Source organism: Bacillus inaquosorum (genome assembly GCF_023238325.1).
GTDB classification, from domain to species: Bacteria; Bacillota; Bacilli; order Bacillales; family Bacillaceae; genus Bacillus; species Bacillus inaquosorum.
On record NZ_CP096592.1, the window covers coordinates 3,041,748 to 3,099,418 of the forward strand.

At 45.7% G+C, this 57,671-nt stretch carries 54 protein-coding genes (1 of these 54 only partly in view); 14 read left to right on the forward strand and 40 right to left on the reverse strand.

Features of this window, described 5'->3' with window-relative positions; translation table 11 throughout:
* The 7 genes from M1M80_RS15410 to M1M80_RS15440 form a co-directional block, all read right to left on the reverse strand.
* Positions 1-24 carry the 5' portion of a DUF948 domain-containing protein gene (locus tag M1M80_RS15410; RefSeq protein ID WP_003237910.1) on the reverse strand. 399 nt of this gene lie to the left of the window's left edge, so only the first 24 of its 423 coding nucleotides appear in the window; it begins with the start codon at positions 22-24; the stop codon falls past the left edge of the window.
* Between the two features lie 162 nt (positions 25-186).
* Positions 187-1,485 (reverse strand): UDP-N-acetylmuramate--L-alanine ligase, encoded by a 1,299-nt coding sequence (gene murC / locus M1M80_RS15415; RefSeq protein ID WP_003237911.1) that lies wholly within the window; start codon positions 1,483-1,485, stop codon positions 187-189.
* Between the two features lie 250 nt (positions 1,486-1,735).
* On the reverse strand, positions 1,736-4,588 hold the full coding sequence (locus M1M80_RS15420) for a DNA translocase FtsK (RefSeq protein WP_060399290.1): 2,853 nt from the start codon (positions 4,586-4,588) through the stop codon (positions 1,736-1,738).
* A gap of 159 nt (positions 4,589-4,747) precedes the next feature.
* Positions 4,748-5,353, reverse strand: coding sequence for a YtpR family tRNA-binding protein (gene ytpR / locus M1M80_RS15425; protein WP_019259199.1), 606 nt, complete (start codon positions 5,351-5,353; stop codon positions 4,748-4,750).
* A gap of 15 nt (positions 5,354-5,368) precedes the next feature.
* On the reverse strand, positions 5,369-6,178 hold the full coding sequence (locus M1M80_RS15430) for a DUF1444 domain-containing protein (RefSeq protein WP_080429049.1): 810 nt from the start codon (positions 6,176-6,178) through the stop codon (positions 5,369-5,371).
* Between the two features lie 15 nt (positions 6,179-6,193).
* Positions 6,194-6,517, reverse strand: a complete 324-nt coding sequence (locus M1M80_RS15435) for a thioredoxin family protein (protein ID WP_003237915.1) — start codon at positions 6,515-6,517, stop codon at positions 6,194-6,196.
* A 40-nt stretch (positions 6,518-6,557) separates the two neighbouring features.
* Entirely contained in the window at positions 6,558-6,674 is a 117-nt protein-coding gene (locus tag M1M80_RS15440; protein WP_003237916.1) for a hypothetical protein, read from the reverse strand.
* 77 nt (positions 6,675-6,751) lie between these two features.
* Between M1M80_RS15440 and M1M80_RS15445 the strand changes: the two genes are divergently transcribed.
* Positions 6,752-7,198 (forward strand): YtoQ family protein, encoded by a 447-nt coding sequence (locus M1M80_RS15445; RefSeq protein ID WP_003237917.1) that lies wholly within the window; start codon positions 6,752-6,754, stop codon positions 7,196-7,198.
* A 56-nt stretch (positions 7,199-7,254) separates the two neighbouring features.
* Here the strand turns inward: M1M80_RS15445 and M1M80_RS15450 are convergent, their stop codons facing one another.
* Positions 7,255-8,328: a M42 family metallopeptidase gene (locus tag M1M80_RS15450; RefSeq protein WP_003237919.1), complete on the reverse strand. Its 1,074-nt coding sequence runs from the start codon at positions 8,326-8,328 to the stop codon at positions 7,255-7,257.
* A 158-nt stretch (positions 8,329-8,486) separates the two neighbouring features.
* Between M1M80_RS15450 and M1M80_RS15455 the strand changes: the two genes are divergently transcribed.
* Entirely contained in the window at positions 8,487-8,804 is a 318-nt protein-coding gene (locus M1M80_RS15455; protein ID WP_060399291.1) for a PepSY domain-containing protein, read from the forward strand.
* A 50-nt stretch (positions 8,805-8,854) separates the two neighbouring features.
* Here the strand turns inward: M1M80_RS15455 and M1M80_RS15460 are convergent, their stop codons facing one another.
* The 3 genes from M1M80_RS15460 to trmB form a co-directional block, all read right to left on the reverse strand.
* Positions 8,855-10,555, reverse strand: coding sequence for an NAD-dependent malic enzyme (locus tag M1M80_RS15460; RefSeq protein WP_060399292.1), 1,701 nt, complete (start codon positions 10,553-10,555; stop codon positions 8,855-8,857).
* An 82-nt stretch (positions 10,556-10,637) separates the two neighbouring features.
* Positions 10,638-11,483: a YtnP family quorum-quenching lactonase gene (locus tag M1M80_RS15465; protein ID WP_060399293.1), complete on the reverse strand. Its 846-nt coding sequence runs from the start codon at positions 11,481-11,483 to the stop codon at positions 10,638-10,640.
* 68 nt (positions 11,484-11,551) lie between these two features.
* Complete coding sequence (trmB, locus tag M1M80_RS15470; protein ID WP_003237925.1) at positions 11,552-12,193, reverse strand: tRNA (guanosine(46)-N7)-methyltransferase TrmB; 642 nt, start codon at positions 12,191-12,193, stop codon at positions 11,552-11,554.
* A gap of 204 nt (positions 12,194-12,397) precedes the next feature.
* On the opposite strand from trmB, the gene M1M80_RS15475 reads away from it, so the two are divergent.
* Positions 12,398-12,676, forward strand: coding sequence for a YtzH-like family protein (locus tag M1M80_RS15475; protein WP_003237926.1), 279 nt, complete (start codon positions 12,398-12,400; stop codon positions 12,674-12,676).
* Here the strand turns inward: M1M80_RS15475 and M1M80_RS15480 are convergent, their stop codons facing one another.
* The 5 genes from M1M80_RS15480 to thpR form a co-directional block, all read right to left on the reverse strand.
* Entirely contained in the window at positions 12,677-13,474 is a 798-nt protein-coding gene (locus tag M1M80_RS15480) for a phosphotransferase family protein (RefSeq protein ID WP_029316881.1), read from the reverse strand. It abuts the gene before it with no gap.
* A 179-nt stretch (positions 13,475-13,653) separates the two neighbouring features.
* Positions 13,654-15,810: a type I pullulanase gene (gene pulA, locus M1M80_RS15485; protein ID WP_060399294.1), complete on the reverse strand. Its 2,157-nt coding sequence runs from the start codon at positions 15,808-15,810 to the stop codon at positions 13,654-13,656.
* Positions 15,811-15,835: 25 nt separating this feature from the next.
* Positions 15,836-16,765, reverse strand: coding sequence for a YegS/Rv2252/BmrU family lipid kinase (locus M1M80_RS15490; RefSeq protein ID WP_003237929.1), 930 nt, complete (start codon positions 16,763-16,765; stop codon positions 15,836-15,838).
* Positions 16,766-16,813: 48 nt separating this feature from the next.
* Positions 16,814-17,728, reverse strand: a complete 915-nt coding sequence (locus M1M80_RS15495; protein WP_060399295.1) for a hypothetical protein — start codon at positions 17,726-17,728, stop codon at positions 16,814-16,816.
* A gap of 25 nt (positions 17,729-17,753) precedes the next feature.
* Complete coding sequence (gene thpR, locus M1M80_RS15500) at positions 17,754-18,305, reverse strand: RNA 2',3'-cyclic phosphodiesterase (RefSeq protein ID WP_019259208.1); 552 nt, start codon at positions 18,303-18,305, stop codon at positions 17,754-17,756.
* 148 nt (positions 18,306-18,453) lie between these two features.
* Here thpR and cysK point away from each other — a divergent pair, with 148 nt between their 5' ends.
* A complete protein-coding gene (cysK, locus tag M1M80_RS15505; protein ID WP_060399296.1) occupies positions 18,454-19,389 on the forward strand; it encodes a cysteine synthase A in 936 nt (311 codons plus the stop codon).
* A 33-nt stretch (positions 19,390-19,422) separates the two neighbouring features.
* Here cysK and pepV read toward each other — a convergent pair whose 3' ends face one another.
* On the reverse strand, positions 19,423-20,814 hold the full coding sequence (gene pepV, locus M1M80_RS15510) for a dipeptidase PepV (RefSeq protein WP_060399297.1): 1,392 nt from the start codon (positions 20,812-20,814) through the stop codon (positions 19,423-19,425).
* A 96-nt stretch (positions 20,815-20,910) separates the two neighbouring features.
* On the opposite strand from pepV, the gene pbuO reads away from it, so the two are divergent.
* Positions 20,911-22,209, forward strand: coding sequence for a hypoxanthine/guanine permease PbuO (pbuO, locus tag M1M80_RS15515; RefSeq protein ID WP_003237938.1), 1,299 nt, complete (start codon positions 20,911-20,913; stop codon positions 22,207-22,209).
* A gap of 39 nt (positions 22,210-22,248) precedes the next feature.
* On the opposite strand, the gene M1M80_RS15520 is transcribed toward pbuO, so the two are convergent.
* Both M1M80_RS15520 and M1M80_RS15525 read right to left on the reverse strand, forming a co-directional pair.
* Positions 22,249-23,406 carry an ABC transporter permease gene (locus M1M80_RS15520; RefSeq protein WP_060399298.1) on the reverse strand — a complete coding sequence of 386 codons (1,158 nt, stop codon included), beginning with the start codon at positions 23,404-23,406 and terminating at the stop codon, positions 22,249-22,251.
* The gene (locus M1M80_RS15525; protein WP_060399299.1) at positions 23,403-24,113 is read right to left on the reverse strand and encodes an ABC transporter ATP-binding protein; all 711 of its coding nucleotides are present in this window, start codon (positions 24,111-24,113) and stop codon (positions 23,403-23,405) included. Before M1M80_RS15525 ends, M1M80_RS15520 begins: the two co-directional genes overlap by 4 nt.
* 287 nt (positions 24,114-24,400) lie before the next feature.
* On the opposite strand from M1M80_RS15525, the gene M1M80_RS15530 reads away from it, so the two are divergent.
* Positions 24,401-24,622: a DeoR family transcriptional regulator gene (locus M1M80_RS15530; protein ID WP_003152337.1), complete on the forward strand. Its 222-nt coding sequence runs from the start codon at positions 24,401-24,403 to the stop codon at positions 24,620-24,622.
* Between the two features lie 120 nt (positions 24,623-24,742).
* Here M1M80_RS15530 and M1M80_RS15535 read toward each other — a convergent pair whose 3' ends face one another.
* Together M1M80_RS15535 and murJ are read right to left on the reverse strand one after the other, a co-directional pair.
* Positions 24,743-25,462, reverse strand: coding sequence for a pseudouridine synthase (locus M1M80_RS15535; RefSeq protein ID WP_019259212.1), 720 nt, complete (start codon positions 25,460-25,462; stop codon positions 24,743-24,745).
* A gap of 68 nt (positions 25,463-25,530) precedes the next feature.
* A complete protein-coding gene (murJ, locus tag M1M80_RS15540; RefSeq protein ID WP_003237946.1) occupies positions 25,531-27,165 on the reverse strand; it encodes a lipid II flippase MurJ in 1,635 nt (544 codons plus the stop codon).
* A gap of 205 nt (positions 27,166-27,370) precedes the next feature.
* Here murJ and M1M80_RS15545 point away from each other — a divergent pair, with 205 nt between their 5' ends.
* Both M1M80_RS15545 and opuD read left to right on the forward strand, forming a co-directional pair.
* The gene (locus M1M80_RS15545; protein ID WP_032731979.1) at positions 27,371-28,633 is read left to right on the forward strand and encodes a BaiN/RdsA family NAD(P)/FAD-dependent oxidoreductase; all 1,263 of its coding nucleotides are present in this window, start codon (positions 27,371-27,373) and stop codon (positions 28,631-28,633) included.
* A gap of 187 nt (positions 28,634-28,820) precedes the next feature.
* Entirely contained in the window at positions 28,821-30,359 is a 1,539-nt protein-coding gene (gene opuD, locus M1M80_RS15550; protein WP_080429050.1) for a glycine betaine transporter OpuD, read from the forward strand.
* A gap of 36 nt (positions 30,360-30,395) precedes the next feature.
* Here opuD and M1M80_RS15555 read toward each other — a convergent pair whose 3' ends face one another.
* The 6 genes from M1M80_RS15555 to rmgP all read right to left on the reverse strand — a co-directional run bounded on the left by M1M80_RS15555 (position 30,396) and on the right by rmgP (position 35,229).
* A complete protein-coding gene (locus M1M80_RS15555; protein WP_003223398.1) occupies positions 30,396-30,578 on the reverse strand; it encodes a sporulation protein Cse60 in 183 nt (60 codons plus the stop codon).
* A 67-nt stretch (positions 30,579-30,645) separates the two neighbouring features.
* The gene (locus tag M1M80_RS15560; protein ID WP_060399301.1) at positions 30,646-31,314 is read right to left on the reverse strand and encodes a YesL family protein; all 669 of its coding nucleotides are present in this window, start codon (positions 31,312-31,314) and stop codon (positions 30,646-30,648) included.
* 21 nt (positions 31,315-31,335) lie between these two features.
* Positions 31,336-32,622, reverse strand: coding sequence for a Gfo/Idh/MocA family oxidoreductase (locus M1M80_RS15565; protein WP_003237958.1), 1,287 nt, complete (start codon positions 32,620-32,622; stop codon positions 31,336-31,338).
* Positions 32,623-32,634: 12 nt separating this feature from the next.
* Positions 32,635-33,138, reverse strand: a complete 504-nt coding sequence (locus M1M80_RS15570; RefSeq protein ID WP_080429051.1) for a lipoprotein YteS — start codon at positions 33,136-33,138, stop codon at positions 32,635-32,637.
* On the reverse strand, positions 33,135-34,256 hold the full coding sequence (rmgQ, locus tag M1M80_RS15575; RefSeq protein WP_134980970.1) for an unsaturated rhamnogalacturonyl hydrolase: 1,122 nt from the start codon (positions 34,254-34,256) through the stop codon (positions 33,135-33,137). The genes M1M80_RS15570 and rmgQ overlap by 4 nt, the downstream gene beginning before the upstream one ends.
* Positions 34,257-34,263: 7 nt before the next feature.
* Positions 34,264-35,229, reverse strand: a complete 966-nt coding sequence (gene rmgP, locus M1M80_RS15580) for a polygalacturonan/rhamnogalacturonan ABC transporter permease (RefSeq protein WP_019259219.1) — start codon at positions 35,227-35,229, stop codon at positions 34,264-34,266.
* A gap of 215 nt (positions 35,230-35,444) precedes the next feature.
* On the opposite strand from rmgP, the gene M1M80_RS15585 reads away from it, so the two are divergent.
* Positions 35,445-37,760 carry a helix-turn-helix domain-containing protein gene (locus tag M1M80_RS15585; RefSeq protein ID WP_060399304.1) on the forward strand — a complete coding sequence of 772 codons (2,316 nt, stop codon included), beginning with the start codon at positions 35,445-35,447 and terminating at the stop codon, positions 37,758-37,760.
* Positions 37,761-37,800: 40 nt separating this feature from the next.
* Here M1M80_RS15585 and M1M80_RS15590 read toward each other — a convergent pair whose 3' ends face one another.
* The 11 genes from M1M80_RS15590 to M1M80_RS15640 all read right to left on the reverse strand — a co-directional run bounded on the left by M1M80_RS15590 (position 37,801) and on the right by M1M80_RS15640 (position 49,112).
* Positions 37,801-39,297, reverse strand: coding sequence for an extracellular solute-binding protein (locus tag M1M80_RS15590; protein WP_060399305.1), 1,497 nt, complete (start codon positions 39,295-39,297; stop codon positions 37,801-37,803).
* A gap of 23 nt (positions 39,298-39,320) precedes the next feature.
* Positions 39,321-40,181: a carbohydrate ABC transporter permease gene (locus M1M80_RS15595; RefSeq protein WP_080429052.1), complete on the reverse strand. Its 861-nt coding sequence runs from the start codon at positions 40,179-40,181 to the stop codon at positions 39,321-39,323.
* A 207-nt stretch (positions 40,182-40,388) separates the two neighbouring features.
* A complete protein-coding gene (locus M1M80_RS15600; RefSeq protein ID WP_060399307.1) occupies positions 40,389-41,150 on the reverse strand; it encodes an NAD-dependent epimerase/dehydratase family protein in 762 nt (253 codons plus the stop codon).
* A 76-nt stretch (positions 41,151-41,226) separates the two neighbouring features.
* A complete protein-coding gene (gene bioI / locus M1M80_RS15605) occupies positions 41,227-42,414 on the reverse strand; it encodes a biotin biosynthesis cytochrome P450 (RefSeq protein ID WP_060399308.1) in 1,188 nt (395 codons plus the stop codon).
* Positions 42,415-42,482: 68 nt separating this feature from the next.
* Positions 42,483-43,490, reverse strand: coding sequence for a biotin synthase BioB (bioB, locus tag M1M80_RS15610; RefSeq protein ID WP_060399309.1), 1,008 nt, complete (start codon positions 43,488-43,490; stop codon positions 42,483-42,485).
* A 2-nt stretch (positions 43,491-43,492) separates the two neighbouring features.
* A complete protein-coding gene (gene bioD, locus M1M80_RS15615) occupies positions 43,493-44,188 on the reverse strand; it encodes a dethiobiotin synthase (RefSeq protein WP_060399310.1) in 696 nt (231 codons plus the stop codon).
* Positions 44,185-45,354: an 8-amino-7-oxononanoate synthase gene (gene bioF / locus M1M80_RS15620; protein ID WP_060399311.1), complete on the reverse strand. Its 1,170-nt coding sequence runs from the start codon at positions 45,352-45,354 to the stop codon at positions 44,185-44,187. Before bioF ends, bioD begins: the two co-directional genes overlap by 4 nt.
* Positions 45,344-46,690, reverse strand: coding sequence for an adenosylmethionine--8-amino-7-oxononanoate transaminase (gene bioA / locus M1M80_RS15625; RefSeq protein ID WP_060399312.1), 1,347 nt, complete (start codon positions 46,688-46,690; stop codon positions 45,344-45,346). Before bioA ends, bioF begins: the two co-directional genes overlap by 11 nt.
* Positions 46,680-47,456 (reverse strand): 6-carboxyhexanoate--CoA ligase, encoded by a 777-nt coding sequence (gene bioW, locus M1M80_RS15630; RefSeq protein ID WP_060399313.1) that lies wholly within the window; start codon positions 47,454-47,456, stop codon positions 46,680-46,682. Before bioW ends, bioA begins: the two co-directional genes overlap by 11 nt.
* A gap of 200 nt (positions 47,457-47,656) precedes the next feature.
* Positions 47,657-48,157 carry a hypothetical protein gene (locus M1M80_RS15635; RefSeq protein ID WP_060399314.1) on the reverse strand — a complete coding sequence of 167 codons (501 nt, stop codon included), beginning with the start codon at positions 48,155-48,157 and terminating at the stop codon, positions 47,657-47,659.
* Between the two features lie 55 nt (positions 48,158-48,212).
* Positions 48,213-49,112, reverse strand: coding sequence for a dienelactone hydrolase family protein (locus M1M80_RS15640; protein WP_060399315.1), 900 nt, complete (start codon positions 49,110-49,112; stop codon positions 48,213-48,215).
* 217 nt (positions 49,113-49,329) lie between these two features.
* On the opposite strand from M1M80_RS15640, the gene M1M80_RS15645 reads away from it, so the two are divergent.
* From M1M80_RS15645 to melA, 5 genes are read left to right on the forward strand one after another with little or no spacing between them, the layout of a single operon-like run.
* On the forward strand, positions 49,330-50,364 hold the full coding sequence (locus M1M80_RS15645) for a LacI family DNA-binding transcriptional regulator (protein ID WP_060399316.1): 1,035 nt from the start codon (positions 49,330-49,332) through the stop codon (positions 50,362-50,364).
* Between the two features lie 33 nt (positions 50,365-50,397).
* A complete protein-coding gene (locus M1M80_RS15650) occupies positions 50,398-51,678 on the forward strand; it encodes an ABC transporter substrate-binding protein (protein ID WP_060399317.1) in 1,281 nt (426 codons plus the stop codon).
* Positions 51,671-52,582 (forward strand): carbohydrate ABC transporter permease, encoded by a 912-nt coding sequence (locus tag M1M80_RS15655; protein ID WP_060399318.1) that lies wholly within the window; start codon positions 51,671-51,673, stop codon positions 52,580-52,582. Before M1M80_RS15650 ends, M1M80_RS15655 begins: the two co-directional genes overlap by 8 nt.
* A complete protein-coding gene (locus M1M80_RS15660) occupies positions 52,579-53,409 on the forward strand; it encodes a carbohydrate ABC transporter permease (RefSeq protein WP_060399319.1) in 831 nt (276 codons plus the stop codon). The genes M1M80_RS15655 and M1M80_RS15660 overlap by 4 nt, the downstream gene beginning before the upstream one ends.
* Before the next feature lie 19 nt (positions 53,410-53,428).
* On the forward strand, positions 53,429-54,727 hold the full coding sequence (gene melA, locus M1M80_RS15665; RefSeq protein WP_003237996.1) for an alpha-galactosidase MelA: 1,299 nt from the start codon (positions 53,429-53,431) through the stop codon (positions 54,725-54,727).
* Between the two features lie 22 nt (positions 54,728-54,749).
* Here the strand turns inward: melA and M1M80_RS15670 are convergent, their stop codons facing one another.
* The gene (locus M1M80_RS15670; protein ID WP_003237998.1) at positions 54,750-55,061 is read right to left on the reverse strand and encodes a rhodanese-like domain-containing protein; all 312 of its coding nucleotides are present in this window, start codon (positions 55,059-55,061) and stop codon (positions 54,750-54,752) included.
* Between the two features lie 114 nt (positions 55,062-55,175).
* Positions 55,176-57,590 carry a leucine--tRNA ligase gene (gene leuS / locus M1M80_RS15675; protein WP_019259235.1) on the reverse strand — a complete coding sequence of 805 codons (2,415 nt, stop codon included), beginning with the start codon at positions 57,588-57,590 and terminating at the stop codon, positions 55,176-55,178.
* Positions 57,591-57,671 lie beyond the last annotated feature (81 nt).

Genomic DNA, 57,671 nt, shown 5'->3' on the forward strand with positions numbered 1-57,671 from the left:
GCTTAAATAAAGAATAATAATCATCTCAAACCTCCTTGCTGCAGGATATACTGCTGTTTACCCGTTTTCTTAAATCATAAACATGTGTACTGGGCTGTATACATATTATTTCTCCATTATGTAAAAAAATCCTTTAACAAGCTTTTCCATCAGATAAATAAAAAGCAGTGAGATCACTGCTTTTTATTATGCCATGACGTTTTCGTAGGCTCTCATATATTTTTGGATATCTCCTGCTCCCATAAAGATAAGAACGGCTTTATCATGAGCTTTTAAAACAGATGTGTCATCTTCTTCAATCAGCTTGGCATTATGAATTTTTCCCTGCAGGTCGCCGATCGTCAGCTTTCCTGCATTCTCCCGGGCTGAACCGAAAATATCGCATAAGTACACACAGTCAGCCCCGCTCAGGCTTTCTGCGAATTCGTCAAGGAATTGCTGCGTCCGCGTAAATGTATGAGGCTGGAATACCGCGACGATTTCACGATCAGGGTATTTCTGTCTTGCCGCCTCAATCGTTACCTTTATTTCTGTCGGGTGATGAGCGTAGTCATCAATTAACACTTGGTTTCCGAGCTGTTTCTCATTGAATCTGCGTTTGACGCCGCCGAATGATTTGAGGCCGTGCTTAATAACGCTGGCATCGATTTCTTCATAATGGCATAACGCAATGACCGCCAATGAGTTTAAGACATTGTGGTGGCCATACGCAGGAATATAAAACGTATCATAGAATGTATTGCGGACAAATACATCGAAAGTTGTCCCTTCCGTGCTTTTTACGATGTTTCTGGCTTGAAAATCATTCTCTTCCCCCGTGCCGTAATACACAACTGGGACGTTCGCATGGATTTTCGGCAGATGCTCATCGTCGCCGCAGGCAATAATGCCTTTGTTGACTTGAAGAGCCATCTCTTGGAAAGCGTCAAACACATCGTCAATGCTCGAGAAGTAATCAGGGTGATCAAAATCAATATTCGTCATGATCGCGTAGTCAGGCTGATAGCTTAAGAAATGGCGGCGGTATTCGCACGCTTCAAACACAAAGTATTCGCTGTTTTCATTTCCCTGGCCTGTTCCGTCCCCGATTAAGAAAGACGTCGGTTTTGCGTTTTGGATCACGTGAGCCAGCAGACCCGTAGTTGACGTTTTGCCGTGTGCGCCTGTAACAGCAACACTGGTGAATTTTTTCATATAGTCGCCTAAAAACTTATGATAACGTATCACCGGAATTCCATCAGACATGGCTTTTTCAATCTCTGGATGCGTGTCTGGGAATGCGTTTCCGGCGATGACTGTCATGCCGGGTTTGATATTATCCGCGCTAAAAGGAAGAATTGTAATGTTTCTTTTTTCAAGCGCAGTTTGCGTAAAAATAAATTTTTCGATATCCGATCCTTGGACAGTATATCCATTATCATGAAGTATTTGGGCAAGCGGACTCATACCGGTCCCTTTTATTCCAACAAAATGATAAACAGTCATAATTGTACCTCCAACAAACGTCTATCTGTTCCCCAGTATATGACGCTCATTTCAATTTGCGACCGCGGCGGCTGAAAAGCCGCCCTTAGCGGCGTATTTATATATGTTTTGTTATGTTCAGTATCCGGTTATTTCTTTCCGATTAAACCTGAATATCAAGATTTGTCTATGCGCATCTGCTGTAAAGCGGCATAGCTGTTAAATGCTCTAAACACTATCATACCATGTTTAGTGTGAAAATGAACCCATATTATTCGTTTATTAAATCACTTGCTGTGATCAGCACCTCACGAGGCTTGCTTCCTTTTGCCTCAGAGATCATGCCTTCCGCTTCCATCATATCGATCAGCCTTGCCGCGCGATTGTATCCGATTCTGAATCTTCTTTGCAGGCTTGAAGTGCTCGCGCTGTTTTGTTCAACAACAAACTCACATGCTTCGTAAAACAGTTCATCCTCTTCTTTCAAGGCTGATCCTTGTCTTACCAGCTCTTCTTGTTCAAATAAATAGGTTGGCGGCATTTGGTTTCTGACGTGGGAAACGACGCGGTCGATTTCGCGGTCCGACACAAAGTTTCCCTGCAGGCGGACAGGTTTTCCTGAACCGTTTTCCAAAAAGAGCATATCCCCTTTTCCGAGAAGCTTTTCCGCACCGGCTATGTCAATGATCGTTCGTGAATCAACCTGGCTTGAGACAGAAAATGCGATTCTCGTCGGGATATTTGCCTTAATCAGACCTGTAATGACATCGACTGACGGCCGCTGAGTCGCGACGAGCAGATGGATTCCACATGCTCTGGCTTTTTGGGCGATCCGCGCAATGCTCTCTTCGACATCATTTGGAGCCACCATCATCAAATCAGCAAGCTCATCAATAACCACCACTAAATACGGCAGCTTTTCGCCCATTTGGTGATCAGCGGTTAATTGATTAAAACGGTCAATGTCGCGTACACCGGAATGGGCAAACAGCTCATAACGCCGCTCCATTTCCTCAACGACCCATTTTAAAGCAGCGGTAGCCGCTTTGGCGTCAGTAATGACCGGGCTGACGAGATGAGGAATTTTATTGTAAGGGGCGAGCTCTACCATTTTCGGATCAATCAGCAGCACCTTTACTTCACTCGGATCAGCTTTATAAAGCAGGCTGACTAATATTGTGTTAATGCATACGCTTTTTCCCGAGCCCGTAGCGCCGGCAATCAAGCCATGCGGCATTTTCTTTAAGTCGATAACGACGGGATTTCCTGAGATATCCAATCCCAGCGCAGCCGTGAGCGGTGACTTGCTTGTCCTAAAAGCGGAGCTGCGAATCATCTGGCGCAAATCAACCATCTTGCTCGTGCGGTTCGGCACTTCTATTCCGATCGTGTTTTTCCCCGGAATCGGCGCTTCAATCCGAATATCTCTTGCAGACAGGCTGAGTTTAATATCATCAGACAAGTTGGTGATTTTATTCACCTTTACGCCTGGTTCAGGATGCACTTCAAACCTCGTGACAGACGGCCCCTGGGTCACATGGACCACATTGGCGCGGACATTGAAATTTTTCAGGGTCAAATCAAGAAGCTGGCGCTGTTCTTCGATCCACGCAGTATCGTCCTGAACTTGCGCTGGCGGGACATCCAGCAGTGCGACATTCGGAAACACATAGCTGCCGCGGCGCTCCTCTGCTTTTTGCTGTTTATGCGTATCTCTTTTCAGCATCATGACATTAAAAGGAACGGACGGCCCTTTTTGAAGAGATGCGCTTCGTTCAGCACGTTTCTCCTGCATGACAGGCTTTTTTTGCGGTTCCGCTATAGATGCATGTGTTTCTCCCGCATGGATTTCCTGGTGATTTTCATGGGCTGCCAAAAACGGTTCGGAACCCTGCTCCGATTCTGTAAGGCTTTCTGCCTGAATGTCTATCTTTGTGTCCTCAGCATCTGCTGGGATTTCGTACTGATTGTTTATTATGCTATCTGATGGCTCTTCTGATTCTTTAGCCTCAGTTTCCGTTTGAGTCAGAGACTCATATGCTTGGTCAGCAAATAAGGAAGGCTCTTCCTGTTGAATTTCCGTTTGTTCTTCTTGAACAGATGGGGCCTCAGCAGCTGCCGCGATTTCGTCATGAGCATTTACTGTGCTGTGTGACGGCTCTTTTGATTCTTCGCACTCAGATACTGCCTCTGTCAGAGACTCAGGTTCTGGTTGCTCTTCATCATGTTCAGCGCGGAAGACAGGCTCTTCTACTTTCTCTGGCTGTTGTTCCCTTTGTTCTTCTTGAATCTCAGCCGTTACAGGCATGATGTTTTCACGGCCTGAAAGGTCTTCTTGTGCCTCAGCCACCGTATCTGCCAGTGTCGTAGGTTCTGTTTGCTCTTTATTATGATCAGCATGGTTGAAAGACTCCTCTTTTTCCATCTTCTCGATGACGGATGCAGATGACATTCTGTTGTCTAACGGCTCTTCGGCTGGACGCTGCGCCAGCGCTTCGTCACGCTCTGCAGCCGTTCCGTCTAAGGTGCCAGAAGGCTGTTCTTCGAATTGGGTATCCGGAAAGAAAGGTCGTTCTTTCACGTGCTGTACCGGTCTGTCTGGAGCAGGATAGCCGCGTTCACGTTCGATTTCTTCTGACAGCAGTGTTACCTTCTCTTTTTCAGATTTGTCCGGTGCCTTCAATGTTTCAGAAGGCTGTTTTGGCACATCCTTTTTGACGGATGGTTTTTGATTGAATCCATATATAGGCGAAGGGATATTTGTCGGTTTAAACGGTTTCTTCGCCGGCTCTGATGTTTGGTATGTATGCTGCTCTTTTTCATCTTTGGGACGTTCTCTGTATGGTGCGGCGCTTGGACGAGGCGCGGATTTCGGTTCGTCCGATGGTGCGCGGCGCCTTCTCAGGTCTTGATTTTTGTATCCGTCAGGCACGATTGGAAAACGGAACTTGCCTTTTGGATATTCATAATATATTTTAGGATCTTCCAACCTTTTTAGTTGTCCTTCAGGGTGATGTTGATGTACTTCTTGTTGCTGCGGAATTTGAGCGGGTTTTGTCCCCCGTTCAGCATCCTCTTCGCTCTCGCCTAAAAACAAATCAAAAAATTTATGAAGCCAACTCATAATTTATCTCTAACTCCCTTATAGTTTTCTGGGACGGTTTTTAGTATACCACTGCTGGTCGGCCCAGAAAAGATTAAGCTTTCAGCAAAAACAAAGCCGCTAAACAAGGGCTTAGCGGCTTTTCACATGATTCGTTTTTTTGGGCGGATTTATGGGAGTCTAGAACTGAAATGCGTCTCCCGCCTCATGATCTCCTTCTAACACGAGGATTCCTTTTTCAGCAGGGGCATCCGGCAAAGCGAGCTCTTTCGCTGAGCAGATCATTCCGCTTGACGGAACGCCGCGAAGCTCTGCATCCTTAATGACAAGTCCGCTCGGCATCACGGCACCGACTTTGGCAACGACAACTTTTTGGCCTTGATCAACGTTAGGCGCGCCGCAGACGATCTGAAGCGTTTCTTCTCCTACATTGACTTTACATACGCTTAATTTATCCGCATTCGGATGTTTTTCTTTTGATTCCACATATCCGACAACAAACTTCGGAGATAAATCAACGACTAATGTTTCTTCAACGCCGTTTCTGTTTAGAATCTCATTCACATCTTGCACGAATGTTTCTGAGAGCGCAACAGGGCCGTTTTCATCAATGGTCAAGTAAGAAGACGCATTGAAAATGTTGAAGCCCGTTGTTTCCTTTGTTTCGTTATTGAAGATTTTGACGACGTCGCCGTGCTTTTCATAGCCTATTTGTTCGCGTGTCACATCTTGAAGAGAGATTAGGAGCGTATCTCCCACACCTTCTTTATTATAAAAAGCGTTCATAAGTAAAAATCCTTTCTAATCCTTTTTCGGACGGCTTTTCGCCAGGATAAACACCGGTTCCAGCTTTCCTTCATTGTACAAAAATGAAAGGGCGGTAATCGGAACGGTGCCGCCTGCAAAGAAGCTCATCGACATTTGTCCTAGAATATCATACCCCGATTCATTCCGGATGTCAGCAAGAATCAGAACGTCCTGATGCGGTACAGAGATCGCCAGTTCACCTTCTGCACGTTGCTTGTACTCATTTAAAACCGCTTCGTTCAGAATCCGGCTGGCGTCGTAACCGTCGTTTGCTCTGAAGAAATAAAAGAAATTGCCGGCAACCGTATCCTCTTTGACAACCGTCGGCAGGGAACGGAGATTAAATGCGGCCGTCTCTCTGATTCGCTCTTTTGTCCAGTTTTCTTTCTCAAGCATGCGCTGATCAATTAAACGGTAGGTTTTCCCGAGATCGAGCGCGTAATAAATTCTTGTCTCTGCGGTATGATTGTCATAGATGAGCGGAATATCTTCGCTGGACTTGTCCGGGAAAGAAGTCGAGCGGATAACCGGGTAAATGCGGCTTTCCTTGCCGGTCATTTCCTGAGCCTTCCCTTCCATTGCCGTCATCGCTTCGGAGACATAGTACACAATCTCATCAATGGCTTCGTCTTTTTTCAGTTCCCATTTTGCAATAATCGGCGGCAGGTCGAGCGTAATTCCTTTTTTGGTCGTTTGATCCTCAACACGGAGGGTGTCTTTTTCTCTGTCAAACAGAAAGGAGCGATTCTCGTGCTGAAGGCGCTGCATCAGTAAATCTGACAGCTTCCTTGAGGTCATTTTCAAACCAGATGTCCTCCTTTACGCTTTAGCGAGAGAGTCAGTTAAAAACTGTTCAATTTCTTCTTTTGTTTTGCGGTCTTTGCTCACAAAACGATTCACTTCTTTTCCTTCATTAAACACGACAAAGCTTGGGATCCCGTAAATTTCCCACTCTGCACACGTATCAATGAATTTGTCGCGGTCTACATAGTAGTAAGTGAATTCAGGGAAGTTCGCTTCCAGTTCAGGCAGAAAAGGCTCTACAAAACGGCAATCAGGGCACCAGTCGGCTGAAAACATAAATACCGCCCAATCATCCTTTACCGCTTTTTCCAGCTCTTGAGTTGATTCAATTTTTTTCATTTCATATCCCTCCAGTTGTTTTATGTTCTTACATGTTGTTTTATCGATACTCGTCCATTTGGATCATACCAAACTGCTTGCGGCAAAACCACTTATTTGCAACGAATGAATATGTAAGATTGGCTTTCCCATTATCATTATCATATTTTATTTGCATTATCAAGCTCGTTTCGTTTAACATCTTGTACATGAGGGTAAAATTTACAGATGGACATACATAAGGAGGGATTCAGTATGGAGTTTATCGTCTATTTAGCAGGAGAAATCCACAGCAATTGGCGCGAGGAAATCAAAGAGAAAACAAAATCACTGAAGCTGCCTATTACGTTTGTCGGCCCGATGGAGAATCATGACCGCTCAGACAATATCGGAGAAGAAATTATGGGCGTTCAGCCAAATGCCGTTTTGAAGGACGACAAAGCCTCTGACATGAACAACTTCAGAACCGCCGTCCTGATGAATAAAGCAGACTTTGTGATTGCCCTGTTTGGCGAAAAATACAAACAGTGGAACACGGCAATGGATGCATCATATGCGATCGCAAAAGGAAAACCCCTGATTATCATCCGGCCGGAATCGCTCCACCATCCTTTAAAAGAGCTTTCCAACAAAGCAAATATAACGGTTGAAACCGTGAACCAAGCCATTAAGGCCCTTTCCTATGTCTTTGAAACAGAATAAGAAAAAAGCTTGTCGATCCGAGGTAACTGCCTCGTTCAACAAGCTTTTGTGTAATCCTACATATTTTCTTTAATCGCATCAACCGTCTGTTTATCGCAGGCTGTCACAAGTTTAATAAGCATTTCTTTAGCAGCAGCATAATCATCAATATGAATGATAGAAGCGTTCGTATGAATGTAGCGGGAACAAATTCCGATAACCGCTGACGGAACGCCGCTGTTCGAAATATGAACTCTGCCTGCATCTGTTCCCCCGCCGGATACAAAATATTGATATGGAATATCATGCGTTTCCGCCATATCAAGAACAAATTCTCTCATTCCGCGGTGCATGACTGTCGTTCTGTCAAGGATGCGAAGCAAAAAACCTTTACCAAGCTGGCCAAATTCGTTTTTGTCACCGCTCATATCGTTTGCCGGGCTTGCGTCAAGGGCGAAAAACAAGTCTGGTTTAATCATATGGGAAGCCGTCTGTGCGCCCCTCAGTCCTACTTCTTCCTGAACCGTTGCACCAGCATAGAGCGTGTTCGGAAGTTCTTTTCCGTGCAATTCCTTTAGCAGTTCAATGCTCAAGCCGCATCCGTACCGGTTATCCCACGCTTTTGATAAAATTTTCTTTTCATTCGCCATCGTCGTAAACGGACAGACAGGCACGATCTGCTGTCCCGGTTTTATGCCAATTTTGATGGCGTCTTCCCTATCATCCGCTCCAATATCGATCATCATGTTTTTGATATCCATCGGGCGGTTTCGCTGAGCATCTGTCAGCAGATGCGGCGGTATGCTTGAAATCACACCCGGAACCGGCCCGTTATCTGTTTGAATTTCAACTCGCTGTGCAAGCAGCACCTGGCTCCACCAGCCCCCGAGCGTCTGGAATCTGAGCAGCCCGTTATCTGTAATAGAAGTAACCATGAAGCCGACTTCATCCATATGTCCGGCTACCATGATTCTCGGTGCGCCCGCTTCGCCTTTTCTGACTCCGAAAACACTTCCCAGTCTGTCCTGAACGATGTCATCGGCATATTTGGCAAGCTCCTGCTTCATAAAAGCACGAACCTGATGCTCATTGCCCGGCGCGCCGGGAAGCTGCGTCAGTGTTTGGAAAAGCGCTTTCGTTTCTTGATTCATGTTTTCCCCTCATTTCTATGTAGTCCTTTTATTTTATTAGAAAAAATCAAGTTTTCCAAGCATCCTGGACGAATCTGCTCGAACAGCCGCGTATTGCTTAACAGGATTTGGCGGTTTCTGTATAATGAAAAGTACGATCAACCAGGAGGTGCTTTATTTTGAAATTGCGTCATCTTCTTTTAGGAGCAGGACTTGGCATTTGTACGGCAGTCGTTGTGAAACAATATGTGATGAAGCCTTATATTTCTTCAGAAAAAGCGCTTCGAATCGTAAAATCCGCTTTTAAACAGCGGGGGCCGATTGACGGATCATGGATTTACACGCAGCCCGAGCCTTACAATGTGAACGGAGAAACGGTACAGGTGTACAAAACCGGCATTACACGATCATCTTTCGGAGAATTAGAGCAGTATGAAGTCATGGTGGATGCGAAAACGGGGGAAATTGTAGATGTCATTGATACAATCGCCTCTTAACACCGGACAAGCGTAAAATAAAAGCCGCTGCATGCAGCGGCTCTTTTTTATTATATCGCGCGAATCGGTTTATATACCGGATACCACATCGCGTCCTGCACAGCCTGTATGATGTCCTCAGGCTCTTCCGTCGCAACGCCTTCCTTAATTGCGGTTTTAGCGACTTCAACTGCGACGGTTGCCGATACAGTCCGCAAATCCTCTACTTTCGGAAGCATCGGCGCGCCAGGCACCCCGACATTGACCATACTTGCAATCGCCCGGGCACATGCTTCAAACATGCCGTCAGTAATTAATTTTGATTTGGTGACAATCGTTCCAAGACCGAGACCCGGGAAGACAAGCGCGTTGTTCGCTTGGCCGATATGGTATGTCACGCCGTTATATTCTACTGGAGGGAATGGGCTTCCTGTTGTAATCAGTGCGCGGCCTTCCGTCCATTCGATTAAATCCTGCGGTTTTGCTTCAGAAAGAGTTGTCGGATTTGACATCGGTAAAATCGCCGGTCGTTTTACGTGTGACGCCATTTCTTTTACAATTTCTTCAGTAAAAGCGCCGGAAACCGTAGACGTACCGATCAGAATCGTCGGTTTCGCCTGGCGGACTACCTCAGCGAGGTCAATGCCTCCGCCTTCTCCGTTCCGCTGATAATCCTTCACCTCATCAGCTGGTCGGGCATAAGGCTTTTGGAAATCGAGAAGCTGATCCATATCATCTGTCAACAATCCGTTTCGGTCTATGCACCAGAAGCGCTGGAATGATTCTTCCTCGCTCAGTCCTTCGCGCACCAATGCTTCCCGCAGCTGTTCAGCAATTCCGATTCCTGCCGTCCCCGCTCCAAATATCACAACTCTGTGATCCCTCAGTGGCACTTTAGACGCTTTTGCACAGGATAAAACTGCCGCCAGTGAAACAGCGCCTGTACCTTGGATATCATCATTAAACGTACACACTTTTTCTTTATAACGTTTCAAAATGCTGCGCGCGTTTTTCGCTCCAAAATCCTCCCAATGCAGCAGTGCATTTGGAAATGTTTCTCTTGCCAGCGCAACATAATCGTCAATAAATTGGTCATAGCGTTCCCCGCGCACTCTGGAATGCTGGTTGCCGACATAAAGCGGGTCGTTCAGGAGGCTCTCCTGGTTTGTCCCCGCATCTAAAACAACAGCCAGCACTCTGCTCGGATCAATGCCCGCAGCCGCTGTATAAACCGCTAGCTTGCCGATAGAAATTGCGATTCCTCCGACACCCCAGTCACCGATTCCTAAAATTCCTTCCGCATCAGTTGCAACAATTAAATCGATCGTATCACTTTGATCTTTATACTGTTTAAATGCTTCTCTCATACCGTCCGGATCATCGATTGACAGATAGAGTCCTCTTGGCTTTCTGTATTCATGGCTGTATCTTTGGATAGCCGTTCCAACCGTTGGTGTGTAGACAATCGGGAGCATTTCCCCTAAATGATCATTTAACAGGCGGTAAAACAGCGTTTCATTCCGATCATGCAGTGCTGTTAAATAGACATTTTTGCTCAAATCGTCAGGCTGTGCGGAAAACTGTTCGTACGCTCTTTTCGCCTGCTCTTCAATCGTTAATACCTTTGGCGGCAGAAAGCCTTTTAAGCCAAGTTCTTTTCTTTCTTCCTCAGTAAAAGCAACACCTTTGTTCAAAAAAGGAACAGAGAGTACTTCAAGGCCTCTTAATGTTGTTTGAATGTCTCCTTCGTTTGTTACTGTAAATTGTTTCACCCTGCCTCTTCCTTTCTGAGCATAATTAGTACTAGGTTTGCATTATTAGCCGGAAATCATGCAGGGTAAACATAAAAATATGCTATTGCTTGATTCGCTTTACTGAATCTTTGATGCTTCCATCCTCATCCCATTTAAGCGCGCGATATTCGGCATCATGATAAAAAATAAACCATGCGTCTTTTTCCGCTGCGAATGCCTGCCATTTCTGCTTTTGCGGTATAGAGGTCATTGGATAATCATCGTAAGCCAGCACCCATAGCGGATTGCGGTGGGCGTGTGTTGGCATCAGATCTGCCATATGTACGACGGTTTCACCCGCATCTTCGCATATAAGAACACTGTGGCCATCACTATGGCCTCCGGTGTGATGCATCGTAATTCCCTCTGTGATCGTTAAGGTGTCTTCAAAGGTTTTGACTTGGCCGGCAACTGCCTCCCAGTTTTCTTTCCAGTACGTATTTTTCGATCTGATATTCGGATGGCGCATTTCATTCCATTCAACAGCTGATGCATAAATCACTGCATTCGGAAAGACAGAGATGAGTTGTTCACCTTCATATTCCGTTAAACCGCATGCATGGTCGAAATGAAGGTGTGTCATAGCAATCACGTCTATATCAGCAACCGTTAATCCAAGTGCCGCTAATGATGTTTTCACATTCGATTCTTGTGTCACGCCATAGTTTCGTTTTTGTTTATCAGTCAGCTTGCCGGACCCAATTCCGGCGTCGACGATGATCTTCAGCCCGCCCTTTTGAATGAGGATAGGGTCTGTCCTTAGTTCAATCTGGTTTTTTTCATTGACTGGATATTTTTTAGACCAAAGCGGCTTTGGAACGACGCCGAACATGGCACCTCCGTCCATATGTGTCACGCCTCCGTCAAGCCAGGTTAACGTCATGTTTCCGATTTTCATTGTTTCCATTTTCATCCCCCCTGTCATCATGGTAGCAAACGGCCCATAAAAAAAACAGACTCCTGTCAGAGTCTGTTTTACGTTCTCCATTCAACCTCAGCCCGATAGATCGGCTGGCCGAGTGCTGAGAATTTTTCTTCATATTCTGTCATAACATTGCCTTCCAGGTTGCTGTTATGCAAATCGAGACTGACGTATGTCAGCAGCAGGCCGTACTCGGAGAAGCTCTTCAAAGAGTACTCAAACAAGCCGCGGTTGTCCGTTTTAAAATGAATCGCTCCGCCTTTTCCCATCACTTCTTCATATTTTTTGAGGAAGTGGGAATACGTCAGACGGCGTTTTTCGTGGCGTTTCTTCGGCCAAGGATCAGAAAAGTTCAAGTAGACCCGTTTGACTTCACCCGGCTCAAACACATCTGTCAGCGTGTCCGCATCTATATTCAGAAGCTTTACATTCGGCGCTTCACTGTCTTTTACTTTTTGAACGGCTGTCACGATGACGCTTTTAAATAACTCAATCCCAATATAATTGATGTCTGGATTTTGTTTGGCCATTCCAGAAATAAATTGCCCTTTCCCTGTCCCAACCTCGATATGGATCGGATTGTCATTGCCAAACACTGTGTTCCATTTTCCTTTATAATCAGCAGGATTGCTGATGGCAATATCTGCGTTTTCAGCCAAAAAGTCATCAGCCCAAGGCTTGTGGCGCATTCTCATATGATTGACACCTCTATCTATTATTTCGACTAACAACATACCATGAATTAAAAAGACCCGCAAGCTCGTTTTTCCAGTGTGCCTGCTAAGGCTGAGCATATAAAAAAAGAGGTTCCTGTCTGCCGGAACACTCCTTTCACATGTATAAAAACGCTCTGTTTTGAACAATTTAACCCGTAGGATACTGAAGGGATGTGTACCGTTATGGGCTTACATTATGAGCATCAAGTTCATTTATTGAAGGATATATTGACTGACCATCAATTGGACTGCTGCGGAACCGTCGCAGAGTACGAGCAGCTTGAGCGTGTGATTAAATCGCTGATGGCAAACACCGAGCTTGATTCAAACTTCAAAAACGTGCTGGAAGATGTTTACCGTTACAGCCAATCAGGAATATCATCCAAATCCATCGACTCACACATACAAGAGCATCAGAACAGCCTGTCTCAATGGGTAGAGCAAATGGATTCGTATTCCTGATTATTCAACGATACGTTTCATGAGAATATGCAGTTCTTCCATTGCATCATGGAATTCCTTATCATTGCCTTTTGCTTTATGCCACGCAATGAAAGTGATTGTTTCAGATAACACATACCAAGCCATTCGTAACCGCAGGCCTTCCGTTAACTCAATGCCGTACATGCTCAGCCAGCTCTCCCAAGCTGGCTTTTCGACGTAGTGGTACAGCAAAGGCCCGAGATCCATCGCCGGATCAGCGATCATGGCGCCGTCCCAGTCAATTAAATACAGCTGGTTGTCTTCAGACAATAGCCAGTTATTATGATTGACATCACAATGGCAAACGACTTTCTCACCGAAATGCACTTCATGCAGATGTTCTTCTAAATACTTGATTCCTTCTTGAATCAGCGGCGAAGATTGCTGCACAGCAAATACAGCCTGCTTCAGCTGAGACAGAAGAGCCCCCGGGTTCAGCGGTTCTTTTCCAAGTCTTTTCAGCATGTCCAGCAAGGCTTTTGATGTGTGTATTTTACGAAGCAATTCAGCTACGGGCCGTCCGCTCATATCTTTAGGCTTCAGCTCTCTGCCGGTCATCCAGTGCTGAGCCGTAATGACGTCTCCATTTTCCATCCGTTTTGTCCAAACCAGCTTCGGAACAATGCCTTCGGCGGATAAAACAGCTAAAAAAGGTGAGCTATTACGTTTTAAAAAAAGCTGCTGCCCGTTATGTTTCGCATAATATGCATCTCCTGTAGCTCCTCCGGCGGGGAAGATCTCCCAATCGCTACCTAGTAATTGTCCCAACCAGTTCATATCAATGTTCAACCCATCATTTCTTAAAATATTTTAGAATAAAGGCTAATCGTCTCTAGTCTATCCAGCGAGTGCCTTTTTCGTACGAATCGTATGAAAATAAAAAAGACAGCTATTGAGAGTCTCATATGCTAATCAATAGCCGTCCTTTAAATTTTAGCGCTATAGCACAAACTTCGTCAAGCAAAACTCTTAAGATCTGATGCTAAATATAAGATAACCGTTCCGATGCCGTTTACCGCAACCGCTTTCTTGATTTCTTTCGGGTCATGCTGAAAACCTGATGTATCACTTAAAAGCCGGTACGTTTTGTCGTTTGGCAACTTCCATTCCATGGAGTCCGGACTCGCGTGATGGATGACGATAATGTCTTCCCATTCGTCAACCGCACCGAGATCATAAAGCCTGTATGCGATGAGGTGCTTTTTTAGCGTCAAACATTCGAGATGGCGCTGGATGTCTGCAGCCGATCTGAGACGGAATGCCGGATGCGTTTTTCTCAGCGAGATCAGCCTGCGGATATAGTCAACATCTTCTTTGAACGTTTCACGCCGATCCCAATCCAGCTGGTTGGTGCTGTCACTGGATTGATAGCTGTTTTCCACTCCGTGCTTCGTCCGGAAAAATTCCTGTCCGCTGTGAATAAACGGCACCCCCTGGGCAAGCAAGATAATCGAGGCAGCCAGCCTTTGCCTGCTTCTCTTTCGGCTGTCAGTTTCTTGAGAAAGCGCAACGCTCATTTTATCCCAAAAGGTGTGATTGTCGTGTGACTCGACATAATTGATAGACTGGCTGGGTTCAGGAACAACCGGTGCTAATGCCTTCCATCCGGAAGACCCGGCAATCCCATGCATAACGGTTTCAGATGCTTCACCGTTTCCGAGCGCAAAGCCGGCAGCCGTGAGGTGAAAGGTGTTCCCTTTCACAGCGTCACGAAACGTATCATTAAAAAAGCCGATGCCCGGCATTTTTGAAGCGTTCGGCAAGGTGGCTTTCTGTTCATGCGGCAGCGGTGTAGCCAAATCCCATCCTTCCCCAAAAAGCAGGATTCCGGGCTTTACCGCAGCTGCTTTTTCTTTGATATAAAGCACGGTATCAATATCTAAAATGCCGAGCAGGTCAAAGCGAAAGCCGTCCGCATCGTATTCCTCAAGCCAGTAGATGACGCAATCCGCAATGAACTTTCTCGCCATCCGCCTTTCTGACGCGATGTCATTGCCAACGCCGGTGCCGTTTGACGGCATCCCAAATTCGTCATGCCGAAAAAAATAACCGGGCACTGTCTTTTCAAAGGGGGAACTCTCCCTCTCATACACGTGGTTAAAAACGACATCCAGAATGACTCGCAGGCCATGCTGATGAAGGGTTTTGATCATTTGTTTTAACTCTGTTTTTCTTGTTTGAGGATCATGAGGGTTTGAGGCATAGCTTCCCTCCGGGGCAAAAAAATGAAGCGGGTTATATCCCCAATTATAAGCATCAAGCGGCTTCTCTTCATCAACTCCGGCAAAATCATTCACCGGCAGAAGCTCTACATGCGTAACACCAAGCTCTTTTACATACGCCAGTCCGGAAGAACAGCCATTTGTGGTTTGCGTATCGGTTTCCGTCAGCGCTAAGTATTTTCCTTTGTTTTTCATGCCGCTGTTTTTATGGATGGAGAAGTCGCGGATGTGCATCTCATAGATGACGGCATCCACAGGGTTTGAGAATGGTTTGACTGAGTCAGCCCATTTCATTTGATCCGGGCGCAGGACGACGCCCTTCTCTCCATTTAGCGTCACTGCTTTTGCATACGGGTCAACGGTTTCCGTCCACTCTGAATTGTTGCAGATACAGAACACATACTCATACCCGTGGAGATCGCCGGTGACAGTAACGGTGTAGACGCCTTTTTCCATCCGAATCATTTGGAATGTGCGCCCGCTTTTATTCGGATGTGAAAGCTTGACAGCAGCTGAGGATGCGGCAGGCGCCCATACTTTAAATTCAGTATAATCCGCAGTATAAACAGCCCCCAGCTCTCCGTCATAATAAAATGCATCATCAAACGCATCCGTCCGGATGACCGCGCCAATTTGGAGATCCGTTTTGTCGCCGCTGGACGCTCTGACGGCATGTATTTTTCCGAATGTCACCGGATGATCGGATACGCAGACGTATTTGTATTTTCCTTCAAGGCGGTATTCCTCCCTGACAGCCAGAGGAAAATCGGTTGTATCTGTCTCAAGCCGAAACGGCGGTGTCATGATTTCTTTTTGTTCAGCAGGAATTAAAACGGTAATGACATTCATATCATCGACATACGCTTCGAAGCTTCGGCGGATGCTGACCATCGGAAGCACTCTCCTCCAAACACGTTTATGTTTTGATCCTTAGGGGCGAAGGACTCGATGCCAGACGAAACGGGGTGGTGCCCATGATTTCTCCGTCAGCATGGAACGGAATTTTGTCCTTCGTGTAAAACGTAATGTCCTTTGTTTTAAACATCGTAACGCCGTCCATCTTTGTATGCTTTCCAAATGCCATCAGACATAAAAGCCAATATTTTTTGAAAAACGGCTGGTTTTCAACGATCACGATATCAAATGCCTTCTCGCGCGGATTTGCAAGCGGCGCCGCCTTCATGCCGCCCCCGTAAAATGGGTGGTTGGATACAATCGCAAACCAGACATCATGAAATTCGTGCGTCTCACCTTCCGTTGTACAGGCTAACGAAAACGGCTTAAAGGTCGCCGAGGCGTGCAAATGGGAAAGCGGATACACAAGAAATCGAAGGCGGAGAAAAAGAAAAACCCGTCTCAAAGGAAATTCCATCGCCTTTTTATTGACATATGCGTCAAAACCAATTCCGATATGATTCATAAAATAAAGAACGTGTGATTTATCTTGAAGGAAATTTACGCTTCCTAAATGGAAGGTTCGGGTTAACGGACGCTTCAGCTTTTTGATTTCCTGCATCAGATCGATTTTTTTAATAGAGAATCCTCGCGCAAAATCATTATACGCGCCCGCCGGCACAAAGCTCAGTTCTATATCGTCAACATCTTTCAGCCCGTTGACAACCTCATGCATCGTTCCGTCTCCGCCAATGACAATCAGGCGCTTCAGCTTATATTCCTGTATCGTTGAAATCTGTCTGGCGAGCACTTCGGCGTGCCCGGGATGTTCAGTTAAAAATGAGCGGTGCTCAATTTTCCGTTTGATTAATTCCTTTTGAATAGACTTCCAAACACGCAGGCCGTTTCGATGTCCCGCTGTCGGATTAATAATAAAAAACCAATGGCTCATCTTTCTCACCTGCTTATGTTATGAGAAAACCGCTCAAATCGTTCTCTTTTACTCCAGCCACTCTTGTCTGCGATAGGAGTCAGACATGCAGTAAGACAATAGAGCCTTTGCAGCCTTTACCTGATGATGTTTAATCGGAGCCGTGTTTTTCTTCTGCCTCTCAATCCATTCCTCCGCGCCCCGCTTATCCGCTATTTCTAAGCCGAATGGCGGCTCGGGGTAATCGATGTACGACGTTCTGCTCAGAAGCAATTTTCGAACCGGAATATCAGCCTGTTTTTCCTTTATGATCTTTGACACGACGGAGTCAGTGCGAAACAGGCTCAGCCCCGGATTTAACACCGATGCAGTATGAGAGGCTGTTTTCTTCTCCCAAAAACGATTTTTAGACCCTATGTACACACTGTCTTCCTCCGCCTCTAAAAAAGAAACGCAATAAATGTCAAGCGGGGAAATAATCACAATGCTTAATTCAACCGCCGCCTGCTGAATTTGCAGCACGGGCTTATACATAATGAAATAAGAATCAGGCAGCTGCTGGGTCAGATAACGCAAAATGCGGTCCTGCTTCACCTGGTTTGAGAGATGAGATATTTCTGCTAGAGTTGAGCTTGCCCATTTGAGCTGAAAGTCATATAAATGCCTTTTATAAAATGCAGCAAGCGCCATCCTGCTCTTCGGCAGCCTTACATGTATATCGTCTTCTTCCTCAAACCATTGGTGTCTCTCTTCTTGTATATCGGCTTTTATCTCTTCTTTTCTTCTTTTCAATGAAAATTTTTTTCGTTTCTGCACCGGTTCCGGCTCTTCGGCACTGGCTTGTCTTTCTTCATGCTGGCGCTCCGCTGCTTCTAAAAGTGAAAGCCAGCGCTCTTTTTTCAGCCTTACAAACTGGTTTATATAATGGTACGGATCAAGCTCATATCTCGATATATAATCATGAATTTTGATGATTTGTGCCATGTTTGTTTCTCCACTCCGCAATGAATTAAGATAAATGAAATTTAAATATTTCCTCGTACTTTGGTGATTGATTCAAGTGTATTTGAAAGAGCGAAAACCGTTCAGCCATCATCGAAACCTCGCCGCTTTCAAACGGAACATGTGCCGGAAATCCTTCTTCGCCTGTCCATTTTCTAGCCAGCGTCATATGAGGGTGATACGGTCTTTTTTCCACTTGAAAGCCGGCTTGAAGAACAGCCTGTTTCGTATGTTCCCGCAACATTTCAAGCGTTCTGTTTTTCTTTGGCTCCAGATGTAAAACACGCGGCCTTCTGCGGTCGCCGAATACATCTATTTTGCCAAACTCAATCGGAAACGGATCGGTTTCTGAAGCAATCGCAGCAAGCGAACCCTCAAGCTGCTGGATTTGTGTCTCATCCGCCGCTCCGAGAAAAATTAACGTAATATGATAGTCAAGCGGGTGCACCCATTTTTGAAACGTCAAAACCGGCTCGTTTTTCGCAGCCCGGTAAATCGGATTCGCAATTCCCTCAGGAATGGGAACGCCGATGAAATAATGAGGCCGTGTATCTGGCATCCGTCTGACACTCCCTTCTTTAACAGCTATTATTTTATCAATAAAGAGGCTGTGCGGATAGAGGAACAGTGTATGAAAACACTCTCGCACAAACGTTTATTATGTTAGGATATTATATGACACTTGTTTTATTCAGAAAGGAATGACAATGTTGAAAATCGTTGAAAATACAGCTGATCTGATAGGAGATACACCGCTTGTGAGATTGAATCGGCTTCAGCCGGAAAACGCGGCACAAGTCTATTTAAAGCTTGAATTTTTCAATCCGAGCGGCAGTGTGAAAGACAGAGCCGCTTATCAAATGATCATAGAAGCAGAACAAAACGGTTTGCTCAAGCCGGGCTCAGTTATTATAGAGCCAACAAGCGGAAATACTGGAATCGGGCTCGCCATGAATGCGGCGGCACGCGGATATAAAGCGATCTTAGTCATGCCTGATACGATGACGAAGGAACGGATCAACCTTCTTAAAGCTTACGGCGCAGAGGTTGTATTAACACCCGGAGCGGAAAGAATGCCTGGCAGCATCAAAAAAGCGAAGGAGCTAGCCGAACAAATTCCGAACAGCTATATCCCAATGCAGTTCGATAACTCCGCTAATCCTGACGCGCACCGGAAAACGACGGCGCCTGAAATTGCCCGGGCAATAGAGGAAATCGGAAAACCGCTCGGCGCTTTTGTCGCCTCTTCCGGAACGGGCGGAACCATTACCGGAACAGGTGAAGCACTCAAAGAGCTTTTCCCGGATATCACGGTTCATGTTGTCGAGCCTGCGGGTTCTCCTGTATTATCCGGAGGAAAACCCGGCGCGCATAAGCTTGTAGGGACGAGCCCAGGCTTCATTCCACCGATTTTAAATCAAGACGTATATGATGAAATTATCAAAATCTCTGATGAAGACGCCTATACGACGACAAGACGCCTCGCTGCTGAAGAAGGAATTCTTGTCGGACCTTCGTCAGGTGCTGCCTGCTTCGCGGCAATCGAAACAGCAAAACGCCTCTCTCCTGACCAAGTTGTGGTCTGCATGACAGCCGATACGGGAGAACGGTATTTATCAACTGATTTATGGTCATTTGTTTAAAAAAAGGACTGGCTTCAGAAGAAGCCGGTCCTTTTATTTTGCAAGTTCGTAGATTGCCTGCGCATATAACGCTGTCGATCTAAGCAGGTCATCGATTTCAATATATTCATCCTTTTGGTGTGCGCTGTCAGGACGTCCGGGGAAGAGCGGGCCGAACGCGACACCTGCTTTTAAAGATCTGGCATAAGTCCCCCCGCCGATTGAGATTAAATCAGCTTTTTTGCCCAGCTGGCCTTCATAGACCTTTTGCAGGGTTTTGACTAACGGATGGTCTGCTGACACATGATGCGGCTTGCTGTCTTTGAATTCACCAAGCTCAAATTCAGACGCGCTCTCGAATGCATCGCGGATCACATTGCTTTCTGCTGTCACAGGATAGCGGATATTGATCCCGAGCTCGCCTCCTTGCCCATCCGTATAGCGCAGTGTTCCGACATTTAATGTCAGCTCGCCGCTGATTTCATCCTCGCAGTCGATGTTCAGTTTCTTCCCTCTTGTATCGTTTGAGAACTTGTCTGTCACGACTTGCACAAACCGCTGTCCTGCATCGTCAAGCTCAGCCTGCTGCAGAAATTCACATAATAAAATGCCGGCATTGATTCCATTGTTCGGTTCCATCGCATGGCAGGAAACCCCGTACATACGCAAAATAAGCTGGCCGTTCTTTATTTCAGCTTCCCCTTTTTGATCTGTCGTGCGAAGCATGTTTTTAAATGAAGCAAGAATCTCTTCTTTTTTCGGCCCTTCAATGACAGCTTCTGCAGCGTCAGGCACCATATTCAAGCGAAGGCCTGACTGAAACGATACAAGCACTGCCTCTGAATCGGCTTGGTTTGAGCAGTGCGGGATAAGTAAAGAAGCATCAATGATCCCTTTTTCAGCGTTAATAATCGGAAAATCGGCGTCAGGCGCAAATCCCAGCGTTGGCATTTCTTCATGCTTGAAATAATGCTCCACGCATCTCCAATCGCTTTCTTCATCTGTTCCGATAATGATTCTGACACGCTTGGACAGCGGCAGATTCATGTCTTTCACGATTTTCAGCGCGTAGAATGCCGCCATCGTCGGACCTTTGTCATCAATGGCGCCCCTTGCATAAATCCGTCCGTTGCGGATATCAGCTGAAAACGGATCACTCGTCCAGCCGTCTCCTGGCGGCACGACGTCAACATGGCAAAGTACGCCGACAATGTCATCGCCCTCGCCCCATTCAATATGGCCTGCGAAGCCGTCAAGATTTTTTGTTGTAAAGCCTTCTTTTTCTCCAAGCTCCAGCAATGAAGTCAAGCTGGCGTTTACTCCTTCTCCAAATGGTTTGCCGGGTCCGGCGGTTGTTTCATCCATTACACTGTTGATTTTCAAAAATTCCTGCGTATCACGAATTAAATCCTCTTTTTTTCTGATCACTTCAACTTCCCAGTTCATAACGATCCCCTTTCCGCAAGAAATGACTTGCAAAAACCAAATAAAACGAATAATATTAATGGTGTTTTGTTAAAACGTTCGTAATTGGAGGATACTATGTTTCATCTAAAAGAGCAGCAAACGTCCATAAAGCAAGAAATCATAGCAGGGCTGACGACCTTTTTCACAATGGTCTATATCGTCGTGGTTAATCCGGTCATTCTGGCTAACGCCGGAGTTCCTTTCGACCAGGTTTTCACCGCAACGATTATTGCCTCCATTGTCGGAACGCTGTGGATGGCCCTGGCAGCAAATTATCCGATTGCTATTGCGCCCGGCATGGGCTTGAACGCTTATTTAGCCTTTCATGTCGTAAGCGCAAGCGATGGCGGCATCACATACGCAACAGCTTTCAGCGCAGTATTTACAGCAGGGGTTCTCTTCATTATTCTATCGTTAACGCCTTTAAGAAAACAACTTATAGAAGCGATTCCAAACAATTTAAAATACGGGATCACAACAGGGATCGGGCTGTTTATTGCTTTTATCGGTTTGCGGCAGGCGGGAATTGTGGCGGCTGATGAGTCAAACCTGGTTACTCTCGGCAATCTGCATTCACCTGGTGTTATTTTAACGCTGATCGGCCTTTTGATCAGTGTGGTTCTGATGGTGCTGAATGTACGCGGCGCTTTATTTATCGGAATGGCAGCTACCGCTTTGATCGCCTTTTTTACCGGCCAGCTGCATTTTTCGAAGGGTTTTATGTCACTTCCTCATTTGCCGGAAGGATTGATCATCTCAAATCCATTTTCCGCTTTTGGCGATGTCGTTCACCACGGCCTGTACGCTGTTGTCTTTTCTTTTCTTTTGGTAACGATATTTGATACGACCGGCACGATGATCGGTGTTGCAGAGCAAGCCGGGCTAATGAAGAATAACAAGCTTCCGAACGTGCGAAAAGCGCTGCTTGCCGATTCAACGGCGACGACAGTAGGAGCTGTTTTCGGCACAAGTCCGACGACTGCATTTATCGAATCTTCCGCTGGTGTCGCAGCTGGGGGAAGAACTGGGCTTACGGCTTTGACTGTTGCGGTGATGTTTGCGGTTTCAATGTTTTTTAGTCCGCTTGTCAGCGCCTTGTCCGGCATAGCCGCCATCACCTCTCCTGCTTTGATTATTGTCGGCAGCCTGATGATGGGCTCGGTTTCCAATATGAACTGGAAAGAGATGGACGAGGCATTTCCAGCGTTTCTCGTCATTCTGGCCATGCCTTTGACATCCAGCATTTCTACAGGAATTGCACTTGGCTTTATTTCATATCCGATCGTAAAAGCAGCGCGGGGAAAATGGAGAGAGATTCATCCGCTCGTCATTATTTTCGCCATTCTGTTTTTCATCCAGCTGTTTATTTTATAACACATACAGAAAACCCAAACGCCAGCCGTTTGGGTTTTTTTATGTAAACCATAAAGAGACAGCGGCCGCTAAAAAACAGCAGGCGACAAACGCATAATGCAGCGTGTGTATACAGCTTTTTCTGGCCCGGTAATACTCATCACTTTCCTTATCGGCTCCAATTAAAATAGGCGCATCCATCACTTTGTCAAAGATAAGCGTAAGGATATAACGGCAAACGATTGTATACACCAGCAGCGCAATCAGCTTCAGCCAAATCGGGGTCATAAAGATTAGAATGATGACTGCTGACAACAGCATGTACATCCGCCTCGTATACTCGCCATTCCTCAGCATGACTTTAAAAAACAATTCCTTATAGCCAGTGCAGACCGTTCGACTTTTAAATATCCTTCTTGAATTCCGGTATAATAACGGTTTTCTTCTCATCCTGTCTTTCACTTTCGGGATTCCCGCCTCCTGGCTCATCATCATCACAAGCCCGGCAAGCGCCAACCTGCTTTTTTTCTCTTCAGTCACCTCTGCTTCAAAAGCCGAGAACGAAGCTGCCTTGGTCAAACCGCGGACGAATGCAAAAATCAAAAACAAAATGCCAATGAGCGTAAGCAAACGCCACTCAGTGAAAACGATCAGGACAGCAGAACCAGAGAAAAGAACAGCTCTGAGAAGAATTTCGGCAATCCGTCTCGAAATGGAGCGCGGCTTTCTGATCCTGTCTTGCTTTAAGGATAAAAAGAATGTATGAAGGCCAAACAGGTAACACAATAGAGCAGTGCCTTCTGCCAATGTGATATGAACAGAATGACTGATAAAGGGAAGGACAATGAAAAAGAGCAGCAGCCATTTGGCCAGCGTGACCAAAAAAGAATACACCAGCGCATGCCGTTTTAGCTGATAGATTATCTCTTTCTTTTGCAGCAAAAACACTTTGTCCGCTTCCAATAAAAACGTATGGATCGAGCCTGTACACACGATCAGCACGCATACAGCGTACAGCCATCTCCATTCCAACACCTCAGACCACTCATAAATAAGGCCTCTTCCGTTCATCAAATCAAAATACTGATAGATGACAAAAGCAAGCGCCGGCAAAACAATGTAGAGAGCGACTGTCCAGTCAATGACCGCATGCAATACCTTAAACTGATACCTGTAATAGTCAAGCAGCCTTCGAAAAAAGAGCGATCGCCCGTTCATAACCAATCACCTTGGACTGCCTGATAAAAACAGTCAAGCAATGACTGCTCCTCTGATCCAGTCTGCTCCTGAATATCTTTTAACGTGCCTTGGAGAAATAAAGATCCTTTCTCAATCATGTAAAACCGATCGCAAATTTTTTCTGCCGTATCGAGTACGTGTGTGCACATAAGGATGCCGGCTCCCCGTTCTTTTTCAGCCTTAAGCATGTCCACAAAGCGTTTCGTCGATATCGGATCAAGTCCGATAAATGGTTCATCGATCACATACATATCCGGCTTAGAGAGAAAAGCCTGTATAAGCATCAGTTTTTGCTGCATGCCTTTTGAAAAAGTGACAGGCAGCTCATGCATAACATGATCAAGCGAAAACGTCTGCAGCAGGCGTTCGGCCCGAGGCGCAAATTCACTCTCCTCAATACCGTGCAGCGTGCTGATCAGGTCCAAATGCTCCCACAGCGTCAGTTCTTCGTAAAAGGACGGATGCTCCGGAATATATGCAAATGAACAGTCATTCCAGGCAATATGCCCTTTAAAGTCTTCTGAGAGGCCGAGTATCGCCTTGATTGCGGTGCTTTTTCCGGCGCCGTTAGCTCCGATTAACCCGACAAGCTCGCCTTTTCCGACTTCCAAAAACACATCGGTGAGCACTTTTTTTCGGCTTGTGTACCCGGCCTGCTCTATCGAAGCTTCAAGTAATACTGTCAAATCTCACTCACCTCCAAAATTTACTACGAAACAGAATAAAAAAAGTTTCTTTAACCATAATAATATTGAGCCGAAATACATAGTAATCCAACAAGGATGGCTGCCCAACTAAAATTGGAAAAAATTAATAGGAGTTATCCCTAGATTCATCATTGCGATATCGTGTATAATGAGGGCGAATTATCTAAAACAATAGATGTCTGCCTTTGTTGCTATTTCGTACGCAGTTGATAGTCGTGAGTTGTGGTTAGTCAAGTCCATCCGATCTTATGATAGGGAGTGGTTTTTTGAAACCTTCAACAAACCGTATGCTAACTCGAATCAAATCAGTTTACATGTTTATCCAAGAAAAAGGTCTTGTGACAACACAGGAACTGGTTGACGAATTCGGCATTACACCTAGAACGATTCAAAGAGACTTAAATGTGTTGGCATACAATGATCTTGTTCATAGTCCAAGCCGTGGCAAGTGGGAGACAACGAGAAAGAAAGTAAAGATTACCTCATAAATTTGAAAAATTACATAGGGCCGCCTGAGAGCGGCCTGATAGATACGGGGCGAAGAAACTTCTGAGCCTTGTTTTTGTGTGCTTATAAATAAAACCCCGCATTCGGTATGCGGGGTTTTTTCATGCTTGCGGCTCGTTCAGCCACTTAAGTTCTTCATCTGTAAGCTCACGGTATTCTCCCGGCGCCAGGGCAGGATCCAAGGAAACACGCCCCATCGAAAGCCGCTTCAGATAAATCACTTCATTGCCGACAGCCTTAGCCATCTGCTTGACCTGATGGTATTTTCCTTCTGTAATCGTCAGGTATATCACGGTATTGCCGTTGTCGTTTGCTTTGATTTCCGCTTTTGCCGGCTTTGTTTTATAGCCGCCTTCTATGTAGACACCCGCTTCCAAATCGGAGATATCTTCCGGCGAAATCTGTGATTTTAAATGGACTTCATACGTTTTTGGAACATGCTTTTTAGGCGACAAAAGTCGATGTGCAAGCTGGCCGTCGTTTGTGAGCAGCAAAAAGCCCTCTGTATCTTTATCAAGCCTGCCGGCCGGAAACGGCTCAAATCTCATCTCTTCCGGCGTCAGCAGATCAACCACTGTTTGCTGACGGCTGTCCTCAGTAGCCGACAGCACTCCCTGCGGCTTATTCATCATGAGATAAATGAACTCCCGGTAATCAATCGGTTCTCCGTAAACGGTTACCTCCTGCGTATCAGGATCAACGTGCGTCTTTACATCTTTGGCCGGTTTGCCGTCAACCATGACAGCCCCCGCCTTCACAACGGCTTTGACTTCTTTTCTGGAACCATATCCGCTGTTGGCAAGCAGCTTATCAAGCCTCATTCCTAATCTCTCCTTTATAAAAGAAAGCCCGCAGCATGCGAGCCCTCTATTTCTTCATATCTTGTTCATCAGCCGGCATGTCTGCCTCTCTTTAAGAAACCGGGCAAACGGCGGCCTAATATTTTCTGCAAAAATCCTAACCGGTAGGCGCAATACAGGTAGACAGCTCCGCCAACAGCGGCCGCAATCACCACAACGATCGCAGCTTGCACCTGACCATCCTGATAGGAAATAAAGAAGCTTAATACCCACTGTACGATTTTCACGGCTATACCCATAATGGCTGACAAGACAAGCATCAAAACAGTCCGTTTGACTAATATCTTATACGAATAGCCTGCATGGCGCTTAATCATGATAAATCCGTATAAAAGCGAAGCGATATATCCAAGCGCCGTTGCTAAAATCGCACCGTCAGCCTGCATCAGCTTGATCAGCGGAACATTCAGCACAAGCTTGATCACAACGCCGATCACAAGGCTGACAACCGCAAATTTTTGTTTATTGATTCCTTGCAGAATGGCTGCGTTGACCGTAAACAAAGAGAACAAAATCGCAACTGGCGAATACCAAAGCAGAATGTCTGCCCCCAGTTCAGGATGCAGGCTTTCTGACCCGTAAAAGAATGTATACGTCGGCCCTGCCAATACAGAGATCCCGACAACAGCCGGAATAATTAAAAACAGGATCGTCTGCATCGTTTGGTTAATCTGCTGATTCAGCAGTTTATAGTTTCCGCTTGTAAACGATTCAGTAATCGTTGGAATTAATGTCAGTCCGAAAGCAGTTGCAAGGGAAACCGGGATCATCACGAGCTTCTGCACATACAGGGTAAGAATCGCCATCATGTCCTGGCTGATGGCTTGATTGCCGGCTTCAATCATTGCTTTGTTAAACGTATTTGTATCAATATAGTTATACAAAGGGATGGCTAGTCCGACAAAAACGTACGGAGCGGCATAGCTGAACAGCTCGAGGAACATTTTCTTGTAGCTTAAGTTTGCTGTCGGCCCCGTATTCGGCATCATCGCCAATAGGTTGCCCTTCCGTTTGTTCCAATAAATATACAGCACGATCAGTCCTCCGAAGGCGCCGATCAGCGCTGCGAAGGTCGCATAACCGACAGCGATTACAAGGCCGCCGTTGAAAACCTTCAAAATTAAGAATGTCGCACTTAATAAAAAGATGATGCGGACAATCTGTTCAACGACTTGGGAAACGGCTGTCGGCCCCATCATTTGGTGCCCTTGAAAGAATCCCCGGACAAGGCTCATAATCGGCACGACCAAAAGCGCTAAGCTGACCATGCGGATGACATAAACGACATGGTCAATTGTCAGGCCGTTATTATCCTTGCCTCCCAGCGATATTTCCGCAAAAATCGGCGCTGATAAATACAGAATGAAGAAGGCAATCATTCCTGTGACAAGCATAATCGACATGCCCGCCTTGAGCATTTTTCTGCTTGTTTCATAATCCCCTTTGGAATTATATTTGGAAACAAATTTAGAAACGGCAGCAGGAAAGCCCATCGTAGCAATATTCAAAAATAAAGTATATTGGTTGTATCCGTATTGAAATAATGCACCGCCTGTCGCTCCGACCATAATGCTGAAAGGAATTAAATAGACCATTCCCAGAATCCGTGATATATATGTACCGAGCGTTAACACAAACGTGCCTCTTAACAGTTTGCTTGACATGTTTCTTCATCACCATTTTCTACGAAGATTCAACTTTTCTATTTTACCACAACTGGGCATTTAGACGGTAATAAATACAAAAGCAATCTTGTGAACGATTCAGGTTCGCGGCAAAAGACGTTTAAGGAGAGGCTTTCTTTCGCTATAATAGTACTGCGGACGGGGTGTTCGCATACGAAATGGAAAAAGAAAGTTGATGATAAAGATGAAACAGTATGACGTAATCGTAATTGGCGGAGGCCCTTCAGGCTTGATGGCTGCAATTGCAGCAGGAGAACAGGGCGCTGATGTTTTGCTGATAGATAAAGGAAATAAATTAGGCCGAAAACTCGCGATTTCCGGGGGCGGCCGCTGCAATGTGACGAACCGCCTTCCTGTGGAAGAAATTATTAAGCACATCCCCGGCAACGGGCGGTTTTTATACAGCGCGTTTTCTGAATTTAATAACGAAGACATTATCAAGTTTTTTGAAAATCTCGGCATTCAATTGAAGGAAGAAGATCACGGCCGGATGTTTCCTGTAACAGACAAAGCCCAAAGTGTCGTTGACGCGCTGTTAAACAGGCTGAAACAGCTCCGCGTAACGATCAGAACGAACGAGAAAATTAAATCTGTCATATATGAAGATGGACAGACAGCAGGGATTGTGACGAATAACGGCGAAATGATCCATAGCCAGGCAGTCATTATCGCTGTCGGCGGTAAAAGTGTGCCTCATACCGGAAGCACGGGAGACGGCTATGAATGGGCTGAAGCCGCAGGCCATACTGTAACAGAGCTGTTTCCGACAGAGGTTCCTGTCACATCTTCCGAACCGTTCATTAAGCAAAAAACACTTCAGGGCTTATCACTAAGAGATGTCGCCGTCAGTGTGTTAAATAAAAAAGGCAAACCGATCATCACACATAAAATGGACATGCTGTTTACCCATTTCGGCCTCTCGGGACCTGCCATTCTCAGATGCAGCCAATTTGTCGTAAAAGAGCTGAAAAAACAGCCTCAAGTGCCGATCAGAATTGACTTGTATCCGGATATCAATGAAGAAACGCTATTCCAAAAGATGTACAAAGAACTGAAGGAAGCACCGAAAAAAGCCATTAAAAACGTACTGAAGCCTTGGATGCAGGAGCGCTATCTCCTATTCTTGCTCGAAAAAAACGGCATCTCTCCGAACGTATCGTATTCTGAGCTGCCGAAGGACCCTTTCAGACAATTTGTAAAGGACTGCAAGCAGTTTACCGTTCTCGCAAACGGCACGCTGTCTCTTGATAAGGCATTTGTAACGGGTGGCGGGGTATCTGTAAAAGAAATTGACCCGAAAAAGATGGCATCTAAAAAAATGGAGGGCCTGTATTTTTGCGGCGAAATCTTGGATATCCACGGCTATACAGGCGGATACAATATTACGTCCGCCCTTGTAACAGGCAGACTCGCGGGGCTCAATGCCGGACAATTCGCCCGTTCTTAACCATTACTTTTTAAACTCTTACCATAAACCGAACATTTGAACATTATCCGCATTCATGTTAGGGTGGGACTTGTTTTGTTTCACCTGATTGCGGGGTAATTTTAAGAGAGGGATGATCTGCCAGCGTACGACCATACTAAGCCTACGAGCAAGATATAGGCGTACACAAAAATTTAGAGGGTGAGAAATTTTGAAACATATATCTAGTGTATTTTGGATTGTGATTGTTATCACAGCTGCAGCTGTATTGTGGGGCGTTATTTCTCCTGACAGCCTGCAAAACGTGTCTCAATCCGCACAAGCATTTATCACCAATTCATTTGGTTGGTATTATCTTTTAGTTGTCTCTTTGTTTGTCGGGTTCTGTCTCTTTTTGATTTTCAGCCCGATCGGAAAAATCAAACTCGGAAAACCCGATGAAAAACCGGAATTCGGGTTATTATCATGGTTTGCCATGCTGTTCAGCGCAGGCATGGGAATCGGCTTAGTATTCTATGGTGCGGCTGAACCGATCAGCCATTACGCAATTAGCTCTCCATCAGGTGAAACAGAAACCGCCCAAGCCTTCAGAGATGCGCTCCGCTATACGTTTTTCCACTGGGGTCTGCATGCTTGGGCCATTTATGCCGTCGTGGCATTATGCATCGCCTATTTCCAATTCCGTAAAGGCGCTCCCGGATTAATCAGCAGCACGCTGTCACCGATTCTCGGCGATAAAGTAAACGGCCCGATCGGCAAATTGATTGACTGTATTGCTGTTTTCGCCACTGTTGTCGGAGTGTCGACGAGTCTTGGTCTCGGTGCAACCCAAATTAACGGCGGTTTGAATTACCTGTTCGGCATTCCGAATAACTTTGCCGTTCAATTTATTTTAATTGCCATTGTGACAGTGCTCTTTTTACTTTCTGCGTGGAGCGGCCTCGGAAAAGGCATTAAGTATCTGAGCAACATCAACATGGCATTGGCCGGATTGTTAATGCTGTTTATGCTCGTCGTCGGGCCTACTGTGCTGATTATGAACTCATTTACAGATTCTATCGGACAATATATTCAAAATATCGTTCAAATGAGCTTCAGACTGGCACCGAACGATCCTGAAAAACGCGAATGGATTAACGGCTGGACAATTTTCTATTGGGCATGGTGGATTTCCTGGTCACCATTTGTCGGCATTTTCATCGCCCGTGTGTCCAGAGGCCGGACGATCCGCGAATTTTTAATCGGCGTCTTGGTGACACCTTGTATTTTGGCATTTCTATGGTTCTCTATTTTTGGCGTATCAGCCATGGATCTTCAGCAGAAAGGCACATTCAATGTGGCAAAGATGTCAACTGAAACGATGCTGTTCGGAACACTTGATCACTATCCGCTGACAATGGTAACATCGATCCTTGCATTGGTTCTGATCGCTGTATTCTTTATCACATCTGCTGATTCAGCGACATTCGTGCTGGGCATGCAGACGTCGTACGGTTCATTAAACCCGGCGAACTCTGTGAAACTCAGCTGGGGCATCATTCAGTCCGCCATGGCGGCTGTGCTCCTATATTCCGGCGGGCTTGCCGCTTTGCAAAACACAGCGATTCTGGCAGCACTGCCGTTTTCTATCGTCATCCTGCTGATGATTGCCGCTCTTTATAAATCACTCTCAAAAGAACGAAGAGAGATCAGAAAAGCGGAGAAAATCGATAAACCGAGAAGTCCAAGAGTGAAAAAGGCTTATTAACAAAAAAGATCTTTCCGCGCCCGCGGAAAGATCTTTTTATTTGCGATATAAAATAAGGGCGGAAAAACAGTAAAGCTGCTCGCCGTCTGGATCGCACGCCGCCGAAACCGTATATTTGATATCAATCAGCTGCTCCTCCGATATCCCTTTTAGAAATGAATTGATTTCCGTCTGTAGGTCTTTTTCATGCTCTTCATCAAATACCGCTACCTTCAGCATCTTATCCGCTCTCCTTTCTCTACCAATCTATTCCGTTTGGAACAGCATTATGATAGAGAAATCAGGATCACCTCGTCTCCGGATAAAAAGCTTCCCGTGTCTGGTGTTTCCTCTGCGGCCCGCCGTCTTGCTGCTCCACTTTCAGCAGCACGGCATAAACCATTCGCATATGGCAGTAGCTGATCAGGCTGACGCTGAAAAAAGGGACAATGCCGGGCAGGTACGCAAGCAGGAAAAAGAGAGCGACAGTCAGCGCAAGCATGACGAGCGTATATTGCAAATACGCCACACTGAGCAAGAGCGAAAACTTCACATACAAACGTTTTTTCCAATCAAAATGGACAAGCAAAGGAAATACATAAAAAAGCATGGATATGAACAAAAATCCAAATATCATAATGGCAAAGCGAAGGACATGCAGAAGGAAATGACTCGGATAAATAAAGGCCAAATCGATATAAATGATCAATCCGATAACCGCCAGTACAGCGCCGATCAGATTAGAACGGAGAAATTCAGCCTTGTATTCCCGCCAAAAAGTCTGCAGCACAGGAACGTTGTCCTGCCCCTGGATCCATTTCCGCATGACAGCGAATAAAGCTGCGGTCGCGGGCATGATGCCGAACACCCCGAGACCGATCATCGTAAAAAACAGCCAAAGCAAGTTTGTATACGCAAATCTCATGACCCACTCGCAAAAGCGCAGCACCCGCCCCATTGAACCATCATGCTCCACGGCGGCCCCTCCTTTTCTGCATTATGCATTTTGCATCTGAAAAAGCCTCTTAATGTCGATCGGCTTCTTTTCGGCAACCGAGCGCCACATCCCCTCACCCACCGCGATGGAGTAGGCTCCTGCTTCAGCCCCGGCTAAAATGTCATAGCGGCGCAGCGGATCTTTTCCTAAAAAAAGATCTTCAAGCAAAAGCGGATCGCCTCCGCCGTGTCCGCCCTCGTTTTTGACCACTTGTATGGTCTGCTTTGATTCAAAGAGCGGATAGTATTCAATTGTCTGCTCAGGAAAAGCAAACGGAATTCTGGAAGGCTCGTGAAATTCATTTGATTCGATACGCCCTTTTGTGCCGTTGATCGTCAGCCGGTAGCCTTCATACGGGGCGGAGAATATGATCGAGTAGCTTAAAAGCGCGCCGCCGTCATATTTGACCGCCGCCACGTACGTATCCTCGATGTCAATCTCCTCGTCAAAAATACACGCGTCTGGCCTGTATGCAGTATACAAGCTGGACTGGTCTCCCGCTTGGAGATGATCATCTTTTACAGAAGCTGTGGAGGAGCGGGGATGCCATCTTGAATAGTAATGGCATTTTTCTTTAACCCGGCACGTCCCGCAAAAACGCCCGTCTTCTTCCGGCAGCGGGTTCCACTCACTGTCCGGCCCATAGTAATTCAGTGCGCCATAAGCAAATACCTCCGCCGGATTTTGCCCGAGCCACCAATTGACGAGGTCAAAGTGATGTGTTGATTTATGGACAGAAAGACCGCCTGAAAATGGCCTCGATCGGTTCCAGCGTTTAAAATAGCTGGCGCCGTGATACGTATCAATATACCAATTCAAATCAACAGAGGTTACCCTGCCTATTTTTCCGTCCAGAATCATTTCTTTAATTTTCCGATGAAACGGGCTGTAGCGGTAGTTAAACGCGACGATGACTTTCCCTTTGCTTTTCGCCTCCGCCCCAAGCACCCGATTCGCATCCTGCACCGTCGTCACCATTGGTTTTTCTGTAATCACATCCGTATCCCACTGAAGGCTTCTTAAGATATATGTGACATGTGTGTCATCCCTGCCTGTCACAATGACGATATCAGGCTTTGAAACGCGCATCATTTCATCAAAAGCGTCTTCGTTAAACTCCGGCACGCGGGAAAGCTCGGGAAACTTCTTTTTGCAAACGGCAAAACGTTTTGGATCGGCATCCAGCAATCCCGTAATCTGATAATGTGCTGAAAACCGCTCCATCAGCGGTTTGATAAACATACTGAGAGCTCTGCTGCTCAATCCGCAAATGACGATGTTTTTCAATGGTCCTCACCTCTATCGGACTTCAGTTAGTTGAGAAATCAGCTGCAGCGCTTCCTCTGTTTTTGTAGCGTACACAGGGATAAACGCCGCCATATTGCGATTCAATCGAAAAGAATAGCCGTTCAGCTGTTTTCCCCCTTTTTCAATCTGAACGGCATAGACTGTTTTTTCTCCCGTTTTTTGATCAACAGCTGTATAAGGAGATGTTTTGTCCAATGGCAATTCGTCTAACGGCTGAAAATTTTCCGGATCATCGTAAGCTTGAAACATGTCTTCAGGCACGATGAAGACATCTCCCTCATGAGCGGTGATTTCAGTCAGCAGTTTTTCCGGATAGGCTGGAAAGATATCCACCTTCCCGGCCTTCTGCTTTGCGGCCTCTTTTATTTTTTCCTGTACGCCTGCCCGCATATCAGAAAAGAGGATGACATGCATTCCGTCCGGCCTGCTTGAGCATGATGCCAAAAAGAGGACTGAGACAATCACACACAAAGCCGTACGTATACCTGTCATCATTTCTCTGCTGACCTAAAAAGAGTCTCCAGCTCTGTCATAGCCAAAATAAACGCACCGGCCCCGTGCAGATCGTTTGTGCTTCTTTCGCGGCTGACATAATAGTCATAGAAACCGGCTGACGTTCCGACACATATATCTTTGACGAGAAACGCACCGTCTTCTGCCGTTTCGGTTTTATGCTGAATCAAGCCTTGATACGCTTTTAACAGTGTTGTTTCGTAAGCTCTGTCTAGATGTCCTTTATTGATTCCTTTTGCGATTGCGTACATGTACAGACAGGATCCTGAGCTTTCCAGCCAGTTATCGGACCTGTCGCCCTTATCAACGATCTGGTACCATAACCCCGTCTCCTTGTCTTGATAGCGGCAGATGCTTTCAATCATGTCCTGCAGCGTTTTTTTCCACACGTGACGGTTTGGATGCTTCTTCGGCAGCTCTTCAATCATGTCAGCAAGAGACATGACGTACCACCCGATGGAACGCGCCCAGAATTCCGGAGAACAGCCTGTCTCTTCATTGGCCCAAGGCATTTTTTTCGCTTCATCCCAAGCGTGATAAAAGAGTCCGGTTTTTGAATCCTTCGTATGCTTTCTCATCAGCGACTCCTGCAGCACGACCTGATCAAACAGTTCCGGCTCCTGCTTCAGATTCGCATATTTCAGTGCGAACGGCCCGCCCATGTATAAGCCGTCAAGCCACATTTGATAAGGATAGCCGTCCTTATGCCAAAACCCCTGTTCAGACGTCCGGTTCAGCGTTCCATATAAACCGCGCAGCCTTTTTGCCGCGTTTACATACCGTTCATCCTTCGTATGCTCGTATAATGGAAAAAGAATAAGACCCGCTTGAATGGCGTCCAGCTCATCTCTTCTGAATAATAGATTGCCATAATCATCAATTAAGAGATCTGCATAGGCCTTTGCATACTCGAAATACCGCTTTTGCCCGGTTGCTTCCCACAGCCGCAATACACCGCATAAGAAAACACCCTGATGGTAGTGCCAGCGGTTTGCAGGCGGCAGCTCCTCCACTGTGTACGTGTTCATAATGGTTTTTGCCAATGCCTCCGCGTACGTAAGAGGCGATTTTACAGCGATTGATTGATCCATTGATCCCATCCCTTTCTTAATAGATTCCTTCCTCGCCAAATTTCTTCGCCAAACGATTCGCAAGCATGACCAAAATCAGCCCGACCGCCGCTTTAAATACGCCGACCGCTGTACTGTAGCTGAACTGGCCCTGTTTCAGCCCTGCAGTGTAAACGTACGTATCAAAAATTTCCGCCACTTCCCTGTTTGTCGCGTTTAACAGCAAATACACATGCTCGAAGCCAAGCTCCAGCGTGTCTCCGATTTTTAAAATCAGCAAAACGACAATAACACTTTTAATGGCGGGCAGCGTAATATGCCACATTTGCCGCAGCCGTCCCGCTCCGTCCATTTTCGCCGCTTCATACAGCTGGGGGTCAACCGCTGTAATGGCTGCCAGATAAATGATCGTCGACCAGCCCGCTTCCCTCCAGATGACCTGCAGTATATACAGGGGCCGGAACCATTCTTCGTTCAGCAGAAAGTTGATTTTTTCGCCGCCAAAAAACACAATCAGTTCATTAATCAAACCTCCGTCTACTGTTAAAAGCACAAACGAAAGCGATACAACAATAACCCAAGACATAAAATGCGGGATATAAATCAGCGTCTGAACAAATTTTTTAAAGAGAGCGATCCGCACTTCGTTTAATAGAAGCGCCAGCAAAATCGGCACCGGGAAAAATATGACCAGGTTCAAAGCAAATAACACGAGCGTGTTTTTTAACAGGAGAAAAAATGTAGGTTCAGTAAACAGCCTGATAAAATGCTTCAGCCCGACCCATTCACTGCCCAAAATGCCGAGAAACGGCTGATAATCCTGAAACGCAATCACAATTCCCCACATCGGGACATATTTAAAAAGCAAAAAATAAATACACCCCGGCAAAATCATCAAGTACAAATATTTCTGCTGGATCAGCTTGCTTAGTAAGCGCTTTCTTTTTTCTTTTTTAAAAATGACTGCATCAACAGCCGGCGCTTGCGCTTCTGCTGTTTTCATCTTTTCCAAGCCTCCTTTCACGGGTTCTTGCATTCACTGTAGCGCAGCAGGCAAAAGTCCGTCTACAATCATATGATCACATCCTGCCTTATCCCTTTATGATCAAGGGTTCAGCCATTCCACCTGAAAAAAAGACACCGATATTAGAAAATGATTATTGACAATATCTATCAATCTTTGGATTAATTGTATTAAGGTGAAGTGGATGTTATGAAATGGGGGGTTTTATGAAAAGAAGCCAATACAAGTTTTATTACAAACTGATCACGTTTTTCTGTCTGCTCAGCACCATTCCGGTCATTCTGGTCGGATTGTTTTCGTACGAGCACTCTCAGAAAACGGCTATCTCCAACGTTTCGGAGGAAAAACTCGACACACTTCAACAGACCCAGCAAAGCATCGAGCATATCTTGAAAACCGTCGATCACTCTTTAACCCACTATGTGAGTTCGCCGCCTCTCCTTCGCACACTGTCCGAGCCTTTGCACTCTGACCAATTTCAAATCTATAACCAAGTGAACCAAGAGCTCAACTATCTGCAAAGCTTTGATACCGACCTGTCTAACATGACGCTAGTCAGTTATATGAAAAAATGGTACATGAACAATTCCGGCTTGTACCGCTTAAATACAGACTCTCTTCATGAAGCAGCCGCAGCGTACACGCAACACAAAGCGAGCCGCTCGTATTGGATGCTTGAGGAAAACAATCATTTGATTTCGACAAAAGAAGGCACATCAGACAACTGCCGCTACAATATCAATTTGATTAAACAGCTTCCTTTAAACAGCACAAATACAAAGGGATTGGCCGCCGCAAGCATCCCGAGCTGTTCGCTGGTCAAAAATATGCCTGACTATTCAAATGCCAACAACCTGTTTATCATTGATGAAAAAGGCCGCATCATCCTGCATAACAACATGTCTGACATCGGTGAATCTCTTCCAAACGACGACTTTGTCCAAAAAATGCTGGCGCAGACCGCCAAAAGCGGACAGTTTGAAACAGTCATAGACCGGATTCAATATAAAGTCACCTATCAAAAATCAGACTATAACACATGGACTTATTTTTCTCTCGTTTCCTTGCCTGAATTAAAAAAAGAAGCAAAATCAATCGGCTGGATCACCTTTACAGTATGCTTTATTTTGTTAACGCTTTCATTATTGTTCTCCTGGCTTGGCTCCCGCCATTTTTACAAGCCGATCAAAGTGCTTTACGAATCATTCGCAAGACACGGTGCCATACAAGAGAAACAGCCGCCTCAAAATGAGTTTGAGTTAATTGAACAGAGCTTTAAGCAGCTGAAAGACAGAAATGACGACCTTGAAGAAACGATGAAACAGCAGGCGACTCATTTACAGCAATATTTTATGGTCAGGCTCATGCTTGGAAAACTGACGGATGAAGAGGTTTATAACCGCTTTGAAAGCCTCGGTTTAGAGCAAAATTGGCGGCATCTCGCCCTGCTTGTGCTTCAAATTGATACGCTGAATCATACGCCTTATGAGAAAAAAGATATGGATCTGCTTTTGTTTGCCGTCAACAGCCTGATTGAGCGCAACATCCCGGCGGACAAGCATCTTGCCCCCGCCGTCGTGGATAAACAGCAGGCAACCATTTTGATCAACCAGAACGGGACGAAGGAAGCATTCATGGCTGAGCTGAATGAGACTGCGCGGATGATTCAGGAAAAAGCGGAAGCTGAGCTGCAGCTGTCTGTCAGCATCGGCATCAGCCAGCCGTTTGATGCGCTGGCAAAGGCAAAAACAGCCTATGCAGAAGGCTCAGAAGCGTTGAAATACCGGCTCAAAGCGGAAAACAAATCGATTATCTTTTACGAAGACCTTGATCAGAAGAAAACCTTCAAAACCCATTTTCCAAAGCAGCTTCAGCATGAGCTGTTCGATGCCGTCAAAGCGGGGGACAAGGAGAAAGCGGACAAATGCCTGCACGCGATTTTACAATCCATCTTCACCCAAAATACCAACCCGTACCAATTTCAAATTGCAATCGCCCGCTTTTTGAACCATGTGATTGAACTGATGCATGTGCTCGGGATCGAATTGTTTGAGCTTGAAGAAAACAAAATGCTGTATGACCAAATTTTCGAGCTGAAAACGTTCGAGGATACCGAAAACTGGCTCAAAAATGAGTTCATTGATCCGATGACAGACAAAGTGAACGCCCGCGCGGATGCACAGTACAAAAATATTTCCGATAACATCATTCATATCATCCACCACGAGTTTGAATCCGATTTGACACTGGATGAAATCGCCCGCAGGCTGCATTACAATCCAAACTATTTAAGCAGCATTTTCAAAAAAGAAATGGGCATTTCATTCAGCGAATATGTCTCCGGCTACCGCCACCATATGGCGAAAAGCTGGCTTGCCGAAACTGACATAGCGGTCAAAGACATTGCCGAAAAGCTGAAATACAAAAACTCGCAAAATTTTATCAGATCATTTAAGAAGCTGGAGGGAATTACACCGGGAAACTACCGCCAGCAAAAAAGAAGCATGTAAAAAACCCAAAACTGCTTGCGCGTTTTGGGTTTTCCCAATGTTATTTTGTTTGTTTAAACGCTTCTTCGTATTCCTGAATTATCTGCTTTCCGCCGCTTGACTCCCATTTTTCCACTTCTTTATCAAACTGGCTTTCTGTGATGTCACCTATTATATATTTGTAGGTCGCGTCATCAATGATTTTCTTCAATTCATCTCCCCGTTCCGATTCCGCGGCGGAATACAGGCTTTCAGCAGGGTTTGAGACGATGATCTTTTCATTGTCTTCCATCAGTTCCTCGTACGCCGTGCGAAGCGGATCCCCAGTGTTTTTTAAGTAGGCTTTATCAATGGCGATTAAGGCGGACAGCGGCTGAATATCAGTCTGCCAGTCTTTCACCTGGCTTTCCTTGCGTGTGAACGTTTTGCCCTCTCCTTTGTTGTAATGAACGCCGTCAATGCCGTAAGTCATCAGGCTATAGACGTCTTCTTCGGCAATTCGGTCAAAAAACGCCAAGATCCTTTTAAGCTCAGCTTCCGTTTTCACACTCGTTTTCGGGAAAGCAAACAAGCCGTTATGGCCACCAGATGCCCACACCCGCTCTTTCCCATCTGGTCCTTTTATGCGGTTGATGATTTCAAGCTTCATCGATTTATCGGAGGCATGGTCGCGCAGATTAACCGCATCTACCATATTCCCAATATAAATGCCGGCTTTTCCTTGAGAAAACAGCTCCTGCTGCTGGGTTTTGCTTGTGACGGGAAAATCCTTATTCATATAGCCGTTGTCACGCAGTTTTTTCATATAGTTCATTGTGTCTTTGTATTCTTTCGTCATGAAATCAGGCGTGAATTTGCCGTTGGATTCCTTCCAATCTGTCGGCATGCCTTCATACGAGCCGAGCGTTTTAAACGCGCCGTAAATTAAGTCATTGCGGTCTGTCAGCCCGAATGTATCGTCTTTTCCATCCTTGTCCGGATCGTCCTCCGTAAACGCTTTGGCCACTTTATAAAGTTCATCAAGCGTTTCCGGCGTTTTCAAATTCAAATTGTCGAGCCAGTCCTTCCGAATGACGATGCCCTGTCTGGATAGCGGACGCTCTCTGTATATCCCGTAGAGCTTACCGTCGATTGTTACGTTTTTATTAATGAGTTTGTTCATTTTGCTTAAGTTCGGATAATCTTTGATATAATCGCCAATCTCCCAGAACATTCCTGATCTGAAGGCATTCATGACTGACGAATTTTTAATATCCTGGATGGTCACGATTTGCGGAAGATTGCCGGCTGCAAGCGCCGCATTCAGCCTGTCTTCTTTCACCGCATCCGGAACCCAGGTGATGTCCAGTTCTGTATTTGTCAGCTTTTCAATTTCTTTAATCGCCCTGTCTTTCGGCGGCTGCTGGTGATACAAAATCGCCATCCAAGACAGCTTCACCTTTGAATCCGAGTCAGCTTTGCCTTCAGCCGAAGACTGATCAGCCCCTTTACAGCCCGCCAGCACTCCGCCAAATGCAAGTGCAAGCACAATCAAAAACACCCTCCATTTGTTTCCCATCGTACCCCTCCGTTTCGTATTCTTTATCCTTTGACAGATCCCAGCAAAGCTCCTTTTGCAAAATGCTTTTGTATAAAAGGATAGACAAGCAGAACCGGGATGGTCGCCACCATAATCACGGCCATTTTAATGGTTTGCTCAGGCGGCGGGCTGCCCGACCCCATTTCTGACATATCCCCCTGCATCCCGCTTGATACAATCACGATTTGGCGCAGAAGCACCTGAATCGGCCATTTAGCTGAATCATTTAAGTACAAAATCGCCGTCATATACGTGTTCCAATATGTTACCGCATAAAATAGTGAAATCGTTGCGATCGCAGGAAGTGACAGCGGCAGCACAATTTTAAAGAAAATGCCCAGGTCATTGCATCCGTCAATTTTCGCGGACTCCTCCAGGCTCGCCGGGATATTTTGAAAAAAGTTTTTCAGAATGATTAGGTTAAAGGCATTAATGGCTGTCGGCAAAATGAGGGCCCAGTAAGAATCAAGCAATCCGAGTGATTTGACTACAAGGAAAGTCGGAATCATGCCGCCGCTGAAAAGCATCGTAAATACAACGAGAAACATGAGCGGCTGCCTGCCGATTAAATCACGACGGGATAATCCGTAAGCCATCAGTGAAGAAAGAAACATGCTGACCGCAGTGCCTATCACTGTCACAAACACAGAAACAAGCAAACTCTTATAAATAATATCTGTTGAAAAAATGTAACGATAAGCATCAAGCGAAAAAGTGGTCGGTATTAAAATGAATTTTTTCGACACGACTTCTTCTACTGTGGCGAAGGATGCTGCGATGACATGAATAAACGGAAGTACGCATATTAAAGCGAACATCAGCAAAAACCCGTAAATCAAAATATCAAACAGGCGACTTTTCAATGAATGTGCGATAGCTCCCACCTCTCTTTTGTAAGCGTTATCATTCTTTTCTGAACGAGCTGCAGCATGTGACGATATCGTGTCTAAAATGTAGCAAATCTGTGATTGCCATGTCTATAATCATTTGAACAGAGTCCCCGGCCCGGCGGGGACTTCCGTGGATTAAAACCGATGACAAAAGAAAAAGAGCATAATCTTAGAAAATGATTATGCTCCGTTCTCTTCCTCATTCAGAAGCTCGGCTGTATTGATTTGTGGTGAAAACCCAAGTTCATTGACAGCGGATTCAATGGACCATGGCCGGCCCGGATTGTCAGAGACAGCGTAATAAGTGCCGTACCGGATATTGGTTTCAATAGCGGCTTTGAAAATCGACAGCAGATCGGGATGAGAAAGCAGTGTCTTTTTCGTCCGTTCTTTTTCATGCAGCGTATCCATTTCATCAGTGACAACTGTTCCAATGCGAAGATTGATCACTGAAAGCTTATTTTCCAAATAAAACAAATGGCCGATCTGTTCCGAGGTCAGCTTTAATACACCGTACAAGTTTTTTGACAGCGGATAATCGCTTGTTGTGATCTCCCGTCCTAAGAGCGAACGCCCGTCTTTTTCGTATACATCTGTGACATGATTGCTGCTGGCGAACACGAGCTTTTCAGTGCCCAGCTCCGCTGCGGCGCGGCACAGATAATAGCTTGCCTTATAGAAAACATCCGTCATTTTCTCAAATTCAGCGACGTCCATGACATCGTATTTGATTTTGACAGCCAGTAAATTCAAGATTACATCAGTATCTTTCGGAATCTTCTTTAACAGCTCATCATAATTTGCCGCGTCAGCCTGAATGGAAGAGGCTGTGTCATTGAAATGATCTTTATCAAGCACTGTCACTTCATAATCTGATCTAAGCCCTTCAGCCAGCAGTCTTCCAATTACACCATTTCCGCCGGCGATCAGCACTTTTTTCACTGTGTTCACTCCCCTTTTTTATAGATTGCCCATTTTCGGCGGGGCTGACACTTTTTTTGGCACTCATATGCTAGGTTTATTCAAAAGCCACCGGCAGCTCTTCAAGCGCCCGAAAGCCAAAAAGCGGCCGGTATCGCCATTCAGAATCAGCAAGTTTAAGGCCGGGCATTCGCTGCAGAAGGGTATGAATCGCAATTTGTGCTTCTAATCGTGCCAGCGAGGATCCTAGGCAAACATGATGGCCATGCCCGAATGAAAGGTGTGGATTAGGGCTTCGGGTCATATCGAAGACATCGGCGTGCGCGAATATGTTTGGATCTCGATTGGCAGCCCCTAACAGAAGATAGACTTGTTCTCCTTGACGGATCGTCACTCCGCTCATGTCAATATCTTCTGATGCAACTCTGGCAGTCATTTGCGTGGGGCTTTCATAGCGTAAACATTCCTCAACTGCGGTACCAATAAGATCTGGGTTTTCTTTTAGCTTCAAAAGCTGTTGTGGGTGCTGCAGCAGGCAAAGAATTGAATTGCTGATGAGATTGACGGTTGTCTCATGTCCGGCGATCGCCAGTAATATGCATGTAGATGCCGCTTCCTCTTCCGTCAGCTTATCCTTTTCTTTCCCCTTCAAGAGCATGCTGATCATATCCTGTTGCGGATGCCGTTTTCGCTTTTGAATCAGCTCTCTAAAATAAGCCGTGGCCTGTACAGCGATATGATTACCCTCTGTTAATGCCTTTCTTGACCGGGTAAAATCAATCGTTTGAACGAGACTCGCAGCCCATTCTTTTAACTGCTCCCTATCCTCCTCCGGTACACCTATAATGTTAGCTATGACGAAGCTTGCTAAAGGAAAAGCAAAGTCCGAGATCACCTCCATCTTTTTTTTACCTTGCACTTGATCGAGCAAATGATGGACAGTTTCATCGATATACGGACGATAACTCTCTGCCATTCTCGGAGTAAACGCTCCGCTGGCCAGCGTCCGCAATCGTCTATGATCAGGCTGATTCTGAAACAGCATCATCTGACTTTGCACATGTTGAAGGTCCTGATATTTGGTTGACGCCTCAGGGAGCGGGGTCCGGACTTTGAATCTGGCATCTTTCAAAATAGCTGCCGTTTCTTCATATCCTGTGACATACCAGCCCGGGTATTTCAAGAAACTCCCTTTATATATAGGATGAATAGCGCGCAATGTTTCGTAAAAAGGATATGGGTTTTTCAAAAACTCAGAAGATGCAGTTGGAAATGCAATTGTCATGTGATCTTCTCCTTTCTGTTCAAAAATAAAAGCAATCGACATCACACCGATTGCTTTTAGTGATTCTCTCAGCTTTTCGCACTTAAACTGGCCTTCATTTCTTCGACTGATTCGACTTCAAAGCCTAAATCATTCAGCATTTTATGGTCCTCCGTCTCCTCCTGCCCGGCAGTTGTTAAGTAATCTCCGACAAAAATGGAGTTAGCGGCGTAAAGCCCTAATGGCTGCAATGAGCGGAGATTGACCTCTCTTCCTCCAGAAATGCGGATTTCTTTTGACGGATTGATAAAACGGAACAGCGCCAGCACTTTTAAGCAATAGAGCGGGTTTAATTCGTTGACGCCTTCTAATGGCGTGCCGTCAATCGCATGCAAAAAATTCACCGGAATGGAATCCGCGTCAAGGGCCTTTAAGCTTTTTGCAATATCGATGACGTCTTGTTTCGTCTCCTTCATCCCGATAATGGCACCTGAACACGGAGACAGCCCCGATTCTTTTGCGATTTCGACTGTATTGACCCTGTCATCGTATGTATGTGAAGTCGTGATGTTTGAATGGTTTCTCTGTGACGTATTCAAATTATGATTATAGCGGTCTACCCCGGCTTCTTTCAGCCGCTTCGCCTGCTCCGGCTTTAACAGTCCGAGACACGCACAAACCTTCAGTCCATACGTTTCTTTAATTTCCTGCACCGCGTCTACGACCTGATCCACTTCTCTGTTTGAAGGTCCCCTGCCGCTTGCCACGATACAATATGTGCCGATATTCAGATCGTGCGCCCGCTTTGCGCCTTCTAGAAGCGTTTCCTTATTCACCATCCGATAAGCCTGTATCGGCGCTTTTGAAATTGAAGACTGTGAACAATAGCCGCAATTTTCCGGACAGAGTCCTGATTTCGCATTCATAATCATATTGAGCTTCACTTTTTTTCCATAAAAGTGTTTTCTGATTTGAAAAGCCCCGCGCATCAAAAGCAAAATATCTTCATCTGGACAGTTTAATATCGAAAGCGCCTCTTCGTCGGTCACTTCTGCTCCTGCCAGCACCCGGTCTGCGAGTTCCATCCATTGATTCATTCTCATACCCCCACTTGATTCATCAGTAATGATAGATTGATATGGCCTTTTACCATATGAAGAACCGTTTCTTTCGTAACGTTGGCAAGCTTCGGCGTAACCCCTAAAATCGGCACACCGCATAAGCGCTCAATCATCTCAGGATTGGTTTTTTCATCATCATCAGGAGAATTACTGATCCCATTGATGACAATTCCGGCGATTGGAATACTCATACTTTTCGCATATTGGACAGTTAAAAAGGTATGATTAATTGTTCCGAGATGAGGACGTGCCACAATGATCATGGGAAGCTGCAACGCTTTTATGACATGACTTACTAAAAAATCCTCTCCCAACGGCACAGATATACCGCCCGCACCTTCTACGATGAAGCTTTCATGTTTTTCTCTTATCCGCTCCCAATGGCTCAAGACCTCTTCCATGGTGACAGCCTTTCCCTCCAGCTTTCCTGCAACGTATGGCGCAAGCGGCGCTTTGAAGGCAAAAGGCGTAATGTCTTCATGAGAAAGACTCGTCTGCGACGTCTCTTTCAGCAGACTAGTGTCGCTCTCCGGATGATGACGAGAAATACCGCTTAAAAAAGGTTTAAACACCCCGACATCTCTGTTATGTTCTCGCAATAAAGCGGCAAGACCGCTGGATATAACCGTTTTCCCCACTTCTGTATCTGTTCCTGTCACAAAAAAACCCCTCAAATGATATGCAGCTCCTTTCCAATTGAATGAAATGATGTCAGCAAATGAGCAATATCACTCGCCCTGTGGTCAGCAGTAATGGTTAACCGGATCCGGCTTTCACCTGGCGGTACGGTCGGCGGCCGTATGGCAGGGGCATAAATCCCTTTGTCCTGCAGCTTTTCAGCAAATGTGACCGTTTTACGGGCATCGCCGATGACCACAGGAATAATCGGCGTGTGATCCCCCTTTACCAAATAACCCATGTTCTTCAGACTGGTTCTGATCATGTTGATATAAGAAATTAAAAGCTGACGTTTTTCCCCGCTGGCTTCAATGATGTTGAAAGCCTCGTGAGCCGCCGCACAGCTGGCTGGCGGAATAGCGGTTTGAAAGATAAATGTTCTTGCATGGTTCAGCAAAAAGTCGATGAAGACCGCTGAACCTGCAGCAAAACCTCCTTCTGTGCCAACAGCTTTGCTTAAGGTGCCGATCACAATGTCAGGACAAACACCAAAGTATTCACTCGTTCCTCCTCCTGATTCACCCAAAACACCTGTGGCGTGGGCATCATCAACGATTACGAAAGCATGATAGCGTTTGGCAAGTGAGATGATCTGATCAAGAGGGGCTATCGTGCCATCCATGCTGAATATTCCGTCTGTAACGATAAAACGGCGCTGATAACGCTGTGTTTCATTCAGCTTGTTTTCAAGATCATCCATATCAATATGCTGATAAACAACTGTATCAGCCTTAGACAGACGGCAGCCGTCAATCATACTTGCATGATTCAGTTGATCACTTAAAATGACATCTTCTTTTTCTGGTAATGATGAAAGGACACCGACATTGGCCAAATAACCGCTCGAAAACAGTAAAGCCGCTTCTGTCCGTTTAAAGCCGGCAATCTTTTTTTCAAGCTTTTCATGCCAGACCGAATTGCCTGTCGTTAAACGTGAGCCGCTGCTTCCCGCCCCAAATTGCTGCAGTGCCTCTTGGGCTGCAGAGATCAAGCGGCTGTGGCTAGCGAGTCCTAAATAATTGTTTGAGGACCAGACCGTTTGATTCTTGCCATCAATTTTCCTCTCTCGAATCGGAGCCCCATTCATTGTCCGCAGGTTGCGGTAAACGCCGGCTTCCTTTACCCTGTCTAATCGCTCGTTTAACCAGGCGTCAATCTTCAAGACTGGTAACCTCTTGGATCGCTTGTTTCATAATGGCAACCATTTCCGAGAGCTCTTCAGCTGTGCTGGCGAGAGGAGGCAGAAATGCAATCACGTCCCCCAGCGGCCTTGTCAGCATGCCAAGCTCTCGCATCTTTAAGGAAACTTTGTATCCAACCCGCCAATCAGCAGGGTAAGCCTTTTTGGTTTCCTTTGACTGAACGAGCTCCGCGCCGCACATAAAACCAAGCTGCCGAATATCCCCAACATGAGGAAGCGTGTGCAGGTCTTGAAGAAGGCAATGGAGTTTTGCACTTTTTTGTGCTACTTGTTCCACAATGTTTTCAGATTCAAATAATGCCAGATTTTCAAGCGCAACCGCACAGCCAAGCTGATTTCCTGTATAGGAATGTCCATGGAAAAAGGTTTTTAGGTTTTCATAATCATCATAGAATGCCTTATAGATGTCTTCAGTGGCAAACGTAACGGCAATTGGCAAATAGCCTCCCGTAATGCCTTTACCGGCAGCCATCAGATCAGGCTGGACATTCTCGTGCTCGCACGCAAACATTTTTCCGGTACGGCCAAAGCCTGTAGCGACTTCATCAACAATCATTAAGACATCGTATGTTGTACAAAGCTCGCGCACGCCTGCCAAATATCCTTCCGGCATCACGATCATACCGGACGCTCCTTGAACCATTGATTCAATGGAAAGCGCGGCAATTTCCTCATGATGTTCCTCGAGAAGCTGTTCAAGCTCTCGCAGGCACTCATCACGGCACTCATCAGGATCGCCGCTTTCAGAGCGATACACATAAGGAATCGGAGCTTTGTAACTATCAAACATTAACGGCCCGTATACGTGGTGGAACAGTTCAATTGAACCGACACTGACGGCGCCAATCGTATCACCGTGATACCCATTTTTCATTGCGATAAATTTTTGTTTCCCAGGTCTTCCAATGTTCTTCCAATATTGAAACGCCATTTTCAAGGCTATTTCCATCGCCTCTGCGCCGCTGTCTGAATAAAAGACTCGCGTGAGCTTTGTTGGACTGATGTCGATTAATGTTTCGGCAAGCTGAGTTGCAGGAACGTTGGTCATGCCCAATAATGTGGAGTGCGCAATTTTTCCTAGCTGCTTTTTTATCGCGTCATCTAATTCCTTTTTGCGGTGCCCGTGGACATTAAGCCAAACAGAAGAAAAACCGTCATAGTATTCCTTGCCGTTTATGTCTTTGACTTTGATTCCAGTGCCGCTTTCGATGATTAAGGGGTTTTCATCATAATCTTTCATTTGGGTAAACGGCAGCCAGAGGTGCTTTTTGCTTTTTTCTATCAAATCATAAGTCATGCTCTTCCTCCCACTCTATCAAAATAGGCTGCTTCTCCAGATCATGTATGTACGTGTTTACATCTTTGGAGCCATCAATAAAAAAGATTCGGCAGCCCTCTTCTGTCCCGTATTCTTTCATTGCTGTAATACGCTGATAGCCCATTTTCTTACCCGCAACGTAGCCTGTTATGTAATCAGGGTCATCTGACCAGCATAATTCTGCAACGGCTGCCGGGTGCTGACTGACCTTTGAAGCGAGTGCAAGGGCCTCTTTTATTCTTGAATGTGCCGGCACGTGACAGTGAAGCGCCCATTTTTCAAAATTGGCGTCCGGCCAATCCATTCTGGAGGCACGCACCCCTTTTTCTTTTGTTTGATCGAACCGCTTGCCGGTGTGAATATCAAACACCACAGCTCCCCTGACACCCGACCATTCAGGGATTTGTTCATATACTTTTTCAATCACTTTTCGCGGAACGCCTTCTCTTTCCAATAACAATCGAGCAAGCTTTTGTCCCTCTTCCGGGCAGCTCACTTCATTCGTATGCACAGGCAATGGCTGAATGGTTTTTAACGGTTCATGTACCTCTTCAAATTGAATTTGCATAAAATCAGGTTTTCCTCTTGAATGGGATAACCCTTTTTCTAATAAGGCATTGATTGTACGTTTCATCTCATGGAAAGGAATAAGCCGTTCTCCGCCGGATATATGCTTTCCGCCGTCTTCATGAGATCCATTCATAGAAGCCCTCATTCTGACACTATAAAATGTTTCTTCTTGCATCGTTTCTCGCCCTTTCACTGATAACTGAAGAACGTGTATTACATCCTATTCTAATTGTTAACCAATTATAATTAAAGGTTAACAATTAGAATATTATTATTCACATATGATTCTGTCAATATAAGAAATCTCCATTTTGTTTTTGGGCTGCTTCTTGAAACGAGCAAAAAGACCGTTTTACAGTAAAACGGTCCTGGCCCTTAGATGTCTATCCCTCTGCGTTTTTTACGATTTCGATACTTGATGAACAAGCCGATCCCATTTACCATCATCAGCCCAAAAATCGTATTGCCTAACGGTGCCCAGCCATTCTCACCTGTGAAAAATAAAGACAGGGCCACCTTCCCAGCAAGTGTCACATTCAATAGGATTACACCTAATACAAGTGAGCGCTTCCAAAAAGCAGCCAAAATAAAACCGATCAAAACAATCATGAAAACAATTGTTAAAACAGCCGAGATCGGACTGCTTAAAAGCATTTGCTCAAATTCCAGCACTTTTTGCATTTGCAGATAAATCTTCTTAGGTTCCGGAAACCAGACCATACTGCTCATCATCAATACAAAAGTGATGATGATCCCTTTCCAGCTGCGCTTATACGCAGCATAAACCAATACTAGTAAAAAGAGAGGGCGAATATACCAGCTTAATGGATTGAGATGCCGCCGGAAAGCCCAATCCAATATGTCTTGTACTTCCATTGGTTCCACCTCCCTCGCTCAAATCTGCGCCTTTCTGCCAATTTTCCCGTGGCAGTCACAGCCACTTTTGCAAAAACCGGACAGCTTCATGCCTCATGACTGCTGTTTCGAAATGCCCCGAAGCGGAACGGACCACCCGATAGCACTCAGAAGCTCCCTGTCCAGCATACACAGCTGTCAATTCTTTTTCGATTTTGTTCACACCCTCAGCCGGCGTTAACCGGTCGTGTTCACCAACAAGGCTAAGATGCGGACGCGGCGCGATCATGCTTTGGATCTCCGATGCGGAAAAATGCTTTGCAAGCGACGGGACGTAATAATAAAAGCCGTGCCGATCAAGATTCCGTGTTTTCATCAGCACGTGATGATCTACCTGGCTGCACAAATCCACGCACACCTTAATCCGGTCATCGAGCGCCGCTGTCCACCACGCCATCAACCCTCCCATAGACATGCCGATGGTTCCGATTCTGTCAGGCTGGACATCAGGCCGAGACTGCATATAATCTAACGCTCTTACACTGTCATAAATCATCATGCCCCACATCACTCTTCCGGTAAGAAGCATTTCTTTAAAAATCTCGCTTTCCGCTTTTCCCCGCCGATCTCCAAATCCCCAATGATCTATCGCAAGTACACTGTACCCGAGAGACGTGAGCTCACGGGAAAAAGAAGGCGCTCTCAAATAATCCGCTCCTTCAATCAGTTCACTTTTCCCCCTGTCATACTGGCCGCCATGTGAATGCTGAAACAATACGGCTGGACACGGTCCTTCTGCGGACTTCGGTTTCACAAAATAAGCAGGCACCTTTTCATGTCCGTTTAGATCGAGCAGGAGCGTTTCAATGATGTTTCCTTCTCTTTCTTCAATACGCAATATCTCCGTACTGATTTCCCTCCGTTCAGGCAAATCTCCAAGCAATTGAAACAGCTGCTTTCTTCTTTCCGCTCTCATTCCATCACCCTTCCTTATTCGCTTACTTCACATTTACGAGATGGATCTGGTTTCCCCTTTATTTTTCCAATGCAAATCGCATCATTTACTAAATATTTAGTAAATGTAACGAAATATTCTGAAAGTAATTATTGTAACCGCTTACTTTCATATGATAGTATCAATTTATCAAAAACAGATGAGTTAATATTTTACTAAATAGATGAGAGGGATACCTATGGTTAGGATTAAAGATATCGCCTTGAAAGCTAATGTTTCAAGTGCGACTGTGTCCAGAATTTTAAATGAAGATGAGTCGCTTTCTGTTGCAGGCGAAACGAGACAAAGAGTCATCAACATCGCTGAAGAGCTTGGCTATCAAACGGTTGCCAAACGCCGGAAAGCCCGCGGGCAAAAACAGCGGGCCCAGCCGCTGATCGGGGTGCTGAGCTGCCTGTCTCCCGATCAGGAACGGCAGGACCCTTATTTTTCTTCGATTCGCAAAGGCATTGAAAAAGAATGCTTTGAACAAGAAATTTTCATTACGAATTCGATTCATCTCGGTTCCTTTCAAGAGCATATTTTTCGGGAACTGGATGGTGTTATTGTCATCGGCCGTGTTCATGATGAAGCGGTTAAGCATATCAGCGGAAGGCTGGAGCATGCAGTATTTATCAATCATTCTCCCGATCCTCAAGCATACGATTCGATTGGCATCGATTTTGAATCCGCTTCACGCCAGGCGATTGATCACCTTTTCGATCTAGGCTACAAACGGTTAGGCTACATTGGCGGACAAGAAAAAGAGCATACGCTGAAGGACGGCCAAAGCATTCGCAGAACTATTGAAGACAAACGGCTGACCGCCTTTTTGGAGTCCGCCGCCCCCCAGCCTGAGCATGTGCTGGTCGGTGAATACAGCATGCGTGAGGGCTATCGCCTGATGAAGAAAGCAATTGATCAAGGCAATCTGCCGGAAGCATTCTTTATCGCCAGCGATTCCATGGCGATCGGCGCATTAAAAGCGCTCCAGGAAGCCGGACTCCAAGTGCCGCAGGATACGGCGATCGTCAGCTTTAACGGCATTGAAGAAGCTGAATTTGCCAGCACGCCTTTAACGACGGTGAAGGTGTACACAGAGGAAATGGGCCGTACAGGCGTAAAACTGCTGCTTGACCGCCTCAATGGCCGAACGCTTCCCCACCGCGTCACCCTGCCCACAACATTAATCGTGAGACAAAGCTGCGGATATACAGCTAAGGAGGTGACATAAGAAAAGATTCATCACGATGATAAGGAGGAAAAGATGAAACACACTTTTGTTTTATTTCTCTCTCTTATTCTGCTTATTCTGCCCGGCTGCTCAGCAGAAAAAAGCTCAGCAGATACCGCAAAAAAGACGTTAACCATTTATTCTACAATGTCAACGGACAGTGAAAGAGCTACGTTCAGAAAACTAGCGGCAGCGTTTGAAAAGGAACACAGTGACATTCGTGTCAGCCTTCATTTCCCAGGCAATGACTATGAAAATATGATGCGTGTCAGAATGGCAGCCAATGATTTGCCTGATCTTTTCGATACACATGGCTGGGGGAAAATCAGATACGGAGAATATACAGCAGATCTCCGGGATATGGAATGGACTCAAGATCTCGATCCTAATTTAAACAGCATCCTCAAAAATAAAAGCGGAAAGGTGTATGCCTATCCGATCAATCAGGCAAAAGACGGTTTGGCGTATAATCGTAATATTTTAGACCGTTACGGCATTGATCCGCCGGAAACGATGGATGACTTTATGAAAGCGCTGAGAACGATTAAAGAAAAGAGCAAGGGAAAGATTGTTCCCTTCTGGTTTGCCGGATATGACAAAAGCTCATTCGCCCAATATTACGACCAATTCGCTACACCTCTTCTCATCACAGATCCTGCCCATAATGAAAAAAAACAGCTCATCAACGGTACCTTTCATTGGAGCAAATTCACTTATTTATCAGACATCCTTAAACAAATGCAGAAAGAAAAACTAATCAATATTGACGCCGTAACCGCAAAAAAATCACAGCTGATTGAATTAATGGCCCAAAACAAAATCGCCTTTACAATGCAAGGCGGCACACTCGGCCAGGACGTTGCCCAGATCAACCCGAACGTCAAGGTCGGCATTATCCCGACACCTGCCATACATGCCGGAGATGACCCAATATGGATCGGCGGCGAACGCTACACGCTTGCGGCATGGAAAGACTCGCCCCGCTTAAAAGAAGCAAAAGAATTTATCGCATTTATGGCCCGTTCCGCCAATGCCAAACAAATGGCTGAAGCCACATCACTTCCTTCAGGGCTGACCAATGTGAAAGCTGATATTTTCTACGCAAATGACTATGAGCATTATCAAGATGTCAAAGTCGAACCTTACTTCGACCGTTTATACCTGCCAAACGGAATGTGGGACGTCCTGGGCACGGTCGGGCAGGAGCTTGCGGCTGACATTTTGACACCTCAAGAGATTTCGAAGAAGCTGGAAAGAGAATATAAACGACTCCGGGAGCAATCGGAAACACAGGGAGCTGAAAACAATGAGTGAGATCGCAAGGGATGTTCATGTGGAACAGGTTAAGCCGAAAAAGCAGTCCTCACTTTGGTGGATGTATATTCCTGCTTTGCTCTCCGTTCTGGTCTTTATGATTTATCCGTTTGTGAAAGGTGCATTGATCACCTTTACAAACTGGAACGGCTTTTCACAAGTCTACCAATGGGTGGGGTTCGCGCAATATGAAAGGCTGTTTTCTGATCCTGATACTTGGCACATCTTAAAAAACACGCTGCTTTACGGGCTCGGCAGCACCTTTTTTCAAAACGTGGTTGGACTCTTGTACGCCCTGCTCTTAAATCAAAGCATTAAAATGAAAGCGATAACAAGAACAATTGTGTATTTGCCGGTGATGATCAGCCCGCTCATTATGGGTTACATTTGGTACTTTTTCTTCTCCTATGACGGAGGCGCGCTCAACGATTTGCTCAGTGTATTCGGCATCAGCCCGATCAATGCGCTAGCTAGTCCATCGCTCAATCCGTGGATCATTGTCATGATTAACACCTATCAATATGTCGGGATCGCTATGGTAGTCTACTTAGCAGGCCTGCAAAGCATTCCGAAAGACTACTACGAAGCGGCGCAAATGGATGGCGCGAAACAAGGCCAGCAGTTTTTCACGATCACGCTGCCGCTGCTAATGCCCTCGATCACGATTAATATGGTCATCAATATTATCGGAGGCTTAAAGCTGTTTGACGTCATTATCGCGCTCACCGCAGGCGGCCCCGGAAATGCGTCGCAATCCATGTCCACGTTTATGTATGATTTGTACTTCAAACGGCAGGATGCCGGCTATGCCGCAACGCAAGGCATATTTATGGCATTTGTCATTTTGATCATTAGCTTTTGCGCGCTTGCGTACTTTAAAAGAAAGGAGACGGAAATGTCATGAAAGCCGCCCGTTCAAAAAACCTGCGGATCATTACGATTCTTGCCGCCATTGTGGCCTTTGCGCATTTTATTCCTTTTTACATCCTGTTGACCACTTCAATAAAAGCAAAAGGAGACTACAGTTCAAAATGGCTGTTTCCAGCTGACATCTCCTTTCACAATTTTTCAGAGGCATGGGAGCGCGCTTCGCTTGGAAACTCTTTTATGAACACCATTATCATCACAGGTTTTTCTGCCTTGTTATTGATCGTATTCGGCTCACTTGCCGCCTACCCTCTTGCCCGGCGGGAAACGAAGCTGAATAAAGCCGTTTTCGCCTTGCTGATATCCATTATGATCATCCCTCCGTTAACGTCCATGGTGCCTTTGTACAGAATGGTCGTGGACGCCGGAATGGTCAATACACACGCCATCGCCATTTTGATCAATACAGCGGCTTATATGCCGTTAACCGTATTCTTGTATTCAGGCTTTATCCGTTCGACCGTTCCAAAAGAGCTTGAAGAAGCCGCAAGAATTGACGGCGCAGGCATGCTGAAAATCTTTTTTACGATCGTGTTTCCTCTGCTGAAGCCGATCACTGCGACCATCTGTATTATTTCCTGTGTCTTCATATGGAACGACTATCAATTTGCGATTTTCTTTTTACAAGATCAAAAGGTTCAAACATTAACAGTGGCCATGGCAGGTTTTTTCGGAGAAAACGCCAACAATCTGCATTTAGTTGCCGCAGCCGCGCTCATGGCGATGCTGCCGATGGTTATTCTGTTTTTGGCGCTGCAAAAATACTTTATTGCCGGCCTGTCATCTGGAGCGGTAAAGGGATAACATTAAAGGAGGAAGCCATATGAAAAAGATTACATTTATCGGTGCAGGGAGCACCATTTTCGCCAAAAATGTTTTGGGAGACTGCTTGTTAACAGAAGCGCTGAATGGCTTTGAATTCGCACTTTTTGACATTGATCCAAAACGCTTGCAGGAATCCCAGCTCATGCTCGAAAATCTGAGAGACCGCTATAACCCGAGCGTGGCCATCAACAGCTACGATGACAGAAAACTCGCCTTGCAGAACGCAAGCTATGTCATCAATGCGATCCAGGTTGGAGGATATAAACCGAGCACAGTCATAGATTTCGAGATTCCTAAACGGTACGGGCTGCGTCAGACGATTGCCGACACAGTCGGCATCGGCGGAATCTTCAGGTCACTCAGAACCATCCCGGTCTTATTTGATATCGCAAAAGATATGGAAGACATGTGCCCGGATGCGTGGTTTTTAAACTATACAAATCCAATGGCCTCCCTTACAGGCGCCATGCTCCGCTATACGAATATCAAAACAATCGGGCTCTGCCACAGTGTTCAAGTGTGCACGAAGGATTTATTCAAATCTCTCGGAATGGAGCATGACGGAATCGAGGAACGCATCGCGGGCATCAATCATATGGCTTGGCTTTTGGAAGTCAAAAAAGACGGCGCTGATCTCTATCCGGAAATCAAAAGGAGAGCGAAAGAAAAACAAAAAACAAAGCATCATGATATGGTGCGGTTTGAATTGATGGATAAGTTCGGCTATTATGTTACCGAATCGTCCGAACACAACGCAGAATACCATCCATACTTTATTAAACGGAACTATCCCGAGCTGATCAGCGAGCTGCAAATCCCGCTCGACGAATATCCGAGAAGATGCGTCAAACAGATTCAAGATTGGGAGAAAATGCGGGATGATATCGTCAACAATAAAAACCTTACGCACAAGCGCTCAAAGGAATATGGTTCAAGAATTATAGAAGCAATGGAAACGAACGAGCCGTTCACCTTCGGAGGAAATGTCTTGAATACAGGATTGATCACCAATCTGCCTTCAAAAGCGGTTGTGGAAGTGACATGCGTCGCCGACAGAAAAAAAATTACCCCGTGCTTCGCCGGAGAACTGCCTGAGCAGCTTGCAGCCTTAAACCGAACGAATATTAATACACAGCTGATGACAATTGAAGCCGCTGTCACACGGAAAAAAGAAGCGGTTTACCAAGCGGCAATGCTTGATCCGCATACAAGCGCGGAGCTTTCCATGACTGACATCATTTCCATGTGTGACGATTTATTTGCAGCACACGGCGATTGGCTTCCGGAATACAAATAAAAAACTAGGGGACCGCTCTCCCCTAGTTTTTTGGTTTTGTTTCGCCTTCCCAGGCCATCATGCCGCCTTCAACATTGACTGTTTTAAAGCCTTGCTCATCCAAGTACCTGCAGACATTCATGCTGCGCATTCCTGAGCGGCAGATAAATACGTACTCTTTGTCTTTATCAAGGGTGTCCATTTTTTCAGGAATATCCCCCATCCGAATATGAACGGCTTGCGGGATCATGCCTTCCGCCACTTCTTCATCTTCTCTTACATCAATTAAATATAGTTCTTCGTCCGCCTCAATTTTTTCTTTCAAAGCGGCTGTGCTGATTTCTTTTATCTCCAAAGAAAACACTCCTATTCACAATGATCATGTTCAGTATATCAAAGTCAGCTGGGCGATTGCTATTTAGAGACTGATGAAAAAAAATCCCCTTTGACAAAGGGGATTTTTTCTGGCTTAGTTTGCCACAATATTGACAAGCTTGCCAGGCACCGCGATGATTTTTCGAATCGTTTTGCCTTCAAGCTGCTCTTTGACCTTTTCATCTGCTTGAGCAAGCTGTTCCAGCTGTTCTTTCGTCGCATCGGCAGGAACCTGTAATTTTGCTTTTACTTTTCCGTTCAGCTGAACAACGATTTCAACTTCATCATCCACAAGTTTCGTTTCATCATATACAGGCCAAGCTTCATATGCAATCGTGCCGGAATGGCCAAGTTTCTCCCAAAGTTCTTCCGCTAAATGAGGCGCGACAGGAGAAAGAAGCTTCACGAAGCCTTCCATATATTCTTTTGGCAGCTCTGTTGCTTTATAAGCTTCATTAATAAAGACCATCAGCTGGGAAATACCCGTGTTGAAACGAAGGCCTTCGTAATGGTCTGTGACTTTCATGACCGTTTCATGATACACGCGCTCCAATGTTTCACCAGCGCCTTCAACGATTTTGCCATTAAGCTCACCGCTGTCTTCAACAAACAGGCGCCATACGCGATCAAGGAAGCGGCGAGCGCCGTCTAATCCTGATTCAGACCAGGCGATTGAAGCATCAAGCGGTCCCATGAACATTTCGTACAATCTCAGTGTATCAGCACCGTGAGAGGCAACGATTTCGTCAGGGTTAACGACATTCCCTTTAGATTTACTCATTTTTTCGTTGTTTTCGCCGAGAATCATTCCTTGATTGTACAGCTTTTGGAACGGTTCTTTCGTCGGCACTACGCCGATATCATAAAGGAACTTATGCCAGAAGCGGGCATACAGAAGGTGAAGCACGGCATGTTCTGCGCCGCCGATATACATATCAACAGGAAGCCATTTTTCCAATTTCTCTGGTGATGCCAGCTGATCCGGATTCCGCGGATCAATATAGCGCAAGAAATACCAGCAGCTTCCCGCCCATTGCGGCATTGTATTCGTTTCTCTTCTTCCTTTTTTCCCTGTCTCAGGGTCTGTGACTTCCACCCAATCTTTAATGTTCGCAAGCGGTGATTCGCCTGTTCCGCTCGGTTTGATTTCATCCGTTTTCGGCAAAATCAACGGCAGCTCTTCTTCCGGCACAGCCGTAGATGTTCCGTCTTCCCAATGAATAACCGGAATCGGCTCGCCCCAATAACGCTGGCGGCTGAAGAGCCAGTCACGCAGACGGTACGTCACTTTCTTCTCACCGTTTTTCGTTTCTTCCAGCCAAGCAATCACTTTCTCAATCGCTTCCTGCTTGTTAAGGCCGTTCAGAAAATCAGAGTTCACATGTTCGCCGTCGCCAGTGTACACTGCTTCCTCAACGTTTCCGCCTTTCACAACTTCCTTCACCGGAAGGCCGAATGTTTTGGCGAATTCAAAATCGCGCTCATCGTGGCCAGGAACAGCCATGACAGCACCTGTTCCGTATGATGCAAGAACGTAATCAGCAATCCAGATCGGCAATTTTTCTCCGTTTACAGGATTGATCGCATAAGCTCCTGTGAAAACGCCTGTCTTTGTTTTCGCAAGATCTGTACGCTCAAGGTCACTCTTTGATTGAATTTCTTTGATATATGCTTCAACAGCTTCTTTTTGCTCTGCCGTTGTGATGTTTTCCACCAATGCGTGTTCCGGAGCAAGCACAGTGTATGTAGCGCCAAACAGCGTATCTGGTCTTGTCGTAAACACCGTAAAGGATTCATCATGTCCATCTATAGCAAAATGAACGTGCGCGCCTTCAGAACGGCCGATCCAGTTGCGCTGCATATCTTTAATGCTTTCCGGCCAGTCAAGCTCTTCCAAGTCTTCAAGAAGCCTGTCCGCATATGCTGTAATTTTCAGCATCCACTGCTTCATCGGGCGTCTCTCGACCGGATGGCCGCCGCGTTCGCTCTTGCCGTCAATAACTTCTTCATTGGCAAGAACCGTTCCAAGCGCAGGGCACCAGTTTACAGGCACTTCGTCTACGTAAGCAAGGCCTTTTTCGTAAAGCTTTAAGAAAATCCATTGCGTCCATTTATAGTATTCAGGGTCAGTCGTATTGATTTCACGATCCCAGTCATACGAGAAGCCAAGCGACTGAATTTGGCGGCGGAAATTATCGATATTCTGCTTCGTAAACACAGCGGGATCGTTCCCTGTGTCCAGCGCGTATTGTTCAGCCGGCAGGCCGAATGCGTCCCAGCCCATTGGATGAAGGACATCATAGCCCTGCATGCGCTTCATGCGGGACAGAATATCCGTAGCTGTATATCCTTCAGGATGACCGACGTGCAATCCCGCTCCTGACGGATAAGGGAACATGTCGAGCGCGTAAAATTTTTGTTTTTCATTATTATCAAGAGTGGCAAATGTTTTGTTTTCAAGCCAATATGTTTGCCATTTCTTTTCTATCTCTTTGTGCTGAAAACTCAAAGTAAAAACCTCCTTCTGATTGAATACGGCGTTTATGGTTCAAGTATTGACGGGAAGGAGAGGATTATATTCAGAATATTC

Excerpts from the sequence above, each read along its gene's own strand:
- murC (WP_003237911.1), bottom strand. The coding sequence starts at position 1,485 with ATGACTGTTTATCATTTTGTTGGAATAAAAGGGACCGGTATGAGTCCG.
- M1M80_RS15420 (WP_060399290.1), bottom strand. The coding sequence starts at position 4,588 with ATGAGTTGGCTTCATAAATTTTTTGATTTGTTTTTAGGCGAGAGCGAA.
- ytpR (WP_019259199.1), bottom strand. The coding sequence starts at position 5,353 with ATGAACGCTTTTTATAATAAAGAAGGTGTGGGAGATACGCTCCTAATC.
- M1M80_RS15435 (WP_003237915.1), bottom strand. The coding sequence starts at position 6,517 with ATGAAAAAAATTGAATCAACTCAAGAGCTGGAAAAAGCGGTAAAGGAT.
- M1M80_RS15440 (WP_003237916.1), bottom strand. The coding sequence starts at position 6,674 with ATGCAAATAAAATATGATAATGATAATGGGAAAGCCAATCTTACATAT.
- M1M80_RS15445 (WP_003237917.1), top strand. The coding sequence starts at position 6,752 with ATGGAGTTTATCGTCTATTTAGCAGGAGAAATCCACAGCAATTGGCGC.
- M1M80_RS15450 (WP_003237919.1), bottom strand. The coding sequence starts at position 8,328 with ATGAATCAAGAAACGAAAGCGCTTTTCCAAACACTGACGCAGCTTCCC.
- M1M80_RS15465 (WP_060399293.1), bottom strand. The coding sequence starts at position 11,483 with ATGGAAACAATGAAAATCGGAAACATGACGTTAACCTGGCTTGACGGA.
- trmB (WP_003237925.1), bottom strand. The coding sequence starts at position 12,193 with ATGAGAATGCGCCACAAGCCTTGGGCTGATGACTTTTTGGCTGAAAAC.
- M1M80_RS15475 (WP_003237926.1), top strand. The coding sequence starts at position 12,398 with ATGGGCTTACATTATGAGCATCAAGTTCATTTATTGAAGGATATATTG.
- M1M80_RS15480 (WP_029316881.1), bottom strand. The coding sequence starts at position 13,474 with ATGAACTGGTTGGGACAATTACTAGGTAGCGATTGGGAGATCTTCCCC.
- pulA (WP_060399294.1), bottom strand. The coding sequence starts at position 15,810 with ATGGTCAGCATCCGCCGAAGCTTCGAAGCGTATGTCGATGATATGAAT.
- M1M80_RS15490 (WP_003237929.1), bottom strand. The coding sequence starts at position 16,765 with ATGAGCCATTGGTTTTTTATTATTAATCCGACAGCGGGACATCGAAAC.
- M1M80_RS15495 (WP_060399295.1), bottom strand. The coding sequence starts at position 17,728 with ATGGCACAAATCATCAAAATTCATGATTATATATCGAGATATGAGCTT.
- thpR (WP_019259208.1), bottom strand. The coding sequence starts at position 18,305 with ATGCCAGATACACGGCCTCATTATTTCATCGGCGTTCCCATTCCTGAG.
- cysK (WP_060399296.1), top strand. The coding sequence starts at position 18,454 with ATGTTGAAAATCGTTGAAAATACAGCTGATCTGATAGGAGATACACCG.
- pepV (WP_060399297.1), bottom strand. The coding sequence starts at position 20,814 with ATGAACTGGGAAGTTGAAGTGATCAGAAAAAAAGAGGATTTAATTCGT.
- pbuO (WP_003237938.1), top strand. The coding sequence starts at position 20,911 with ATGTTTCATCTAAAAGAGCAGCAAACGTCCATAAAGCAAGAAATCATA.
- M1M80_RS15520 (WP_060399298.1), bottom strand. The coding sequence starts at position 23,406 with ATGAACGGGCGATCGCTCTTTTTTCGAAGGCTGCTTGACTATTACAGG.
- M1M80_RS15535 (WP_019259212.1), bottom strand. The coding sequence starts at position 25,462 with ATGAGGCTTGATAAGCTGCTTGCCAACAGCGGATATGGTTCCAGAAAA.
- murJ (WP_003237946.1), bottom strand. The coding sequence starts at position 27,165 with ATGTCAAGCAAACTGTTAAGAGGCACGTTTGTGTTAACGCTCGGTACA.
- M1M80_RS15545 (WP_032731979.1), top strand. The coding sequence starts at position 27,371 with ATGAAACAGTATGACGTAATCGTAATTGGCGGAGGCCCTTCAGGCTTG.
- M1M80_RS15555 (WP_003223398.1), bottom strand. The coding sequence starts at position 30,578 with ATGCTGAAGGTAGCGGTATTTGATGAAGAGCATGAAAAAGACCTACAG.
- M1M80_RS15570 (WP_080429051.1), bottom strand. The coding sequence starts at position 33,138 with ATGATGACAGGTATACGTACGGCTTTGTGTGTGATTGTCTCAGTCCTC.
- rmgQ (WP_134980970.1), bottom strand. The coding sequence starts at position 34,256 with ATGGGATCAATGGATCAATCAATCGCTGTAAAATCGCCTCTTACGTAC.
- rmgP (WP_019259219.1), bottom strand. The coding sequence starts at position 35,229 with ATGAAAACAGCAGAAGCGCAAGCGCCGGCTGTTGATGCAGTCATTTTT.
- M1M80_RS15585 (WP_060399304.1), top strand. The coding sequence starts at position 35,445 with ATGGGGGGTTTTATGAAAAGAAGCCAATACAAGTTTTATTACAAACTG.
- M1M80_RS15590 (WP_060399305.1), bottom strand. The coding sequence starts at position 39,297 with ATGGGAAACAAATGGAGGGTGTTTTTGATTGTGCTTGCACTTGCATTT.
- bioI (WP_060399308.1), bottom strand. The coding sequence starts at position 42,414 with ATGACAATTGCATTTCCAACTGCATCTTCTGAGTTTTTGAAAAACCCA.
- bioB (WP_060399309.1), bottom strand. The coding sequence starts at position 43,490 with ATGAATCAATGGATGGAACTCGCAGACCGGGTGCTGGCAGGAGCAGAA.
- bioA (WP_060399312.1), bottom strand. The coding sequence starts at position 46,690 with ATGACTTATGATTTGATAGAAAAAAGCAAAAAGCACCTCTGGCTGCCG.
- bioW (WP_060399313.1), bottom strand. The coding sequence starts at position 47,456 with ATGCAAGAAGAAACATTTTATAGTGTCAGAATGAGGGCTTCTATGAAT.
- M1M80_RS15635 (WP_060399314.1), bottom strand. The coding sequence starts at position 48,157 with ATGGAAGTACAAGACATATTGGATTGGGCTTTCCGGCGGCATCTCAAT.
- M1M80_RS15640 (WP_060399315.1), bottom strand. The coding sequence starts at position 49,112 with ATGAGAGCGGAAAGAAGAAAGCAGCTGTTTCAATTGCTTGGAGATTTG.
- M1M80_RS15645 (WP_060399316.1), top strand. The coding sequence starts at position 49,330 with ATGGTTAGGATTAAAGATATCGCCTTGAAAGCTAATGTTTCAAGTGCG.
- M1M80_RS15650 (WP_060399317.1), top strand. The coding sequence starts at position 50,398 with ATGAAACACACTTTTGTTTTATTTCTCTCTCTTATTCTGCTTATTCTG.
- M1M80_RS15655 (WP_060399318.1), top strand. The coding sequence starts at position 51,671 with ATGAGTGAGATCGCAAGGGATGTTCATGTGGAACAGGTTAAGCCGAAA.
- M1M80_RS15660 (WP_060399319.1), top strand. The coding sequence starts at position 52,579 with ATGAAAGCCGCCCGTTCAAAAAACCTGCGGATCATTACGATTCTTGCC.
- melA (WP_003237996.1), top strand. The coding sequence starts at position 53,429 with ATGAAAAAGATTACATTTATCGGTGCAGGGAGCACCATTTTCGCCAAA.